Here is a 56,727-nt window from a genome sequence, read left to right on the forward strand (position 1 = left end):
CCGCCCGGTGCGGTCGCCGTCGTGCGCCTCGAGGACGCCCACGCCTGAACCGACAAGGTCACGGGACGGTCACGCTTTCGTTCCTGATCTTTTCTGAACGTTTCCGAACGTCTACCATTTCCAGTGTGACGCAGGTCATAGACGACCCCGTCCTTCACCCCAGGAGAAGCACATGAACACCCAGCGCAGCGGTTCCTCCTCGCTCACCTTCGACCGACGGGCACTCCTGAAGACCCTCGGCATCGGCGCTGTCGGCCTCGCGGGCGTCCCCCTCCTCTCCGCCTGCACCGGCGGGTCGGCCCCCAGCGGCGGCAGCAGCAAGACCATGACCTTCGGTTCCTCCGCCTCGGACGACGTGCCCAAGCGCGCCTACCAGGCCGTCGTCGACGCCTTCCAGAAGAAGTCGGGCGACACCGTCACGACGAACACCGTGCCGCACAACGACTTCCAGAACAAGATCAACTCCTACCTCCAGGGCAGCCCCGACGACGCGTTCACGTGGTTCGCCGGCTACCGCATGCAGTACTACGCGGGCAAGGGCCTGCTCGCCCCGATCGATGACGTGTGGGAGAAGATCGGCGCGAACTACTCCGACGCGCTGAAGAAGGCCTCCACCGGCCCGGACGGCAAGATGTACTTCGTCCCCAACTACAACTACCCGTGGGGCTTCTTCTACCGGAAGAGCTTCTGGGCGCAGAAGGGCTACACGGTCCCGAAGACGTTCGACGAGCTCAAGACGCTCGCGGCGAAGATGAAGGGCGACGGCATCATCCCGATCGGCTTCGCCGACAAGGACGGCTGGCCGGCCATGGGCACGTTCGACTACATCAACATGCGCCTGAACGGGTACCAGTTCCATGTTGACCTGTGCGCGCACAAGGAGTCGTGGAACCAGCCCAAGGTGCAGTCGGTCTTCGACACGTGGAAGGCGCTCCTGCCGTACCAGGATCCGGGCGCGCTCGGCCAGACCTGGCAGGACGCCGCCAAGCTCCTCGGGGACAAGAAGACCGGCATGTACCTGCTCGGCTCCTTCGTGACCCAGCAGTTCACCGATCCCGCGGTCCTCGCCGACATCGACTTCTTCCCGTTCCCCGAGATCGCGGTGGAGGGGCAGGACTCGATCGAGGCCCCGATCGACGGCCTCCTCCTGTCCAAGAAGGGCGGCCAGAACCAGGTCGCGAAGGACTTCCTCGCCTTCATGGGCACGCCGGAGGCACAGAACGCGTACTACTCGGTCGACAACTCGAACATCGCCACCGCCAAGGGCGCGGACACCTCGAAGTTCACCGCGCTGAACAAGAAGTGCGCGGACGCGATCGCCGGCGCCAAGAACATCAGCCAGTTCTTCGACCGGGACGCGCTGCCGGCCATGGCGAACAACGTGATGATCCCCGCGCTGCAGTCGTTCATCAAGGACGGCAACGTGGACATCAAGAACCTCGAGTCCCAGGCCGCCGCGCTGTACGCCGCGCAGTAGGCAGCCCACGGACGCAGCGACCCTTCGGCGCGGGCGGACGATGTTCCGCCCGCGCCGGGCCCTCCCACCGCAGGAATTCACCATGCCCTCCATCCGCCGCAGAGTCCGCCGTCTCTCGCGAAGGGACAAGATCGTTCTGACCCTCATGGTCGCGGTCCCGACCCTCATCGAGCTCGCGTTCGTCTGGCTGCCCACGCTCTTCTCGATCGGCCTCAGCTTCACCCGCTGGAATGGCCTCGACGTGAACGACATCCACGCCGCCGGGACCGACAACTACGCCTTCGTGGTCAAGGACTACCCGCCGTTCTGGCCGGCCGTCCAGCACAACGTGCTCTGGCTCGTCTTCCTCGCCCTCATCGCCACCCCGCTCGGGCTGCTGCTCGCGGTCCTCCTGGACCAGAAGATCCGTGGCAGCCGCATCTACCAGAGCATCTTCTTCGCCCCGGTCATGCTCTCCCTCGCGCTCGTCGGGGTCATCTGGCAGCTGTTCTACCAGCGCGACAACGGCCTGCTGAACTTCCTCCTCGGCACGGCGGGCACGCCCTCGGCCGTCGACTGGTTCGGCGACAGCAGCGTCAACATCTGGGCCGCGCTCGTCGCCGCGACCTGGCGCCACTCCGGCTACGTCATGCTCCTGTACCTGGCCGGCCTCAAGGGCGTCGACCCGGCGCTCAAGGAGGCCGCAGCCCTCGACGGCGCGAACGCGGCGCAGACCTTCTTCCGCGTCATCTTCCCGGCCATGCGGCCCATCAACATCGTCATCGTGGTCATCACGATCATCGAGTCGCTGCGCGCCTTCGACATCGTCTACGTCATCAACCGCGGCACGAACGGCCTCGAGCTGATCTCCGCCCTCGTCATCCAGAACCTCGTCGGCGAAGGCCAGGTGATCGGCGTCGGCTCTGCCCTCGCCACCATCCTGCTCGTGATCTCCCTCGTGCCGATCACGTTCTACCTCTCGCGCACCTTCGGGAAGGAGGCCAAGGAATCATGACCACGCTCACGACTCCCCGTCTGGCCCGCACCGCCGCCGAGCCGGCCGGCTCGAGGCCCAAGCGCCACTACGCTACCCACCTCGTGCTCATCGTCCTGGCCGTCATGTGGCTCCTGCCCCTGGGCTGGTCCCTCTACACGGCCCTGCGGCCCATCGAGTCGACCAACGCGCACGGGTACTTCAGCATCGCCGGCCCGTACAACTTCGACAACTTCGTCACCGCGTGGAACCAGGGCGGGTTCTCGAAGTACTTCTGGAACTCCGCGCTCATCACCGTGCCCACGGTGATCCTGACCCTGTTCTTCGCCTCGCTCATGGCGTTCGCGGTCAGCCGGGTGAGCTGGAAGTTCAACATCGCCCTGCTCATCCTCTTCACCGCCGGCAACCTGCTCCCGCCGCAGGTCCTCGCGGCGCCGCTGTTCCAGATGTTCAAACACCTCGAGCTGCCCTACTGGTTCAGCGACTCGGGGTCGCTGCTCAACACCTACATCTCCGTGATCGTGGTGGACACAGCGTTCCAGATCGGCTTCTGCACCTTCGTGCTGTCGAACTACATGAAGGCGCTCTCGCATGACCTCACCGAGGCCGCCCTCGTGGACGGCGCCGGGATCTGGACCCAGTACTGGTCCATCATCATGCCCCTGTGCCGGCCGGCGTTCGCGGCCCTGGGCACCCTCGAGGTCATCTTCATCTACAACGACTTCTTCTGGCCCCTGCTGTTCATCCAGAACGGCGACCGGCTCCCGGTGACCACCGCCATCAACAACCTCCAGGGCGTCTTCCTCAGCAACTACAACCTGCTCGCCGCGGGGGCCACCATCACCGTCATCCCGACCCTCATCATCTACCTCGTGCTGCAGCGCCAGTTCGTGGCAGGCCTGACGCTCGGCTCGAGCAAGGGCTGACGATGCTTGCAGCAGCGCGCCACACCGCAATCCTCGACGCCGTCCAGCGCGAGGGCGTCGTGAAGGTCGCCGACCTCGCCCAGCGCCTCGGGGTCTCGGCCGTGACGATCCGTCGGGACATCGACGCCCTCAGCGACGCGGGGCTGCTGACCCGCGTCCACGGCGGCGTCATGGTCCCCGGCGAGGGCGGCACGCACGAGCCCGGCTTCGCCCTCAAGTCGACCCAGCACCTCGAGGCGAAGGAGGCGATCGCCCTCGAGGCGGCCGCCCTCGTCACCGAGGACATGGCCGTGGGGGTGACGGCGGGCTCCACCACGTGGGTGCTCGCGAAGGCACTCGCGGCCGGGCCGCGCATCACCGTCCTGACGAACTCCGTGCGGGTCATGGAGGCGTTCAGCACCTCGACCTCCGGCTCCACGGTCCTGCTGACCGGGGGCCAGCGCACTCCCTCGGACGCGCTCGTCGGGCCGCTCGCGACGGCGTCGATCCGGCGCCTCCACCTCGACCTCCTCTTCCTGGGCGTCCACGGGATGGACGAGAACGCGGGGTTCACCACCCCGAACCTGCTCGAGGCGGAGGCCAACCAGGCCTTCGCCGCGGCGGCCCGGCGCGTCGTCGTCGTCGCCGACCACAGCAAGTGGGGCGTCCAGGGCATCGGGAGCATCTGCGGCCTCGAGGAGGCGGACTGCCTCGTCACCGACAGCGGCCTGCCGCGCGCGGCCATCTCGCACCTGCGGGACCGGATCCCCTCGGTGCGGGTCGCGGGGGCGTCCGCGGCCTGAGTTCCCCCAGCGTCACGCGCCGGGGGCAGGCCGCCACGGAGGGCAGGCACGGCGCCGGGCTCGCCTACAGTGAACCCATGGAACAGACCCGCGGCACCGTCCTCGTCCTCAACGGCCCCAACCTGAACCTCCTGGGCACCCGCGAGCCGGAGAAGTACGGCACGCACACCCTCGCGGACATCGAGCGGCTGTGCGCCGAGGCCGCGGAGGCCCAGGGCCTCGCCGCGGAGTGCTTCCAGTCGAACCACGAGGGCGCGCTCGTGGACGCGATCCACGCCGCCCGCGGGACGGCCCTCGGGATCGTGCTCAACGCGGGCGCCTACACGCACACGTCGGTGGCGATCCGGGATGCGGTCGCGGCCGTCCAGCTGCCGCTCGTGGAGGTGCACATCACCAACGTCCACGCCCGGGAGCCGTTCCGGCACCACTCCTACCTCAGCGACATCGCCAAGGCGGTGATCGCGGGGGCCGGGGTGCTCGGCTACCGGTTCGCGATCGAGTACCTCGCCGACCTCACGGCGACCCGCAGGCCGCTGGACGTCTAGCTACTTCCGCGTGCACACGCCCGGCTGGACGGGCTGGCTCAGGCCGGGAGCCTTCGACGCCACGGGGGCGAGCTCGTCCATGGTGATCGCGTAGCCCACGTTCGCCGTGGAATCGCTCTTGGCGAAGACCACGCCGGTCACACGGCCGTCGAGCGTCATCAGCGGGCCTCCCGAGTTGCCCTGCTGGACGTTGCCGGAGATCTGGTAGACGGTCTTGGGCACCTGGTTGGTGCCGTAGATGTCCGGGGCGAGCACCGTCGTCGTGCCCTGCACCACGGCGGGGCGCAGCTGGTAGGGGCCGCCGAGGGGGTAGCCGCCGAACGCGGCGGAGGTGCCGGCCGGGCTCGTCCCGGTCAGCTGCAGCGGCGCGACGTTCAGGCCGTCCACGGCCACCACGGCGAGATCGTGGACCGCGTCGAAGTACACCACCCGGCCGCTGCGGGCCCCGCCGCCGGGAAGCTCGACGACGGGCTCGCTCACCCCCGCCACGACGTGCGCGTTGGTGACGATCCGCCCCGGGGACACGACGAACCCGGAGCCCGTCTGGTTCTGGCCGCACTGGTAGGCGGTGCCGGTGATCCGCAGGATGGACGGCGCGGCGCTGCGCAGCGCCGCGGTGTCCACGGAGTCCGGGACCTTGACCGGCTGGGCCGGGGCGATGCCCTCGATCAGCTTCGGCAGGCCGTCGCCGATCACGAAGGCACGCAGGGCGGCGGCCTGCTCCTTCACGGGATCCGGCGTCGCGTCGTCGAGCGCCCGGACCACGGCGGAGCCGGCGATCTGCTGCGTGAGCAGCGGCACGCCCATGCTCGAGACGGTGAAGGCGGTCATCGAGATCACGAGCGCCGCAACCACCACGCTGACCACCCCGCCGAGGCCGCGGTCGACGGCGGTGGCCCCCTTCCAGCGGATCCCCCGGCGGATGCGCTGGCCGATCGCGGAGCCGACGGCGTTGCCCGCGGCCATGAGCAGGACCGCCGTGATGATGATCCCGGCCGCGCGCCAGCCGCCGGGTGCGAGCCACCCGCTCACGAGCGGGACGGCAAAGAAGGCGGCCACGCCACCGGCGACGAAGCCGAGGATGCCACTGAGGCTCACGACGAACCCCGCGCGGATCCCGTTGAGGAGGTAGCCCACGAGAACGAGCACGAGGAGGACGTCGAGGAGATTCATCCTGGGCAGTCTACCGACGGGTCCTGACCCCTCACTGGGAGGCCGGTGCGCCCCTGGCGGCGCGTCCTTGCGCGGGCTGTGTGCTGTGTCGCCTGCCAAGTTCGTCACAAAAGGTCCGCGGTATCTGAAACAATGAGCCCAGCGCAAGCAAGCGAATGCAACTGACACTAGGAGACTGAATTGGACCTCGAGGTACTGCGCCGCGCACCGCTCTTCGCCACGCTCGACGACGAAGGGTTCCGCCTGCTGACGGATGAGCTCACCGAGGTGGACCTGTCCCGGGGCGCGTCGGTGTTCCGCGAAGGCGACCAGGGCGACCAGCTCTACTTCATCGTCTCCGGCAAGGTGAAGCTCGGCCGCACCTCCCCCGACGGCCGCGAGTCCCTCGTGGCGATCCTCGGCCCCGGCGAGCTCTTCGGCGAGATGGCCCTGTTCGACCCGGCGCCCCGCAACGCCACCGCGACGGCCGTCTCCGAGACCCGCCTCGCCGGGCTGAAGAACGAGGCCCTCGTGGCGCTCCTGCGGTCCCGCCCGGAGGTCTCCGCGCAGCTGCTGCAGGCCCTCGCCCGCCGCCTGCGCCGCACCAACGACTCGCTCTCGGATCTCGTGTTCTCGGACGTCCCCGGCCGCGTCGCGAAGGCCCTGCTGGACCTGGCCGACCGCTTCGGCCGCCCGGCGACCGACGGCGTGCTCGTGGCCCACGAGCTCACCCAGGAGGAGCTCGCCCAGCTGGTGGGCGCCTCCCGCGAGACGGTCAACAAGGCCCTGGCCGAGTTCGTCCAGCGCGGCTGGATCCGGCTCGAGGCGCGCGCCGTCGTGATCCTGGACATGCAGCGCCTGCGCCAGCGCTCCCGCTGAGCGCGGCTCCCGCTGAGCCCTAAGAACACCAGGAAGGAGCCGGACCCTGCGGGGTCCGGCTCCTTCCTTGTGCGCTGCTTCCTGGCGTCGCCCGGCCCTGCCTGCGCTAGGCCTGCTCGCCCGGACGGGCGACGGCGCGCAGCGCCTCGGTCGGCGGCGCGACGGCCCCCGGGGCCGTCACCTCAAGGTAGAGCTGGCCGGCGTCCTCGACGAGCTCGGCCTGGTAGACGTGGTTGCTCCGCTTGAGGTTGAGGTAGGCGATGCAGCCCCTGGCCTTGGCCATCTTGGCGAGGATGATCTCGGTGGCGGGCACGAGCAGCTCGGGCAGGGCGAGGCCGCGGGTGTCCGGCTCGCCCACCTCGTCGCCCAGGGCGCTCGTCTCCTTCTCCGCCATGATCGTCGCGGCGCTCACCCATTGGCCCCACACGCCCTTGCTCGGCAGGAGGGTCGGGGTCTGCCCGACGGGAAGCGTGGCGGCGAAGTAGCGCGTGTCGAACCGGCGGTGCGCGAAGTCCGGGGTCACCCAGTGCACGAGGGAGCGCAGCAGGTCGGTGCGAAGGCCCAGCCCGCGCTTGGCGAGCAGTTCGGCGAAGCCGATCTCCTGGCCGGCGAGGGCCTCGCGCGCGCGGACCCAGTCGGCGGTGCTGGTGCCCTCGACCACCACCGATTCGTCGGATCCGGCCAGGAGCACCCCGGTCTCCTCGAACAGCTCGCGGATGGCGGCGACCACGTGGACCCTGGCCAGGGCGTAGTCGTCGGTGCCGAGGATCTCCGCCCACTGGCCCACGGAGGGCCCGAACCAGTCGAAGGAGTCCTGGTCGGCGTTCTCCACCGAACCGCCCGGGAAGGCGACGACCCCGAGGGGCGAGTCTCCGGTGCGGTAGGTGAGCCACGTCTCGGTGCCGTCGGGGGCGTCCCGCACGAGCGCGACGGAGGAGGCGAGCCGGGGCTTGCGCGGGGCGCGGTCGGCCTCATCGAGCCAGCTGCGGGCCGCGCCCTGCAGGCGCTTGGGCAGGGTGAAACGGCGCCTAGGCGAAGTCAGCAATCAGCTCAACCTCCACTGGGGCGTCGAGCGGCAGGACCGCGACGCCGACGGCGGAGCGGGCATGCGTGCCGGCCTCGCCGAAGATCTTGCCGAGCAGCTCCGAGGCGCCGTTGACGACGCCGGGCTGCCCCGTGAACTGCGGGTCGGAGGCGACGAAGCCCACGACCTTGACGATGCGCGTGACGCGGTCGAGGTCACCGATCTGGGCCTTGACCGCGGCGAGCGCGTTGATGATGCACACCTCGGCGTACGCCTTGGCGTCCTCGGGGCTCACCTCCGCCCCGACCTTGCCGGTGGCGGGGAGCTTGCCGGAGATGAAGGGCAGCTGGCCGGAGGTGTAGACGGTCGAGCCGCTCACCACCGCCGGGACGTAGGCGGCCACGGGGGCGGCGACCTCGGGCAGGCTCAGACCCAGGTCAGCGAGGCGGCGCTCGACGGCGCTGCTCACCTCAGCCTGTGTCGGCGCGGTCTGCTCCTGGCTCATGCCTGCTTCTCCCTCTTCATGTACGCGACGAGTCCGTTTCCGCCCGGGCCCGGGACCACCTGGACGAGCTCCCAGCCGTCCTCTCCCCACTGGTCGAGGATCTGCTTCGTCGCATGGACGATGAGCGGCACGGTGGCGTATTCCCAGGCGGTCATGAGCCCAGATTAGCCCCTCCCGTTAGACTGGCCCACATGGCGTCTGGCAAGAACCCTGTCTTTGACACGGCCACCACTCTGGGCAAGATCCTCGCATTCCTCGGCGTGAGTGCGGTCTGTGGCGTGCTGGTTGCGGGGCTCCTGGTGCCCGCCGCGGCCGTCACCGGCAGCGCCGCCAACGGCTCTGTCCAGTTCTTCGACAGCCTGCCCAGCGAGCTCACGGTCGAGCCGCCCGGGCAGGTCACCAAGATCCTGGCCGCGGACGGCTCGCAGATCGCCACGCTGTTCTCCGAGAACCGCACCAAGGTCTCGCTCGACCAGATGTCCCCGTACATCAAGGACGGGATCGTGGCCATCGAGGACTACCGCTTCTACGAGCACGGCGGCGTGGACACCACCGGCATCCTGCGCGCCCTCGCGGCCAACTTCCGCGGCGGCCGGCAGGGCGCCTCGACCCTCACGCAGCAGTACGTCAACAACGTCATCAACGAGAACCTCGTGGCGCAGGGCAAGGCCGATGAGGTGCTCCTCAACGGCCTCAACAAGGGCGTCGGGGACAAGCTGCGCGAGATGAAGCTCGCGATCGCGCTCGAGAAGAAGTTCTCCAAGGACCAGATCCTCGAGGGCTACCTCAACATCGTGTTCTTCAACGCCAACGCCTACGGCATCGAGGCCGCGAGCCAGTACTTCTTCTCGACGGACGCCAAGAGCCTCACGCTGCCCCAGGCGGCCCTCCTCGCCGGCCTGGTCAACAGCCCGTCGATGTATGACCCGATCGCGCACCCCGAGGCGTCGAAGAAGCGCCGCGACCTCGTGCTCGACGCCATGCTCCAGCACGGCAAGATCAACCAGAAGCAACATGACGACGCCGTCGCGACGCCGGTCAAGACCAAGGTCAATCCGCCCAAGCAGGGATGCCCGTACGCCCAGACGGCGCAGTACTTCTGCGACTACGTGCTCCACCAGATCCTCAACGATCCCGCGTACGGGGCGGACGAGAAGGAGCGCACGGCCCGGATCATGCGCGGGGGGCTCACCATCAAGACCACCCTCGACCCGCGCCTCCAGGCGCCCGCGCAGCAGCAGGTCGATGCGACGGCCGGGGACAACCCGCTCAAGTGGGCCGCCTCCCTCGTGACGGTCCAGCCGGGCACCGGGAAGATCGTCTCGATGGCCCAGAACTCGCGCATGCTGGAGGGCCAGGGCTCGAGCTTCGTGACGTCGTACAACGTCAACGTCGAACGCAGCGACCCCTCCGGCAATGCGCTCGGCGGCGCGGGAGGCATGCAGCCCGGTTCGACGATGAAGCCCGTGACCCTGACGGCGTGGCTCAACGAGGGCAAGTCGACCAACGCCATCGTCAACGCGGCCCAGCGCCGCTACCCCAAGAGCTTCCCGTGGAAGACGACCTGCACCCCGGTCGTGGGCTGGTACGACGACACGGTGGAAGGCTCCACCGACCTCCAGAATGACGAGCCGAACTGGTACCGGCCGATGACGGTGCGCGAGGGCATCTACCAGTCGATCAACACCGCGACCTTCGCCTCGGCCGCGGGCCTGAACGACTTCTGCGACATCCAGCGGGCGGCGGACGCGCTCGGCATGCACGACGGCGAGGGCAACGGCAAGAAGCTCGACCTCCACACCCTCGGCAACCTGCTCGGCGGCATGAATGTGGCCCCGCTGACGATGGCGAGCGCCTTCGCGACCTTCGCGGCCGACGGCACCTACTGCACCCCGATCTCGATCACCGACGTCACGGACGCCCAGGGGAAGCGGATCGGGGGCCAGGCGCCGACCTGCCAGCAGAACGCCATCAAGCCCGAGGTGGCGAGGGCCGCCACGAACGTGCTCCAGGACGTCCTCACGAAGGGCTCCGGCTACAACATCAAGGACGCCTCCGGCCAGACCATCAAGCTGCCCTACCCGGATGCCGCGAAGACCGGTACGAACAACTACAACAACCAGACCTGGGTGGTCGGCTACACGAAGGGCCTCGCGACCGCCTCGTTCTTCGGCGAGGCGCTGAAGGACCCGGCCTCGTCCACCATCGGGCGCGACATCACCATCAACGGCAGGTTCTACAAGTCGGTCGACGGTGCCTTCATCGCCGGCCCGCAGTGGGCGTACTTCATGCAGAAGGCCGCACCCCTCTACGACAACGGCGCCTTCGAGGCTCCGCCGCAGAACCTGATCAGCGGCGCGAACACCGGGTCGACCCCGGCCTCGTCGCAGCAGGGCGGCCAGCAGCAGAACGCGCAGCAGCCCGCACCGCAGCCCGTCCAGCCGCCGGCCCAGGCGCCCCAGCCGGCCCCGGCGCCGGCGCCCGTCAAGGGCAAGGGCAAGGGCTGAGGCGTGGGCGCTGGAGCGCGACAGTCGGCGCCCGGCATGCGGCCGGCGCGGGGCACGTCCGGCGCCGCCCTGGCGAGGGCCGCGCGGCGTGCTGGCCTCCTCGCGGGTCTGGGCCTGAGCGCGGGCGCCGCCGCGGCAGCCTACGGTTGGTGGGAGAAGGACCAGTTCACGCTCCGCGAGGAGACCGTGCCCATCCTCCCGCCGGGCTCCGGGCCGCTCCGGGTCCTGCACCTGAGCGACATCCACTTCGTGCCGGGCCAGGGGGCGAAGGTCCGCTGGCTCGCAGGGCTGGCCGACCTCGAGCCCGACCTCGTGGTGAACACCGGTGACAACCTGAGCCACCCCGAGGCGGTCCTGCCGCTCGTCACGGCCCTCAAGCCGCTCCTGCGGTTCCCCGGGGTGTTCGTCCCGGGCTCGAACGACTACTACGCGCCGGTCGCGAAGAACCCCGCCGCCTATCTTCTGGGGCCCTCGAACCGGAAGCCCCTCCCCCGCCGCATCGAGCTGGACTGGCGCAGCCTCTTCACCGCGTTCGGGGCCGCGGGCTGGCTCGACCTGACCAACCGCGCGCAGTCGATGAGCGTGGGCGGCGTCCGGCTCGACTTCTCAGGGGTCGACGATCCGCATCTGCGGCGCGAGCGCTACGCCGGCTGGCCGGTGCCCAGCCCCTCCGAGGGGCCGGCGCTGAAGGTCGCCGTCATCCACGCCCCCTACCAGCGGGTGCTGGACCACTTCGCCGAGGCCGGCGCCGAGCTCATCCTCGCCGGCCACACGCACGGGGGCCAGATCTGCCTTCCCGGCTACGGCGCCCTCGTCTCCAACTGCGACCTGCCCACCTGGCGTGCCAAGGGCCTCACCGTGTGGGAGGAGGGCGGCCGCTCGGTGCCGCTGAACGTCTCCGGCGGAATCGGCACCTCGCGCTTCGCCCCCGTGCGGATCGCGTGCCGCCCCGAGGCGGTCCTGCTCACGCTCACCGCCCGCCCGGCGTAGGGTAGTTGCCACAGCTAACTACTTCTTACCCAGGTGTGTGAGCCCCGGCATGCCACAGCGCGCCCCCGTTGACCCCCAGGCACCCCTGACGCAGCAGAGCCCGTACTGGGCCTCGATTGCGCGGCTCGGACCGATCGTCCGCCCCATCGTCCCGCGTCTTGTGATGGGCCTGGTCGTGGCGCTGGCCGCGTCCGCGCTCGCTCTGGCCGTCCCGCAGGTCCTGCGGCTCGTGATCGACGAGCTGCTCCGCAGCGGGACCCAGCCTGCGGCAGTGTGGGGAGCCGCCGGCGTCGTGCTCCTCCTCGGGGTGCTCGAGGCGACCATGATCTACCTGCGCCGCGTCCTCGTGATCGAGCCGAGCATCACGCTCGAGCGGCAGATGCGCACGTCCATGTACGACCACCTCCAGGACCTCCCCGTCTCGTTCCACGACCGGTGGGGCTCCGGGCAGCTGCTCTCGCGCTCGGTCGCGGACCTGGGGTTCCTGCGGCGCTGGCTCGCGTTCGGGGCGATCTTCCTCGTGGTCTCCATCAGCACCGTGGCCCTCGGCGTGGTCCTGCTGTTCACGCTCTCCTGGCAGCTCGCGCTGATCTTCCTCGCCGCTGCCGTGCCGATCATGGTGTACGGGGCGATCTTCCGGCGCCGCTTCTCGCTCGCCACCCGGCGCAGCCAGGACCAGGCCGGTGACCTGGCGACCGCTGTCGAGGAATCGGTCCACGGCATCCGCGTCCTCAAGGCTTTCGGCCGGGCCCGCGAGGCCCTCGAGGGCTTCACGGAGCAGGCCCGGCACCTGCGCGAGACGGAGGTCGCGAAGGCGCGCCACCAGGCCCTGTTCAGCCTCGTCGTGACCCTGCTGCCCGAGCTCGCGCTCGGCACCGGGCTCGTCACCGGCATCTGGCTCGCCGCCGCAGGGCACCTGAGCATCGGCTCGCTCGCGGCCTTCTTCGCGACGGCCGCTGCGGTCGCGCAGCCCGTCGAGGCCAGCGGGATGCTCGTGGGCATGGCCCTCACCGCCAAGACGGCCGTGGACCGGCACTTCGAGGTCATGGACGCCGCGAACACGGTGGCCGACCCGCAGCGTCCCCGCCACCTTGTCGCGCCCCGCGGGGAGCTGGCGTTCCGGGGCGTCCGCTTCTCCTTCGGCGTTCCCGCCCCGCACGACGCCGCGCGGCCGCCGGGCGCCGCCGGCCCACCGGCCGCCGGTTCCCCCTCGGAGGTGCTCCGCGGGGTGGACCTGCAGGTGCGGCCCGGGGAGACGATGGCCCTCGTGGGGGCGACGGGCTCGGGCAAGAGCACGCTGCTACAGCTCGTGCCGCGGCTCTACGACGTGGATGGGGGCGCCGTGGAGGTGGACGGCGTGGACGTCCGGGACCTTCCCCTGGCCGAGCTGCGCCGGCTCGTCGCCGTCGCGTTCGAGGACACCACCCTGTTCTCCTCCTCCGTGCGCGAGAACGTCCTCCTCGGCGCCCCCGTCCAGGAGGGCCCGGAGGCGGACGCCGTGCTGGCCGAGGCCCTCGAGGTCGCCCAGGCCCACTTCGCCTACTCGCTCCCCGACGGGGTCGAGACCCGGATCGGCGAGGAGGGCCTGAGCCTCTCGGGCGGCCAGCGCCAGCGCATCGCCCTGGCCCGCGCCATCGCCGCGCAGCCGTCCGTGCTGGTCCTCGACGATCCGCTCTCCGCCCTGGACGTCGCCACCGAGGAGCGCGTCTCCGAGGGCCTGCGCGGGGCGCTCGCGCACACGACCACCCTCATCGTGGCCCACCGCCCCTCGACGGTGGCCCTCGCCGACCGGGTGGCACTCCTGCGCGGCGGCGTGGTCGAGGACGTGGGCACCCACGCCGAGCTCCTCGGCCGGAGCGACCACTACCGCTGGGTCATCGCGAGCCTGCCCGAGGAGCCCCGGGACCTGGACAGGGACGAGGAACCGGACCTGGACACCGTCTTCTCCGAGGAGGCCGAGGCCCGATGAGCCGCCCCCACAGCACAGCGCCTGCCCAGGGCGGGCAGGGGACCCGCGGCGAGGACGCGGTGGACCTCACGCGCGAGGCGAGCCGCGCCGTCCGCCGTCGTTCGCTCAGGCTCCTGGGCGACCTCGTGCGGCCGGTGCGGGGGCGCCTGTGGGCGACCCTCGCGATGGTCGTCGTGTCCCAGGCGTCCCGGGCGGCGGGCCCGGCCATCATCGCGTTCGGGATCGACCGGGCGCTGCCGTCCCTCGTCTCCGGCGACCCCGCGCAGATGTGGCTCGCCGGGGCCGGATACGTCGCGGCGGCCCTCGTCACCGGCGTGCTCACGGCCGGCTACGTGACCTCGACCGCGAAGCTGAGCCAGGCCATGCTCCTGGACCTGCGCGTGTGGGTCTTCCGGCATACCCAGCAGCTGAGCCTGGACTTCCACGAGACCTACACGTCGGGGCGCATCATCTCGCGGCAGACCTCGGACCTCGAGGCGCTGCGGGAGCTGCTCGATTCAGGCATCAGCTCGCTCGCCTCCGGGCTGCTGTTCATGGCCTTCACCGCCATCACCGTCTTCGCGCTCGACTGGCCCTCCGGGCTCATCATGCTCGCCGCCGCGGTCCCCATGCTGTTCCTCTCCCGCTGGTACCAGGTCCGCTCGCAGCGGGCCTACCGCGCCTCCCGCGTGGTCTCGGCGCGGCTGATCGTCCACTTCGTCGAGACGATGACGGGCATCCGCGCGGTCAAGGCCTTCCGGAAGGAGCACGCCAACAGCGCCGAGTACGGCCGGCTCGCGGACGACTACGCGGCGGCCACCCAGCGTTCGGTGATGCTCAACGGAGTCTTCCAGCCGGGCCTCGTGCTCATCGGCAACGTGACCGTGGCCGTGATCCTGCTCGTCGCCGCGTTCCGGGTGCTGGACGGCAGCCTGGCCGTGGGCGTGCTGCTCGCCGTGGTGCTCTCCGCCAAGCGGTTCTTCTCCCCGCTCGAGCAGATGGCCATGTTCTACAACTCCTTCCAGAGCGCCCAGGCCGCGCTCGAGAAGGTCTCCGGCCTGCTCGAGGAGGTCCCCACGGTGCGCCCGCCGCGCGAGCCCGTGCCGCTGCCGCACGCCCGCGGGGCGGTCGCGTTCGAGGCGGTCTCCTTCTCCTACGGCTCGGGGCCCGAGATCCTCCCGGAGTTCACCCTGCGGATCCCGGCCGGGCAGACAGTGGCGCTCGTCGGCGCGACGGGCGCGGGGAAGTCCACGATCGCCAAGCTCGTGGCCCGGTTCTACGACCCGACCTCGGGCGCCGTGACGCTCGACGGCGTGGACCTCCGGCGGCTCTCGACACGGGACCTGCGGCGCGCGGTCGTGATGGTGACCCAGGAGGCGTACCTGTTCTCGGGCTCGGTCGCGGCCAACATCGCCCTCGGACGCCCGGACGCCTCGCGGGAGGAGATCGAGGCGGCAGCCCGCGCCGTGGGCGCCCACGAGTTCATCGCGGCCCTGCCGGACGGCTATGACACGGACGTCACCAAGCGCGGCGGCCGCGTCTCGGCCGGCCAGCGCCAGCTCATCTCGTTCGCACGGGCGGTCCTGGCGAGCCCCTCCGTGCTGATCCTGGACGAGGCCACGAGTTCCCTGGACATCCCCTCCGAGCGGCTCGTGCAGTCCGGGCTGGCCAAGCTGCTGGGCTCGGGTCCTGGCGGGGACGCCGGGCGGACCGCCGTGATCATCGCCCACCGGCTCTCCACCGTGGAGAACGCGGACCGCGTGCTCGTGGTGGACGGCGGCCGCATCGTCGAGGACGGCTCCCCCGCCGAGCTCCTCGCCCGTGGAGGCCGGTTCGCGTCCCTCCACGGCGCGTGGCGGGACTCCCTCGTCTAGGCGGCGCTGCAGGGGAGGAGAGGGGCGTCCCCGATTTCATGTTCGCCCCCCGATCGGGTACTCTGGATGAGTTGCTTCGGGGTGACCCAGGCAACGGATCGGGATGTAGCGCAGCTTGGTAGCGCGCTTCGTTCGGGACGAAGAGGTCGCAGGTTCAAATCCTGTCATCCCGACCACGGAAGGCCCCGCGGCAGTCGCCGCGGGGCCTCTCGCATGTCCCGGCCCTCAGTGGTGCGGACTCAGTGGTGCGGAAGCACGGGGTGCGTCCGCCCCGCGCCGACGCGGTGCCGGAACGCCTTGTGGAGCGCATCGCCGGCGAGCACGCCGGGGATCGCGAGCAGGGCAACGGCGAAGCCCTCGAGCGGAGGGGGCGCCTGGCCGAGCAGCGCGGCCACCGGGGGGACGACGAGGAACACGGCCAGGAGGCCCAGTTCCGCACCGATGGCACCGAGAAGCATGCGGTTGCTCCCCCAGGGCAGCCTCCACGCCGGCCTGCTCGCGCTGCGGCACGCATAGGCGTTGGCGAGCTGGCCCAGCACCACCGCGGTGAAGGCTGCCCCCGAGGCCGCGGCGACCACCCCCGCGCCGGGCAGTGTCTCCCCCGGACGCCATCCGCCGAGCCAGAGCACGGCCACGAACGCGGACATCTCGAACACCACCTCCGCCGGTCCCAGGACGGCGAACACCCGGAACAGCAGGCTTCCGTCCATGAGGTGCCGCCGTTCGGGGGGGCGCCTGAGGACGCCCTCGCTCGGCCTCTCCCCGCCGAGCGCGAGGGCTGGCAGGAGGTCCGTGCCGATGTCGAGGCAGAGGATCTGGAGCACACCGAGCGCGAGCGGGAAGTGCCCGGCAGACAGGGCCCAGAGCACGAACGGGGTCAGCTCTGCCACGTTGTCCGTGAGGTGGTAGGTCAGGAACCGGCGGATGTTCGTGTAGGTGGCCCTGCCCTGCTCGACCGCGACGATGATCGTCGCGAAGTCGTCGTCGAGCAGCACGAGGTCGGCGGCATTCCTCGCCACGTCCGTGCCGCTCCTGCCCATGGCGACCCCGATGTCCGCGGCCTCGAGGGCGGGACCGTCGTTGACGCCGTCGCCCGTCATCGCGACACAGTGGCCCCGCGCCTGCAGGGCGTGCGCGACGCGGAGCTTCTGCTCAGGCGTGACCCGCGAGATGACCACGCTGTCCCGGTCCAGGAGCGCGCCGAGGACCTGGAGGTCCTCCGGCAGCACGGCCCCTTCGAGCACCGCCTCCGTCCCCGTGCCGCGGCCGATCAGCCCGATCTCGCGCGCGATCGCCGCGGCCGTCGCGGGGTGGTCCCCCGTCACCATCGCCACCCTGATCCCCGCCTCGCGCGCCTGCCGGATCGCGCCTGCCACGGCAGGCCGCGGAGGGTCGTGCAGACCGATGAGGCCGCGCAGCACGAGCTCCCGCTCAAGCACGACGGCGTCCGCCTCGCCCCGGATGGCGGCGTCGGCCTCGGCGGCGGTCAGCTCGCGTGACGCCACCGCCAGCACCCTCAGGCCGCGCGAGGCGAGGTCCGCCAGCATCCGGCGCGCCCCCTCCAGCCCCGCCGCCTCGTCGCCGCCGTCGGATCCCATACCGGGCGGGCCGTCGACCACGCACAGGCCGAGGAGCGTCTCCGGGGCCCCTTTGACCCACAGCTCCGCAGCGCCGCCCGCTCCGGCCGGGAGCACGGCGCTCTGGCGCTTGCGCTCCTCGTCGAACGCGAAGCCCGCAAGCGGCGCCGGCGCCTCCGCCGTGCCGCCGAGCCGCCGGTCGAGGGCCGTGAGCGCGCCTTCCATGGGGTCGCCCACAGCCCGCCACTCGCCGGCGTGCTCCTCGATGTCGCCCTGGGAGGCCGCACGGGCGCCGGCAGCGAGGCGCGCGGCCGCGGAGATCGCCGCGGGGGGCCCGCTGACCGCGGCCTCGGGGGCGTAGCCGCGCCCCTCGAGGGTGACGGACCCGGCGGGCGTCCACACCCGGACGGCGCTCATCCGGTTCTGGGTGAGCGTGCCGGTCTTGTCGGTGCAGATGAAGGTCGTGGACCCCAGGGTCTCCACGGCCTGGAGGTTGCGGACGAGGGCGTGCCGTCCGCTCATCCGCTGGGCGCCCATGGCCAGCGAGAGGGTCACGGTGGGCAGGAGCCCCTCGGGAACGAGGGCCACCGTGACGCCGATCGCAAAGAGGAAGGCGCCCGCGAGGGGATTGCCGATCAGGAACGAGACCACGAAGAACACCGCCCCCACCGTCACGGAGACCATGGCGATGACCTTCACCACGCGCTTGAGCTCGAGGTCCAGCGGGCTCGGCGGCGGTTCGGCCCGGGTGGTCAGGCGGGCGATCTCCGCCAGCCGCGTGGACACCCCGGTCGCCGCGACGCGCCCCACGGCGTCTCCCGTCGCGACGAACGTGCCGCCGGTCGCCGCCCCGCCCCTCTCCCTGACCACGGGCACGCTCTCGCCCGTGAGCATGGACTCGTCCAGGGACAGCGCAGACGCGCTGAGGATCTCGAGGTCCGCCGGGACCCGGTCCCCGGCCGCGAGCAGGACGATGTCCCCGGGGACGAGCTCGACTGCGCCGACGACCGTGGTCCGGCCGCCGCGCCGGACCTGGACGTTGCTCGGCAGCAGCTCGCGCAGCTTCGCCGAGGCCCGCTCGGCGCGGGCCTCCTGGACGAAGGCAAAGAGTCCGTTGATGACGACCACGGCGGCGATCGCCCAGCCGAGCTGGGGCATTCCCGCGATGAAGGCGAGGGCCGCGGCCGCCCACAGCATGAGGGCGAAGAAGTGGGCGAGCTCGGCGCCGAGCCGGACCCACCAGGGGCGCGCCCGCTCCCGCGGAAGGCTGTTGGGGCCGTAGCGGGCCCGCAGCCTCGCGACCTCCGCGTCGCCAAGCCCCGCGGGAGGGGCGGGGCCCGGCGCTCCCGGACGCCGCGGACCGGCGGGAAGGCGCGGGGTGACGCTCACGGTGCCATTCTTCCGAACCGGGCCGCGGCGGCGGAAGGGAAGGAAGGCCCCACCACGCCGGGCTGCAGAACGCAGAAGTGCCCCGGACCGGGGTCCGGGGCACTTCTGCGACGGTTCGTCAGCACTCCCCCACAGGTGTACTGGGCTGACCGGCCGGGTCAGCGTGAGGCGGCTGCGCCGCGTCCGGTCAGAGGCTGCTGCTGACGGACATCGGATCAGGCCAGTTGCCGATCGCCGTGGGGGAGCTCATCGGATCGGGCCAGTTGCCGATCGCGGTGGACGTCATCGGGTCCGGCCAGTTGCCGATGGCCGTGGACTTCATGGGATCGGGCCAGTTGCCGATCGCCGTGGGGGCGCCGGCAACGCCGGACACCGCGAGCGCACCGCCAAGTGCGAGGGCCGCAATCAGTTTTTTCAGCATGAGCTTGTCCTTTGTATGAGTCCCGCCGCTCCGGGGGGACAGGGTGCGTCGAACGGGGCAGAGCGTGCTTTGTCATGATTGACATTCCCAGTAAAATATCTCCCACATTGCCTGTCAAGGAATACCGTCGCCCTCTTGACGGCCCATGATGGATATTAGAGACAAGCGTGCGCCGGTTCACGAGGTTCCGGGCCGGGCCAGGAGGTCATCGTGGGGAGCGGATTCGGCGAGAAGCTGCGTGCCGAGCGACTGGAGCGCGGACTCACTCAGGCCGAACTCGGGAAGGACCTCTACTCGCCCAGCTACATCTCGCTGCTCGAGACCGGCCGGCGCGAGCCCACCGCCGAAGTGATCCAGGAGCTGGCGCGCAGGCTCCAGCTCGCCCCGAAGGCCCTCGAGGCCTGGAGCCAGCCCGTGAGCGCCAACGACGCCGAGTACGTCCTGGCCGGCCTCTACGCGCGGCAAGCCTGGGACCTGCGCGACTACGCGCAGGCGGCGACGCACGCCGCCACGGCAGCGCAGTTCGCCCTCGACGGCAAGAACAACAGCGCGTGGTGGAACATGACGTACATGCAGGCGGAGTGCCTCATGAAGCAGGGCGAGCTGGCGGAATGCCAGCGGATCGTCCAGCACCTCCTCGAGCACCCCATCGTCGCCGAGTCCGCCGGTCTCGCGGTGCGCGCGCGCCAGATGCTGGCGGCCGTGTGCCACGGGCTCGGCCAGCTCAGCACCGCGGTGGAGCACGCCCGCGAGGCGGTCCGGCTCGCGTCGCAGCTTCCCGCCGGGTCCACGATCTACATCGGCGCCCTGCGCGCGCTCATCGGCGCCCTCGCGGAGAGCGGGAAGCTGGACGAGGCCTGGGAGCAGTGCGGCATCCTCGAGACGCTCGTCGACGAGGAGTCGATGGGCCAGCTCGCGGGCGAGATCGAGTGGGTGATCGGCAACGTGGCCTTCATGCGCGCCGACTACGCCGAGGGCGTCAAGCACCATGAGCGGGCCGCGAAGCTCCTCTCCCCCGCCAACGACATCGAGCTCTGGGCCCGGTTCAACAAGGCCTCGGCCGCGGTGCGGCTCTCGGGCGGCATCATCGAGCCGGAGACCCTCGCGGCCATCGAGCGCGCCGAGCTGGCCCTGAGCATCGTGGGCGGCTCGCGCTCGGAGCAGCTCGAAGTGAGCTTCATCCGCGCCCGGTGGCTCTACCTCAACGGGCAGATCCCGGAAGCCATCGACCTCCTGCGCACTATCCACGCGGAGAAGGGCGTGCTCGGCCGCCACACCGCCGGCGAGGTCGCCCTCCTGTACGGCCGTGCGCTCAAGGCCCTGGGCCGCAACGACGAGGCCCTCGAGCTCCTCGCCGACGCGCGGGAGCAGTTCAGCTACGCGGGGGCCTCGGACAAGGTCCAGCAGGTCATGGACGCGATCCTCGAGATCCGGCTCGCCAGCCAGCGCGCCGCCAAGGAGGCCTCGGCCGGCGCCAAGGCCCCCGAGAAGGACGGCGTCAGCTGAAGGTGCGCCCGGTGAGCCGCTCGTAGGCCTCGACGTAGCGGTCCCGGGTCCGCTTGACGACCTCCTCGGGCAGGGCCGGCGGCTCCTGCCCGGAAGTGCGGTCCCAGCCGGACTCTGCGGACGTGAGCCAGTCGCGGACGAACTGCTTGTCGAACGAGGGCTGTGCGCGCCCCGGCTCCCAGGTGGCCGCGTCCCAGAAGCGCGAGGAGTCCGGGGTGAGCACCTCGTCGCCGAGGGTGATGTAGCCGGTGGTCGGATCCACGCCGAACTCGACCTTGGTGTCCGCGAGGATGATCCCCCGCTCGCGGGCGATCCGCTCCGCCTCGCGGTAGATCTCGAGCGTGAGGTCGCGCAGCTGCGCCGCGGCCTCGTCCCCCACCATTCCGGTGACGTCCTCGTAGGTGATGTTCACATCGTGCTCGCCGAACTCCGCCTTCGCGGAGGGGGTGAAGACCGCCTCGGGCAGGCGCGAGCCGTCCACCAGCCCCTCGGGCAGCGGGATCGCGCACACCGTTCCGGATTCGCGGTACTCGGCCAGGCCGGACCCGGTGAGGTAGCCGCGGGCGATGCACTCCACGGGGTACATCTCGAGCCTGCGGCAGACCATGGCGCGCCCCGCGACCTCGGCGGGGACACCGTCGTCGACCGTGGAGGCCACCACGTGGTTGGGCACGTTGAGCTGCTCGAACCACCACAGGCTCAGCTGGGTGAGGATCCGGCCCTTATCCGGGATCGTGCTCGCGAGGACGTGGTCGTAGGCGGAGATGCGGTCGCTGGCGACCACGAGCACCTGGTCCGCCGGGCCGTCGACGGGCTCGTAGAGGTCGCGGACCTTGCCCGAGTAGATGTGCCGCCAGCCCGGCAGCTCCAGGACCTCGGTGGAGAACCCCGGCTTGTCGATGCTCATCGCTCTGCTCCCGTCCCTGCGCCGTTGCGCACCCTGGGCACGCTGATCTGCCCGCGTGCTGCCTTGGCCGCGATGTCGCGGCGGTACTGTCCGCCCTCGAGCCTGATGAGGGCCATGCCCTCGTAGGCCCGCTCGCGTGCCTGCTCGAGCCCCTCGCCGAGGGCGACGACGGCGAGCACCCGCCCGCCGGCGGAGATCACCTTGCCGTCCGCGTCGAGCGCGGTCCCGGCGTGCAGGACGTGGACGCCCTCGAGCTTCTCTGCCTTCTTCAGCCCGCGGATGCGGTCGCCGGTGCGCGGGGTCCCGGGGTAGTTCTCCGACGCGAGGACGACGGCGACCGCGGCCTCGGGCGCCCACCGCAGGTCGCCAGCGGTCCCGAGCTGGCCCGTGGCGGCGGCCAGGAGCAGGCCGCCGAGAGGCGTGCGGAGCCGGGCGAGCACCGCCTGCGTCTCGGGGTCGCCGAACCGGGCGTTGAACTCGATGACGCGCGTGCCGCGGGAGGTGAGCGCCAGGCCGCAGTAGAGGACACCGACGAACGGTGTGCCGCGCTTGGCCATCTCGTCGATGGTCGGCTGGGCCACGCGCTCGACCACCTCCTCGACGAGCCCGGCGGGGGCCCATTCGAGGGGGCTGTAGGCGCCCATGCCCCCGGTATTGGGGCCCTCGTCGCCGTCGAAGATGCGCTTGAAGTCCTGGGCGGGGGCGAGCGGGACGGCTGTGTGGCCGTCCGAGAGGACGAAGAGGGAGACCTCGGGGCCGTCGAGGTACTCCTCGATGACCACGGTGCCGCCGGCCTCGAAGCAGGACTGGGCGTGGGCGAGCGCTGCGCTGCGGTCGTCGGTGACGACCACGCCCTTCCCGGCGGCGAGCCCGTCGTCCTTGACCACGTAGGGGGCCCCGAACGCGTCGAGCGCGTCTGCGGCCTCGCCGGGGTTGACGGCCACGCGGGCCATCGCTGTGGGGACCCCGGCCTCGGCCATGACCTGCTTGGCGAAGGCCTTGGACGCCTCGAGCTGGGCGGCTGCCCGGCTGGGCCCGAACACGGGGATCCCGGCCGCGCGGACCGCGTCGGAGACTCCGGCGGCGAGCGGCGCCTCCGGGCCGACCACCACGAGGTCTGCCGCGAGGGCCCGCGCGAGTGCCGTGACGGCGTCCGGGTCGTTGGCGTTGACGGGATGCGTCGGGACGATCTGGGCGATGCCGGCGTTGCCGGGCGCGGCGTGCACCTCGGAGACGGCCGGATCGGCGAGGAGGGAGCGGACGATGGCGTGTTCGCGGCCGCCGGGGCCGATCACGAGAACCTTCACGCCCCAAGGGTATCGGCCAGCCCCTGCGCGGCGCACCCGGGCATCCCCGGCAACCCGCGGCCGCACACCTAGACTGAGGCCATGCCCCACGCAACCTTCACCGCGGACGACGCCGTCGAGCTCGCCGTGGTCGAGCGCAGCGGCTTCATCGAGTCCCGCCACCTCGGCTCGGCCGTGGTGCTGGCCGGTGACGGTTCCGTGGTCACCGAGCTCGGGGACATCCGCACGCCCGTGCTCGCCCGCTCCACGCTCAAGCCGTTCCAGGCCCTCGCCTCCATGCAGGCCGGCGTGCCACTGCGGGGAACGCAGGTTGCCCTCGCGTGCGCGTCCCACACCGGCTCGCTGGACCACATGGACGTGGTCGAGGGGATGCTCCACGCGGCGGGCCTGGGCGAGGCGGACCTGGGCTGCCCGGCCGAATGGCCGGCGGACGAGAACGCCCGCGCATGGCTCATCCGCTCCGGGCAGGGCCGGCGGAAGCTCGCGTACAACTGCTCGGGCAAGCACGCGGCCTTCCTGTGGGCGTGCGTGCAGAACGGATGGGACCGGCGCAGCTACCTCGAACCCAACCACCCGCTGCAGCAGCGGGTCCGGGCCACGATCGAGGAGTATGCCGAGGAGCCGATCGCGCACCTCGGGATCGACGGCTGCGGCGCCCCGGTCGCCGCGCTGTCCCTGCGCGGCCTCGCCCAGGCCTACTCGCGCCTCGCCAGGTCCCCCGGGGACCACGGCGCCAACGCGCGCGCCGCGACGATTGCGACGTCGATGCTCGACTACCCGTGGGCGGTCCAGGGCCACGACAAGGAGAACACGATCGTCATGGAGGAGCTGGGGATCCTCGCCAAGGTCGGCGCCGAAGGGCTCCTCGTGCTCGCCACCCCGCAGGGCGCCACGGCGGCCGTGAAGATCCTGGACGGCAACGTCCGCGCCACGACCCTCGTGGGCCTGACAATGCTCGCCGCGGCCGATGCCGTGGACGTGCCGGAGGTGGCCCGCGTCCTCGAGCGGGTCGTCGATCCGGTCCTGGGCGGCGGCCGGCAGGTCGGCCGCATCCGGCTGGGGCGCGCCGTCTCGGCGCTGCTGGACTGAGGGGGACCCACCATGGCTGTCCGCCGCAGGATCGCGCACGACGCCGGCCGCGCCGCCGTCGCGGCCTGGCTCGCCGCCCGCAGTGGCCCGGACGGCACGGTCGGCGACACCTCCGGTGAGGTGCCGGCGGGCGGCGCCCAGGCCGGCGTCGTGCGCCCCGCGGTGGACCGGCAGACCACCGCCACCGCCGTGCGCTACCTGCTGGAGGAACTCGCGGAGCGCGCGCCGGGCAACTCGGTCGAGGTGCGCGTGCCGCCCTTCGGGGTGGCGCAGTGCGTCGAGGGCCCCCGGCACACCCGCGGGACGCCCCCGAACGTCGTAGAGACGGACGCCGAGACGTGGCTCGCCCTCGCCACCGGCACCCTCGCGTGGCCCGGGGCCGTGGCCTCGGGCCGGCTGACCGCCTCCGGCATCAGGACCGACCTGAGCGAGTTCCTGCCGCTCGCGTAGCTAGCCCCTGCCGACGAACGGCATGCCCGAGGCGGTGATGAGCAGGCTGCCGACGCTCGCCTCGGCCGGCAGCGAGGCCATGAAGGCCACGGCCTGTGCGGCCTCCTCGACGGCGAAGGTGGGCTCGACGCGGCGCGAGCCGTCCGCCTGGAGGGCGCCCTCGCCGACACCCAGCGTGTAGTTGAGCTGCTCTACGAGCTCAGTGCGCGTGTTGCCGATGTCGATCTGCCCGCACGTGATCCCCCAGGGGCGCCCGTCGAGCTCGATGCTCTTGGTCAGGCCCGTGATGGCGTGCTTCGTGGCCGTATAGGCAACGGAGCGCGGGCGCGGCGCGTGCGCCGAGATCGAGCCGTTGTTGATGATCCGGCCACCGCGCGGCTCCTGGGCCTTCATGGCGCGGAACGCCGCCGCCGCGCACAGGAAGCTCCCGGTGAGGTTCACGGCGACCGTGGACTCCCATCCGGCAAGGTCGATCTCGCCGACGTCTCCGGAGGGGCCGAACGTCCCGGCGTTGTTGAACAGCACGTCAACGCGCCCGAACGCGCCCACGGTGTCCGCGAAGAGCCGCTCGACGTCGGCCGGGGCCGTGACGTCGCAGGGCACCACGAGGGCGTGCTCGGCTCCCCCGGCCGTCGCGTGCAGCTCGGCCTCGCGGCGCCCCGCGAGGGCCACGCGCCAGCCGTCGGCCAGCAGCCGGCGCGCCACGGCCCGGCCGATCCCGCTGCCCGCGCCCGTGACCACGGCCACCCGGGATGCCGTCTGCTCGCTCATCTGCTGCCTCCACTCCGTCACCGACTTGACGCGCATCACGTCCACACGCCACGCTAGTTTCACATTACAGTATTTCTCTTCCGCCATATGAAATAAGACAGCGGCGGAGGAGCGGCGGGGACCTCCCTGCCGACGCTCGACGCGCGGCACCAAACGCGCGCAGAAGGAGGTTGGCCGTGCTCACGTCAGAGCCTATCCAGCAGTTCCTCGGCGGCGCCGGGGCCGCCGTGGACCGCGACCCGGAGGAGACCGCCGAGTGGATCGAGTCCTTCGACTCGCTCGTGGCAGAGCGGGGCACCGAACGGGCCCAGTTCATGGTCAAGAACATCCTGCAGCGGGCGGGCGCGCAGAGCGTCGGCGTCCCGATGGTCCACACCACGGACTACATCAACTCGATTCCCTCCGACCAGGAGCCCGAGTACCCGGGCGACGAAGAGGTGGAGCGCCGCTACCGCGCATACATGCGCTGGAACGCCGCGATCATGGTCCACCGGGCCCAGCGCCCCGGCATCGGCGTCGGCGGCCACATCTCCACCTACGCCGGTGCGGCCACGCTCTACGAGGTGGGCTTCAACCACTTCTTCCGCGGCAAGGACCACCCCGGCGGCGGCGACCAGGTCTTCTTCCAGGGCCACGCCTCCCCGGGCATGTACGCCCGCGCGTTCATGGAGGGCCGCCTCACCGAGGAGGACCTCGACGGGTTCCGCCAGGAGAAGTCGAAGGAGTGCCACGCGCTCTCCTCCTATCCGCACCCGCGCATGATGCCGGAGTTCTGGGAGTTCCCCACGGTCTCCATGGGCATCGGCCCGATGAACGCGATCTACCAGGCGCAGACCAACCGCTACCTCCACAACCGCGGGATCAAGGACACCTCGGACCAGCACGTCTGGGCGTTCCTCGGCGACGGGGAGATGGACGAGCCGGAGTCCCGCGGCCTGCTCCAGCTCGCGGCGAACGAGAACCTGGACAACCTCACGTTCGTGGTCAACTGCAACCTCCAGCGCCTCGACGGGCCGGTGCGCGGCAATGGCAAGATCATCCAGGAGCTCGAGGCGTTCTTCCGGGGCGCGGGCTGGAACGTCATCAAGGTGGTCTGGGGCCGGGAGTGGGACTCCCTCCTGACGAAGGACACCGAGGGCAACCTGGTGAAGCTCATGAACGAGACCCCGGACGGCGACTACCAGACCTTCAAGGCCGAGAACGGGGCCTTCGTCCGGGACCACTTCTTCGGCAAGACCCCCCAGACCAAGGAGCTCGTCGCCGACTACACGGACGAGCAGATCTGGAACCTCAAGCGCGGCGGCCACGACTACCACAAGGTCTACGCGGCCTACAAGGCGGCCACCGAGTTCAAGGGCAAGCCCACGGTCATCCTGGCGAAGACGGTCAAGGGCTACGGCCTGGGCCCGCACTTCGAGGGCCGCAACGCGACCCACCAGATGAAGAAGATGACGCTGGGCGACCTCAAGGACTTCCGCGACCACCTGCGCATCCCGATCACGGACGAGCAGCTCGAGGCCAACCCCTACGAGCCCCCGTACTACCACCCGGGCTTCGACGCCCCGGAGATCCGCTACCTCCTCGCCCGCCGTGCCGAGCTGGGCGGTCCGGTACCCGAACGCCGCAAGGAGCACCGCGCCGTCGCCCTTCCGGCCGAGAAGGCGTACGCGATCGCCAAGCGCGGCTCGGGCAAGCAGCAGGCCGCCACCACGATGTCCTTCGTGCGCCTGCTCAAGGACATCATGCGGGATGCGGACTTCGGCCAGCGGATCGTGCCGATCGTTCCCGATGAGAGCCGGACGTTCGGCATGGACGCGTTCTTCCCCACGGCGAAGATCTACAACCCCAAGGGCCAGAACTACCTCTCGGTGGACCGCGACCTCGTCCTGGCCTACAAGGAGTCGCCGGCCGGGCAGCTCATCCACCCGGGCATCAACGAGGCCGGCGCCGTCGCGGCCTTCACGGCAGCCGGCACCGCCTACGCGACCCACGGCGAGCCGCTCGTGCCGGTCTACGTCTTCTACTCGATGTTCGGCTTCCAGCGCACCGGCGACGCCTTCTGGGCCGCGGCGGACCAGATGACGCGCGGGTTCATCATCGGCGCCACCGCGGGCCGGACCACGCTCACGGGCGAGGGCCTCCAGCACGCCGACGGGCACTCCCCCCTGCTCGCGGCGACCAACCCCGCCGTCGTCACCTACGACCCCGCCTACGGGTACGAGATCGGGCACATCGTGCGCGCCGGGCTCGAGCGCATGTACGGCGGCAAGCACCCCGACCCGAACGTCATGTACTACCTCACCGTCTACAACGAGCCGATCGTCCAGCCGGCCGAGCCCGCGGGCCTCGACGTCGACGCGCTGCTGAAGGGCATGTACCGCCTGGCGTCCGACGCCGCGTCCGGCCTCGGCGCCAACGCGGCCCGGACCCAGCTGCTCGCCTCGGGCGTCTCCGTGCCGTGGGCGCTCGAGGCCCAACGGATCCTCGCCGACGAGTGGGGCGTGGCCGCCGACGTGTGGAGCGTGACGAGCTGGAGCGAGCTGCGCCGCGACGGCCTCGCCGCCGAGGAGCAGGCGTTCCTGCACCCCGAGCTCGAGGCGCCCCTGCCGTTCGTGACCCGCCAGCTCGCGGGCGCCTCCGGCCCGGTGGTGGCCGTCACGGACTACAACAAGTCCGTCCCGGACCAGATCCGCCAGTTCGTCCCGGGAGACTACGCCGTGCTCGGCGCAGACGGCTTCGGCTTCTCGGACACCCGCGCCGCTGCCCGACGGTTCTTCAAGATCGACGCGCACTCCGTGGTGGTGCGGGCACTGCAGATGCTCGCCCGCCGCGGCGAGGTCGACGCCGACGCGCCCCGCCAGGCATTCGAGCGGTACCGCCTGCTCGATGTGAACGCCGGCACCACCGGGACCACGGGGGGCGAGAGCTAGCCCCTCCCCGCAGCACGGCCGGCGAGCGCCGGCCCGCAGGCTGCCCCCGCACCGCCCCCTGGGGCCTGGTTGGACGGTGCGGGGGCCGGCGGCCGATCCACACGGCCGCCCCATGGCGGCCCTCCTCGCGCAACGGGAGGGCCGCCACCGTCATCTCAGACGTGCCACCGGGGGCCTGACTGCCGCCCCGGGCCCGGGCGACGGCCGAGGTGCATGAGCGCGCGCACGAAGGCGACCAGCTGGGCGAGGATCCCCACCAGGGCGCCCACGATGCCGACCACGAGCAGGACCCGCACGACGACGGCCCAGTCGGGGGGACCCCCGGGAAACACGAACGGGAACACCTCCCACACCCTGACGGTCGCCACGATGCCAAAGATGAGCACCACGATCTCCCCGACCGCGCGGAGGGCGGGTGTGCCGGCGACGAGGTAGACGGCGTTGGCAACGAGACCCGCAATCCAGGCGGCGTTCACCGCGCCGATCACTTCGGACCCCTCCGGGGTCACGAAGGGCACCGACCACCAGCCCGGCCAGACGTTGGCGGCGTAGAGCAGCACCCCGATCACGATGATCGACGGGACGGCGCCCTCGCGCCCCGTTCTCCTCCGCTCGGCCCGTTCCATGGGCCCATCACATCCTCCAGGGCCGAGGCGCGCGAGAGGCTTTCGTCCCGCCCGGCACGTGAAGCGGCCCCGCTCCCACGGTGGGGGAACGGGGCCACTACGGGTAGAGCGCGACGCGGCGGGAGATCGGTGGCGGCTGGCTCAGCGCCCCACGAACCAGTTGAGGAAGGGCACGCGCGCGGCCCAGCCGCGGCGCTCCCCCTCGCGGGCGGGCCGGAGCGCGAGGTCCGGATCGATGTGCGTGACTTTCGGGATGTAGCGCTCGGCAGGCGGCTGGGCGAGGCGGGATGCCTCCGTGGCAGATGGGCGCGGGACGGTCGTGCTGGTGGACATCTCTCTCCCCTTTCCGGGCTCGTGGTCGGCGATCATGCTCGCAGCTCCTCCTCGTGGGCTGGATCCGCAGGACGCGGATGTTTTCAGCCCTATACTTTTCCACTTCACGGAAGAACTTTATTGATATATGGAATTCTACTGGGATACCAGAGGAGGGGTCAAGAGATCTTCCTGCACAGACGCGGGAGCGGGGGTGCGCCGCGGACGGCGCACCCCCGCTCCGGGTGCAGTTCGGCTCGGGCGCCCAGGGGCGCCCGGCTCAGGTTCGGTTGAGCTCGGCCGAGATGTTCGCGGCCGCCTCGCGCAGGAGGGGAACGGCTCGCTCGCCGAACGATTCGTCGACCCGGGACACCGGGCCCGAGACCGAGATGGCCGTGGGCGTCGGGGCATTGGGGACGGCCATGGAGAAGCAGCGGACGCCGATCTCCTGCTCCTGCTCGTCGATCGCGTACCCGCGCGCGCGGATCTTGTCGAGGTCCGACAGCAGGGACTCGACGTCGCCGAGGCTGTAGGGGGTCGGGGTCGGCATGCCCTGGCGCGCGACGATCGAACGGACCTGGTCGTCGTCGAGCTGGGCGAGGATCGCCTTGCCGACGCCGGTGTCGTGGGTGTGGGCGCGCCGGCCGACCTCGGTGAACATGCGCATCGCGTGGGGCGAGGGGACCTGGGCAACGTAGATGACCATGTCCGAGTCGAGGACCGCCATGTTCGAGGTCTCCCCGAGGCGCTCGACGAGCATGGCCAGCTGCGGTGCCGCCAAGGCCCCGAGCTGCTTGTTCGCGCCCTCGCCGAGCCGGATCAGCCGCGGGCCGAGCGCATAGCGGCGGTTGGGCAGCTGGCGCACGTAGCCGAGGCTGACGAGCGTGCGCAGGAGCCGGTGGATCGTGGGCAGCGGGAGCTCCGTGGAGGAGGACAGCTCACTGAGGGTGACGTCGCCGCCCGCATCAGTGATGAGCTCGAGCAGCTCGAAGACCCGCTCGACCGACTGGACGCCGCCTGATGCCTTCTCGGCCATGGTTCCCTCCTGGGTGCCGCCGGACTGTTCCGGCAAAAATTATCCGCATCCCGGAAACTTGCGGCATTCCCACGATACCCCACCGGGAACAGCGCGCCTAGGTGACCGAGGCTGGGGTGCCGTACTTGTTTTTCCAAGATACAGAGAATAATATCCGTAGTACGGAAAAAGAGCCACTGAGGCCGATGCCTCCCCGATCCTAAGGACGATTCAATGGCGAGTCCCAGCCCCGGCAACTCCATCACCCTGCGCGTCGACGCCCCCAGCCGGATCAGCATCACGAGCGAGCTCGCGGCAGCCGTCGCGGCGGCGGGCGCGCCCGTCACAGCGCTCGACATCAGCGAGTCCCACCACGACCAGCTCGTCGTCGACATCACGTGCAACACCACCTCGGAGCAGCACGCGGAGCAGGTCGCCGCAGCGCTCGAGGCCCTCGAGGACGTGACCGTCCGCAAGGTCTCGGACCGCACCTTCCTCATGCACCTCGGCGGCAAGCTCGAGGTCGTCCCGAAGGTTCCCCTCCGCAACCGCGACGACCTCTCGCGTGCCTACACCCCCGGCGTCGCCCGCGTGTGCCGCGCCATCGCGGAGAACCCCGACGACGCCCGCCGCCTGACCGTCAAGCGCAACACCGTCGCGGTGGTCACCGACGGCACCGCCGTGCTCGGCCTCGGCGACATCGGCCCCGCCGCGGCCCTGCCGGTCATGGAGGGCAAGGCGGCGCTCTTCAAGCAGTTCGCCAATGTCGACGCGTGGCCCGTCTGCCTCGACACGAAGGACACCGAGGAGATCATCCGGATCGTCAAGGCCATCGCCCCCGTCTACGGCGGCGTGAACCTCGAGGACATCGCGGCGCCGCGCTGCTTCGAGATCGAGGCCCGCCTCCGCGAGGAGCTCGACATCCCGGTGTTCCACGACGACCAGCACGGCACCGCGATCGTCACGCTCGCGGCCCTCGTGAACGCCCTCAAGATCGTTCAGAAGAAGATCGAGGACGTCCGCATCGTCGTCTCCGGCGTCGGCGCCGCGGGCAACGCGATCGTCCAGCTCCTGAAGGCGCAGGGCGCGCGCAACATCATCGCGTGCGACCGCAAGGGCGCCATCCACCGCGGCCAGCAGCACACCGATGCGCACCGCATCTGGATCGCGGAGAACACGAACCCGGAGGCCTTCTCCGGCACCCTCGTCGAGGCGCTCAAGGGCTCGGACGTGTTCATCGGCGTCTCGGCCCCGAACCTCTTCGGCCCCGAGGAGGTCGCGACCATGGCCGAGAAGGCGATCGTCTTCGCGATGGCCAACCCGGACCCCGAGACCGACCCCATCGCCGCCGCCGACCATGCCGCCGTCGTCGCCACCGGCCGCAGCGACTTCCCGAACCAGATCAACAACGTCCTCGCGTTCCCGGGCATCTTCCGCGGCCTGCTCGACGCTGGCGTCTCGGACATCACCCCTGCCATGCTGGTGGCCGCGGCCCGGGCCATCGCCGCCCGCGTCTCCGACGAGGAGCTCAACGCGAGCTTCATCATCCCGAGCGTGTTCGATCCGCACGTCGCCCAGGACGTCGCCGCCGCCATCGTCGCGGCCGTGCAGGCGTAGTCCCCCAGCAGCAGAGACACCAGGCCCAGGGAGAGACCCCGGGGACCGGGAGAAGAAGGAGGATGGCATGGCCATCACTGTGACCGACCACGCGCCCATCGCGCGCGCCGACGAGATCCTCACCGACGAGGCCCTCGCCTTCGTCGAGGAGCTCCACCGGCGCTTCGCCGCCGAGCGCAACGCCCGGCTCGAGGCCCGCAAGGCCCGCCGCGCCGAGGCCGCGAGCACCGGCAGGCTCGACTTCCTGCCGGAGACCGCAGAGATCCGCGCCGGCGACTGGAAGGTCGCCGAGGCACCCGCGGCGCTGCAGGACCGCCGCGTCGAGATGACCGGGCCGGCGAGCCCGGCCAAGATGGCGATCAACGCCCTCAACTCCGGCGCCAAGGTCTGGCTCGCCGACATGGAGGACGCCTCGAGCCCGCTGTGGGCCAACGTGGTCGACTCAGTCCTCAACCTGCGCGATGCAGCGAACGGTTCCCTCTCCTACACCTCGGCCGAGGGCAAGGAGTACCGCCTGCGCACCGACGCGCCGCTCGCCGTCGTGGTCACCCGCCCGCGCGGCTGGCACATGGAGGAGCGGCACGTGCTCATCGACGGCGAGCCGGCCGTCGGCACGCTCGTGGACTTCGGCCTGCACTTCTTCCACGTCGCCAAGCCCCTCATCGCCTCCGGCCGCGGCCCGTACTACTACCTGCCCAAGATGGAGAGCCACCTCGAGGCCCGCCTCTGGAACGAGATCTTCGTCTTCGCCCAGGACTACCTCGGCATCCCGCAGGGCACCATCCGGGCCACCGTGCTGATCGAGACCATCCCGGCCGCGTTCGAGATGGACGAGATCCTCTACGAGCTCCGCGACCACGCCTCCGGCCTGAACGCCGGCCGCTGGGACTACCTGTTCAGCATCATCAAGTACTTCCGCGACGCCGGCTCGACGTTCACCCTCCCCGACCGCGCCTCGGTGGTCATGACCGCCCCGTTCATGCGCGCCTACACCGAGCTCCTCGTGAAGACCTGCCACCACCGCGGCGCCTTCGCGATGGGCGGCATGGCCGCGTTCATCCCGAACCGCAAGGAGCCGGACATCACGGCCGCGGCGATCGAGAAGGTCCGCGCGGACAAGACCCGCGAGGCCACCGACGGCTTCGACGGCTCGTGGGTGGCACACCCGGACCTCGTGCCGACCTGCCGCGAGGTGTTCGACGCCGTCCTCGGCGACAAGCCGAACCAGGTGGACCGCCAGCGCCCCGAGGTCTCGGTCACCGCGGACCAGCTCCTGGACGTCTCCTCCGCCGCCGGCGAGGCCACCGAGGCCGGCCTGCACCTCAACCTCTACGTCGCGGTGGCCTACACCGCGGTGTGGCTCTCGGGCAACGGGGCCGTGGCCATCCACAACCTCATGGAGGACGCCGCCACCGCCGAGATCTCCCGCTCCCAGGTGTGGCAGCAGATCCACAACAGGGTGGTCCTCGCCGACACGGGCAACACCGTGACGCGCGAGCTCGTCGAGCAGATCCTCGCCGAGGAGACCGAGCGCCTGCGCGGCGAGGTGGACCCGAAGATGTTCGCGAAGTTCTACGAGCCGGCGAGCCGCCTCATCGCGGACATCTGCCTGTCCGAGGACTACACGGACTTCCTCACCACCCCGGCCTACGAGCTGGTGGGCTAATGAGCGAGCCCCACGCGGACCTGGGCCTGACGGCCCGAGTGCTGGACGACGCCGACCTCGCCCGCATCGACGCCAGCCTCGCCGAGACCGACCGGCTGCTCCACGAGGGCTACCCGGGGGACTCCGGGACCCGCCAGCCCGTCCACACGGTGTATGTGCCCGCGGACCGCGTCACCGGGCAGCTCGCTGCGGAGTGGGGGGCTGCGGCGCTCGCCGCCGCGGACGAGGCCGGCGGCCTCGAGGCCCTCGCCCGCCGCGTGGGGCTCGCCCCCGACCTCGCGGCCCAGGTCGCACCCCGGGTCGAGTCCAAGCTGCACACCGAGCCCATCGAGGACCTCCGGATCGACTTCGAAGACGGCTACCTCGCCCCTGCACGGGCGGCGAAGGCCGGTGGCGACGCCGACGCGACGGAGGACGCCGAGGCGCTCCGGGCGGCGGACGGCGTCGCCGACGCGCTCGCGGCGGCCGCCGGCGGCACCGGGAGCACGACGCCGTTCGTCGGCATCCGCTTCAAGTGCTTCGAGGAGCCCACGCGCCGGCGCGGCCTGCGCACGCTCGAGCTGTTCGTGGCGCGCCTGGTGGAGCGGCGGGGACCCGAGGGCCTCCCGGACGGCCTCATCCTGACCCTGCCGAAGGTCACGACGGTCGACCAGGTCAAGGCGATGGTGTTCGCCCTTGAGCGGCTCGAGTCCGCCCTCGGCCTCGCGCAGGGCCGCCTCGGCTTCGAGGTCCAGGTCGAGACGCCGCAGCTGATCATCGGGCCCGACGGCTCGCACCCGGTCGCCCAGCTGCCGCACGTCGCCGACAAGCGGATCACGGCGCTGCACTACGGCACGTACGACTACTCGGCGTCGCTGCAGATCGCCGCGGCCTACCAGTCGATGGAGCACCCGGCCGCGGACTTCGCCAAGGAGGTCATGCAGCTCGCCGTCGCCGGCACGGGGATCCGCCTCTCCGACGGCTCGACCAACATCCTGCCGCTGGGCGACGCCGACCAGCGCGCCGAGGCGTGGAGGCTCCACGCGCGGCTCGTCCGGCGTTCCCTCGAGCGCGGCTACTACCAGGGCTGGGACCTCCACGCCCACCAGCTGCCCACGCGGTACATCGCCACGTACGCGTTCTACCGCGAGGGGCTCGACGCCGCCACGACCCGCCTGCGCAACTACGTGCAGCAGACCTCCGGCGCCGTCCTCGACGAGCCGGCCACGGCCCGCGCGCTCGCGGCGTTCGTGCTCCGCGGGGTCCAGTGCGGCGCCGTCGGCGCCGACGAGGTGCTCGCCTCGACGGGCCTGGGCGAACGCGAGCTCACGCACCTGGCACACCCGCGGCTGGCCGACACACACCCGGCCGCGACCTCGAACTGACCCAAGGAAGGGACACATGGGCAAGTACTACTACCCCGAGGGCGGGCTGCCGCCCCAGACGCACCTGACCACAGAGCGCGCCATCGTCACCGAGGCGTACACGGTCATCCCGAAGGGCGTCCTGACGGACATCGTCACGAGCAACCTCCCCGGCTTCACGAACACGCGCTCGTGGATCATCGCCCGGCCCATCTCCGGGTTCGCCACGACCTTCTCGCAGCTCATCGTGGAGATCGGCCCCGGCGGCGGTGCCCCCAAGGCCGAGTTCGAGGCCGGCGTCGAGGGCGTGGTGTTCGTCGTCAAGGGCACCGTGAACCTCACCCTGGGCGGCGAGGTCCACGAGCTCGGCGAGGGCGGCTACGCGTACCTCGCCGCCGGCGACCCGTGGGGCCTCGAGAACGTGTCCGACGACATCGTCTCGTTCCACTGGGTCCGCAAGGCGTACGAGCGGCTCGAGGGCTACGAGGCCAAGAGCTTCGTGACCTCGGACGCCGAAGTGGCCCCGCGCGAGATGCCGGACGTGGACGGCGTGTGGAAGACCACCCGCTTCGTCGACCCGGACGACCTCGCGCACGACATGCACGTGAACATCGTGACGTTCCAGCCGGGCGGGGTCATCCCGTTCCCCGAGACCCACGTGATGGAGCACGGCCTCTACGTCCTGTCGGGCAAGGCCATGTACCTGCTCAACAACGACTGGGTCGAGGTCGAGGCCGGCGACTTCATGTGGCTGCGCGCCTTCTGCCCCCAGGCCTGCTACGCGGGCGGCCCGGGCGAGTTCCGCTACCTCCTCTACAAGGACGTCAACCGCCAGGTGAAGCTCACCTGACGCGTCCTCCGCGCACGACGGCGGCTCCTCGCCTCCCGTGCGCTGGCCCGCCGGGGCGGGCCCCTCCCGCGCGACGGCGCTGGTCGGCCTGGCACTGAGTCGGCCGGTGCCGTCGTACCCACTCCCGGGCCCCCGGACGCTTCGAGCATCCGGGGGCCCGGTGATGCGTCACCCCTCCCCCACTCCCCGTTTCGGGTACGCATCTCGTCGCCCTTTCGGCCTTCCGGGTACGCATCTCGTCGCCCTTTCGGCGTTCCGGGTACAGCTGCCGCAAGGCGCGCCCTCGGTGAGCCGAGGGAACGGGGGGGGCGAGGAGCGGCGTCGTGTATCCGCCTCGTACCCGAAACGGGGAAAACCGGACGAGATGCGTACCCGAAACGGGCGGGGAGGTGGGCTGGGAGAGGTGGGCGGCTCAGCCGCCCCGGCCCGAGCCCTCGACGACCTCGGAGGCCCCGTCGTCGAGGATGGGCGCGCGCTCGTCGTCGTCCGGGGGCGCATCCTCCTGGTTCTGCGGCCGCCAGCTCAGGTGCACGCAGGCGCCGCCCTCCTCCGCCTCGATGCGCATCACGATGTCCTGCCCGATCAGGTGCTGATGCTCGAGGTAGTCCCGGTCCGTCTGCGCTGCCTCGAGCAGCCGCTTGAGGGCGACCGCCATGGCGCGGCCCCAATCATGCGGATCCTTGCTCGACGCGTGCTCCATTGCTCTGTACGTGGCCATGCCCCCATCTTTCCCTGAGGCGGCCTCTGTTAACCAGAGACCGAAGACTCATCCCCATTTGGTATCCAAAAGAGTTGACCGCGGTCACACCCGCGCCTACACTTTCATTCAGAGAGAATTTATTTCCACCATCTGAAATTGGGTGGATCGATCGAGAGGGACCCGACGATGACCTACACGGTGAACTGCTCCATCCTGCTGACCGAACTGCCCCTGCTCGAGCGCCCTGCCGCCGCGAAGGCCGCCGGCTTCGACGCCGTGGAGTTCTGGTGGCCGTTCAGCGAGGCCGTCCCCGCGGACAAGGACGTCGACGCGTTCGTCGCCGCACTCGACAACGCGGGCGTGGCACTCTCCGGGCTGAACTTCTTCGCCGGCGACATGCCGGCCGGAGACCGCGGCCTCGTCTCGTGGACCGGCCGCTCGGGCGAGTTCAAGGACAACATCGACGTGGTGGCCGGCATCGCCGAGCGCACCGGCACCAAGGCCTTCAACGCGCTCTACGGCAACCGCCTCGACGGCGCCACTGACCAGGAGCAGGACGAGCTCGGCCTGGAGAACCTGGTCGCCGCTGCCGAGGGCGTCGCGAAGGTCGGCGGCACGGTCCTCCTCGAGCCCGTCTCCGGCACCCCGGCCTACCCGCTCAAGACCGCCGCGGACGCCCTCGCCGTGATCGCCAGGACCCAGGACGCCGGCGTCGAGAACGTCAAGCTCCTCGCCGACTTCTACCACCTGGCGGTCAACGGCGACGACGTCGCCGCCGTCATCGAGGAGCACGCCAAGGACTTCGGCCACATCCAGATCGCCGACAACCCCGGCCGCGGCGCCCCCGGCACGGGCGCCCTCCCGCTCGGCGAGTGGATCAGCCGCTCGCGCGAGCTCGGCTACGCCGGCTACATCGGGCTCGAGTACAAGGCGCCCCAGGCCGAGGCCTTCAAGTGGGCCATCCGCCCCGTCGCCTGACCGGTCGCCCCACCCACCAGACTTCAAGGAGAACAGCATGAGCAACGTCGCAGTCATCGGCCTGGGCATCATGGGCCTCCCCATGGCCGTCAACCTCGTCAAGGCCGGCCACGCCGTCACCGGCTACAACCGCAGCGAGGACAAGGTCAACAAGCTCGCCGCCGAGGGCGGCACCGGTGCCAAGAGCATCGCGGAGGCCGTCAAGGACGCCGAGGTCATCATCACGATGGTCCCGGACTCCCCCGACGTCGAGGGCGTCGTCAGCGGCCCCGACGGCGTCTTCGCGAACGCTCCGCAGGGCGCGCTCTGGATCGATGCCTCCTCGATCCGCCCCGACGTCTCCGCCCGCCTCGCCGCCGCGGCCCGCGAGGCAGGCATCCGCCCCCTCGACGCCCCCGTCTCCGGCGGCGAACAGGGTGCGATCGACGGCGTCCTGTCCATCATGGTCGGCGGCGAGAAGGCGGACTTCGACGCCGCACTGCCGATCCTCGAGGCTGTCGGCAAGACCATCGTCCACGTCGGCCCCTCCGGCTCCGGCCAGACCGTCAAGGCCGCGAACCAGCTCATCGTCGCCGTGAACATCCAGGCACTCTCCGAGGCCATCGTGTTCCTCGAGGCCTACGGCGTGGACACCGACGCCGCGCTGAAGGTCCTGGGCGGCGGCCTGGCCGGCTCGAAGGTCCTGGACCAGAAGGGGCAGAAGATGCTGGACCGCAACTTCGACCCCGGATTCCGCCTGGCCCTGCACAACAAGGACCTCGGCATCGTCACCTCCGCGGCCCGCGAGGCCGGCGTCGTGGTGCCGCTCGGCGCGGCGGTCGCCCAGCTCGTCTCGGCCCTCGTGGCCCGCGGCGACGGCGGCCTCGACCACTCGGGCCTGTTCAAGCTCACTGCCGAACTTTCCGGCAAGAGCTGACCGCCGACGGCGACCACTCGCCGTCGTGCGCCCCGCACCAGCGGCGCGTACCCCACAGACAGCCGGCCCCGGGCGCGCAACCTCGGGGCCGGCCCCATTCCCGCCTCTTCCACCCCACTTCACCACCAAGGAGCTTCCGACATGGCAAAGATGCGCACTGTCGACGCGATCGTGGCCATCCTCGAGAAGGAGGGCGCCACCGAGGCCTTCGGCCTGCCCGGCGCCGCGATCAACCCCCTCTACTCGGCCATGAGGGCCCACGGCGGCATCCGCCACACCCTGGCCCGCCACGTCGAGGGCGCCTCGCACATGGCCGACGGCTACTCCCGCGCCAAGGCCGGCAACATCGGCGTGTGCCTCGGCACCTCGGGCCCGGCGGGCACGGACATGATCACCGGCCTCTACGCCGCGCAGGCGGACTCCATCCCGATGCTGTGCTTCACGGGCCAGGCGCCCGTGGCCAAGCTGCACAAGGAGGACTTCCAGGCCGTGGACATCGAGTCCATCGCCAAGCCCCTGACGAAGATGGCCATGACCGTCCTCGAGCCCGGCCAGGTCCCCGGTGCCGTGCAGAAGGCCTTCCAGCTCATGCGCACCGGTCGCCCCGGCCCCGTGCTCCTGGACCTGCCGTTCGACGTGCAGATGGCCCAGATCGAGTTCGACATCGACGCCTACGAGCCGCTCCCCGTGCAGAAGCCCCGCGCGAGCCGCAAGCAGGCCGAGAAGGCCCTCGACATGCTCACTGCCGCCCAGAAGCCGCTCATCGTGGCCGGCGGCGGCATCATCAACGCCGACGCCGCCCCGGCGCTCGTCGAGCTCGCCGAGACGCTCAACGTCCCCGTGGTGCCCACCCTCATGGGCTGGGGCGCCATCCCGGACGACCACCGCCTCATGGCCGGCATGGTGGGCCTGCAGACCTCGCACAAGTACGGCAACGCGACCTTCCTCGAGTCCGACTTCGTGATCGGCATCGGCAACCGCTGGGCCAACCGCCACACCGGCTCGGTCGAGAAGTACACGTCAGGCCGCACGTTCGTGCACGTGGACATCGAGCCCACCCAGATCGGGCGCGTGTTCTCCCCCGACTTCGGCATCGTCTCCGACGCCGGCGCCTTCCTCGAGGAGATCCTCGAGGTGGCCCGCGAGCGCAAGGCCGCCGGCTCGCTGCCGGACTACAGCGCCTGGGCCGCCTCGGCGCAGGACAAGCGCGGCCGCATGCAGCGCAAGACCCACTACGACAACGTGCCGATGAAGCCGTTCCGGGTCTACGAGGAGATGAACAGGGCCTTCGGGCCGGACACGACCTACGTGACCACGATCGGCCTGTCCCAGATCGCCGGCGCCCAGATGCTGCACGTGTTCGGCGCCCGCAAGTGGATCAACGCCGGCCAGGCCGGCCCGCTCGGCTGGACCGGCCCCGCGGCCCTCGGCGTGGTCCGGGGCAAGCCGGGCGAGACCGTGGTGGCCCTCTCGGGCGACTACGACTTCCAGTTCATGATCGAGGAGCTCGCCGTCGGCGCGCAGTTCCAGCTGCCCTACATCCATGTGGTGGTGAACAACTCCTACCTCGGCCTCATCCGCCAGTCCCAGCGCGGCTTCGAGATGGACTACCACGTCTCCCTCGCGTTCGAGAACATCAACTCCGAGGGCGAGGGCACCGCTGCCGGCTACGGTGTGGACCACGTCAAGGTGGCCGAGGGCCTGGGCTGCAAGGCCATCCGGGTCGAGCACCCGGAGGACCTCGGCCCGGCCTTCGAGAAGGCCCGCGCCCTCATGGCCGAGTACAAGGTCCCCGTGGTGGTCGAGGCCATCCTCGAGCGCGTGACCAACATCGCCATGGGCACCGAGCTGGACAACGTGGTGGAGTTCGAGGAGCTCGCCGCGCGGCACGAGGACGCCCCGACCGCCATCGTGGCCCTGCTGGACTGAGAGGGCACGGAGCAGAACTGATGAAGATCGTCCTCGCCCCCGACAAGTTCAAGGGCTCCCTCACGGCCCCCGAGGTGGCCGAGGCGCTCGCGGAGGGCATCCGCGCGGTGCTCCCGGAGGCCGAGCTCGTCCTGGTCCCCGTGGCCGACGGCGGCGAGGGCACCGTGACCGCGGCGCTCGGCGCGGGCTTCACCCCGCGCCGGGCGGCCGTCGCCGGCCCCACCGGTGCCACGCTCACGGCGGAGTTCGCCGTGTCCGGCACCCGGGCGGTCATCGAGATGGCCGCCGCCTCGGGCCTCGACGTCCTCCCGGGCGGGGTCAAGGATGCCCGCGGCGCCACGAGCCTGGGCACCGGCCAGCTCGTCCGCGCCGCGCTCGACGCCGGCTGCCGGGACATCGTCCTCGGCGTCGGCGGCAGCGCCTGCACCGACGGCGGCGCCGGAATGCTCGCCGGGCTCGGCGCGCGCTTCACGGACGACGCCGGCAACGGCCTCCCGCTCGGCGGCGCGGCCCTCGCGCGGATCGCCGAGGCGGACCTGTCGGACCTCGACACCCGCCTCGACCGGGCCCGCCTGACCCTCGCGGCCGACGTCGACAATCCCCTCACCGGCCCGCGCGGCGCCGCCGCGGTGTTCGGCCCGCAGAAGGGGGCCACGCCGTCGGACGTCGAGGAGCTCGACGCCGCCCTCGAGGCGTTCGCGGCCGTCCTCGGGGCGGCGATGGGGCCTGCGGCCGCCGCGGCCAAGGGCCAGCCCGGGGCCGGTGCGGCCGGGGGCGTCGGCTACGCGGCACTGGCCCTGGGCGCGACGCGGCGGCGCGGGATCGACGTCGTCGTCGAGTTCACCGGCCTGCGCGAGAAGCTCGCCGGGGCCGACCTCGTCGTCACCGGGGAGGGCAGCCTGGACCTCCAGAGCCTCGCCGGCAAGGCCCCCGTGGGCGTCGCGGCCGAGGCCCGGGCCCTCGGCGTCCCGGTGGTGGCGGTGTGCGGGCGCAGCCAGCTCGCGGACCCCGCCGCGGCCGGCTTCGACGCCGTGCACGCGCTCACGGACCTCGAGCCGGACGTCGAGGCGTGCATCCGCGGGGCGCGCAGCCTCGTGCGGCAGGTCGGGATCGATCTGGCCGCATCTATCGTTGGAGACAAGAGCGGAAGGGAACCTGTGCGGTGACTGATATCGAATACGACCTCGTGGTCCGCGGGCAGCGGGTCCTCACGGACGAGGGCATCGACCCCCGCGAGGTGGGCATCTCCGGCGGCCGGATCGCCGCCGTCGAGCCCCTCGGGGCCGGGCTTGCCGGCCGGGAGGTGATCGAGCTGGCCGAGGACGAGACCCTCATCCCCGGCCTCGTCGACTCCCACGTCCACGTCAACGAGCCCGGCCGCACCGAGTGGGAGGGCTTCGCCTCCGCGACCAAGGCCGCGGCGGCCGGCGGCGTCACGACCATTATCGACATGCCGCTGAACTCGATCCCGCCCACCGTCAGCGTGGACGCGCTCAACGTCAAGCGCCGCTCGGCCGAGACGCAGTCGTTCGTGGACGTGGGCTTCTGGGGCGGGGCAATCCCGGGCAACACCGGGGACCTGCGCCCGCTGCACGAGGAGGGCGTGTTCGGCTTCAAGTGCTTCCTCCTCCACTCCGGCGTCGACGAGTTCCCGCACCTGGAGATCGATGAGCTGGAGAAGGACCTCGCGGAGATCGCCTCGTTCGACGGGCTCATGATCGTGCACGCCGAGGACTCCCAGGCGATCGACCACGCCCCCTCCGCCGAGGGCGCCGTCTACGAGCGGTTCCTCCATTCCCGGCCCCGCGGCGCCGAGAACGTCGCGATCGCCGGGGTCATCGAGCGGGCGCGCTGGACCGGGGCGCGCGCCCACATCCTGCACCTGTCCTCCTCGGACGCGCTCGCGATGATCGCCAGCGCCAAGCGCGATGGCGTGAAGCTCACCGTCGAGACGTGCCCGCACTACCTCACGCTGCTGGCCGAGGAGATCCCCGACGGTGCCACGGCCTTCAAGTGCTGCCCGCCGATCCGCGAGGCCTCCAACCGCGAGCTGCTGTGGAAGGGGCTCGAGGACGGCGTGATCGACTGCATCGTCTCGGACCACTCCCCCTCCACGGTGGACCTCAAGGATCCCGAGCACGGTGACTTCGGCGTGGCCTGGGGCGGCGTCGCCTCCCTCCAGCTCGGGCTGCCGCTCATCTGGACCGAGGCCCGGCAGCGGGGCATCCCGCTCGAGCGCGTCGTCGAGTGGATGGGGCGCAGGCCGGCCGAGCTCGCCCGGCTGCAGCGCAAGGGCCACCTCGCGCCGGGCTACGATGCGGACCTGGCCGTGTTCGCCGCGGACGAGACGTTCGTCGTCGACGCGGAGAAGCTGCACCACAAGAACCACATCACGCCGTACCAGGGCAAGTCCCTCTCCGGTGTGGTGCGGCGGACGTTCGTGCGCGGCACCGAAGTGGACTTCAGCGAGCCCAAGGGCCAGCTGCTCCGCCGCGGCTCCGCGTGAGACGACTGGCAGATCTGCCTACAGGAGGAACCATGACAGCACTGACCAAGCTCAGCGCGGGGCAGCAGGCCCCCGCGTTCACCCTGCCCGACGCCACCGGCACGCCGGTCTCGCTCGAGGACTACCGCGGCGGCCGCGTCGTCGTCTACTTCTACCCGAAGGCGGCCACCCCCGGGTGCACCACCGAGGCGTGCGACTTCCGGGACAGCCTCGACGCGCTCAACGCCGGCGGGGTCAAGGTCATCGGCATCTCGCCGGACGCCGTGGAGGACATCGCGAAGTTCGCCGAGGACTTCTCGCTCACGTTCCCGCTCCTTGCGGACGAGGGCGCAGCCGTCGCCAAGGCGTGGGGCGCCTGGGGCGAGAAGATCGTCAACGGCGAGGTCCGCGAGGGCATCCTGCGGTCCACGGCCGTGGTGTCCCCCGAGGGCGAGATCGAGTCCGTCGACTACAACGTGCAGGCAGACGGCCACGTGGCTGCGCTGCGCACCAGGCTCGGCCTCTGACCTGCTGAGCCCGCCCGAGGGCCCCGGGCCGGCTGCTGCTGCGTCCGGGGCCCTTCTGCGTGCCGCCCCCCCGGGAGTCACCGTCGAGTGTGCGGCTGATGCGGGTTCGAAGTCTCAGCACCCGCGTGAGCCGCACACTCGTGGCCTCAGGCCCCCACGGGCCTCGGCGGGGCCCCTCGGCTGTGGAGTGCCCCTATGGCACAATCCCTGTATCCCAGATCACCCGGACGTGTTGACAGTCACACCGTTCGTAGGTCAGAATAATTGCACATGCTGAAATAACAGTTCCACGATGCGGAACCCAAGAAACCGACGTTCCGTATAGCCGTCACCGTGGATGCCAGCATTGAGCAGTTGAGGACCCGACAAGCCATGTTGCTTGAACAGTTCAATGCCGCCCCCGCCCCTGAGGCACGAGAGCTCCTGAAGCCGTGCCTCGACATCGACCGCTGGGTCGAGGAGATCACCGCAGCACGCCCGTTCCCGGGCGTCGAGGACCTCCTGGCAGCAGCGCGCCGCGCGGCGGACCCCTTCACCCCAGAGGAGCTGGAGGGCGCACTGTCCCACCATCCCCGCATCGGGGAGAGGGCGTCCGGCGCCTCGGCCGAGGCATCGATGTCGCGCAGCGAGCAGGCCGGCGTCAATCCCGACGACCAGCACATCGCCGCCGCCCTGGCGGAGGGGAACCGGGCGTACGAGGAGAAGTTCGGCCGGGTCTTCCTGATCCGCGCCGCCGGCCGCAGTGCCGAGGAGATGCTCTCCGCCCTCCAGGAACGCCTGGGCCACACGCCCGAGCAGGAGGAGCCCATCGTCGCCGAGCAGCTCCGCGAGATCGCGGTGCTGCGCCTGCAGCAGAGCGTGCAGGACGGCGCATTCCGAGAGGAGCTGAGCGCGTGAGCGTCTCCCATGTGACCACCCACATTCTGGATACCGCTGCCGGGAAGCCGGCCGCAGGTGTCGCCGTCGAACTCTACGCCCGCGACGGCGAGGCATGGTCCCAGATTGGAGCGGGCATCACCGATGCTGACGGGCGGGTGAAAGAGCTTGGCCCCGAACGGCTGGACAGCGGCGAGTACCGCCTCACGTTCGCCACGGGCGCCTACTTCGCCGGCATCGGGCAGGACACCTTCTTCCCAGAGGTATCGCTGGCCTTCACGGTCAACGCGGCCGAGGCGCACTACCACGTGCCGCTTCTGCTGAGTCCTTTCGCCTTTTCCACGTACCGAGGGAGCTAAGTACCCATGAGCACCGAGAACACCAAGATCGTCCTGGGCAAGAACCAGTACGGCAAGGCCGAGGTCCGCGTCGTCAAGATCACCCGCGACACCGACCGCCACGAAATCGAGGACCTCAGCGTCACCTCGCAGCTGCGGGGCGACTTCGACGCCGCCCACTTCGACGGCGACAACGGCCACGTGGTCCCGACGGACACCCAGAAGAACACCGTCTACGGCTTCGCCCGCGAGGGCGTCGGCTCGCCCGAGCAGTTCCTCCTCCGCCTCGCCAACCATTTCACCTCCGAGTTCGGATGGGTCACGGGCGGCCGCTGGGAGGCGGAGCAGTACGCCTGGGAGCGCATCTCCGCCCCCGGGCAGGGCAAGGCCGAGGGCCACGACCACTCGTTCGTCCGCAAGGGCCAGGAGGTCCGCAACGCGGTCGTCGTCAAGGACGGTGACGCCGTCCAGGTGATCTCCGGCCTGAACGACCTCACGGTCCTCAAGTCCACGCAGTCCGGCTTCGTGGGCTACCCGAAGGACCGCTTCACCACCCTCGCGGAGACCACGGAGCGCATCCTTGCCACCGACGTCTCGGCCCGGTGGCGGTACAGCCCCGAGGCGGTCGCCAACGGGTCGGTGGACTTCAACAAGTCCTACGACGACGTCAAGGCGCTCCTGCTCGAGGGGTTCACCGAGGGCTATTCGTACGCCCTCCAGCAGACGCTCTTCCAGATGGCCCAGAAGGTCCTGGATGCGCACGCCGAGATCGAGGAGATCCGCTTCTCGACCCCGAACAAGCACCACTTCCTCGTCGACCTGACTCCGTTCGGCCTGGACAACCCCAACGAGGTCTTCTACGCGGCCGACCGCCCGTACGGCCTCATCGAGGCGAACTTCCAGCGCGAGTCCATCTCGGCGGACAACGACGCCTGGGACGGCATCACCGGCTTCTGCTGAGCCGGCGCCACCACCTCTCGGCACCAGCCTCCCGCCCATGGGGAGAGGCACGACGGCGGTGAACTCCGGCCGCCGTCGTCCTCCCTCCGACTCGCCTCACCTCGAGGCGGGACCGTCCCCTCCGGGGGCCACAGACCGCCGCGGGCGGCCCGGCACTCCCTGCGCCGGCCGCCCGCGGCACATCACCCACCCACAGAGAAGTTGCGCACTCGGAATATCCAGCTGACAAGGAGGTCCGCTATGTCCCGAAATCAAGCGCCCGCACCAGGCCATCACAGCGCCGAGGCGGCACGCCCGGAAGACACGAAGCTGCCCATCGGCACCGCCTTCGCCTACGGCTTCCAGCACGTCCTGACCATGTACGGCGGCATCATCGCCCCGCCGCTCATCATTGGCTCCGCCGCAGGCCTCAAGGGTCCCGACCTCGCCCTCCTGATCACGGCCTGCCTCTTCATCGGCGGGCTCGCGACCCTCCTCCAGACGCTCGGGATCAAGTGGTTCGGCTCCCAGCTGCCGCTCGTCCAGGGGACCTCGTTCGCCTCGGTCGCCACGCTGCTCGCCATCGTGAACGGCGGCGGCGGACTCCCCGCGGTCTTCGGCTCCGTCATGGCCGCCTCGGTGATCGGCCTCATCGTCGCACCGTTCTTCGCCCAGATCATCCACTTCTTCCCGCCCGTGGTCACCGGCGTGGTCATCACCACCATCGGGCTCTCGCTCGTCCCGGTCGCGGCAGGCTGGGCCCTCGGCGGCAACGCCAAGGCCCCGGACTACGGCAGCATGGCGAACATCGGCCTCATGGCGCTCACCCTCGTGATCATCATGGTCCTCAGCAAGCTCGGCAGCGGCATGATCTCGCGCCTGTCGATCCTGCTCGCGATCGTCATCGGGACCGTCATCGCCGCCATCCTCGGCAAGGCCGACTTCTCCCAGGTCGCCAACGGCCCGATCTTCGCCTTTCCGGACCCCTTCCACTTCGGCCTGCCGACGTTCCCGCCGGCCGGCATCATCTCCATGGTCATCGTCGTCCTCGTCATCCTCACGGAGACCACGGCGGACATCCTCGCCGTCGCCGAGGTCACCGGGGCGAAGGTCGACTCCAAGCGCATCGCCAACGGCCTGCGCGCCGACATGCTCTCCTCCGCGGTGTCGCCGATCTTCAACGGCTTCACCCAGAGCGCGTTCGCCCAGAACGTCGGCCTCGTGGCCGTGACCGGCATCAAGAGCCGCTTCGCGGTGGCGGCCGGCGGCGGCGTCCTCATGATCCTCGGCCTCCTTCCGGTGCTCGGCCGCGTGGTCGCGGCGATCCCGATGCCTGTCCTCGGCGGCGCCGGCATCGTCCTCTTCGGCACCGTGGCGGCCTCCGGCATCCGGACGCTGTCCAAGGTCGACTACCGGGACAACATGAACCTGATCATCGTGGCGACCTCGATCGGATTCGGCCTCATCCCGGTGGTCAGCCCGACGTTCTACGCGAGCTTCCCCTCGTGGTTCCAGGTCATCTTCGACTCGGGCATCTCCTCCGCGGCGATCATGGCGGTCCTGCTGAACATCATCTTCAACGTGGTCAAGCGCGGCACCCCGCACGATCCCTCGGTGTTCGCCGCCGCCCCCACCCGCATGATCCCGATCCAGGTCCTCGACTGCCTCCAGGAGGGCGACCGCTGCGAGAACGGCAAGGTCCTGGACAAGGACGGCAATGAGCTCCCCGTGAAGGAGGCCCACGGGGCGCACTGACCCCGACTGGGGCTCGCACCCCTGCCCGCGCCGCCCCGTCACCGCCATCCGCCGGTGACGGGGCGGCGTCGTGCGTGCCGCCGGCGGCGGATAGGCTTGTCCCATGCCCTCCCAGCGCCAGATCAGCGTCCGCCGCGCCCCCAAGTACGTGCCGTTCCTCGTGGCCGGCGGCGTGCTCGGCGTCATCGTCGCGGCGATCACGTCCTACGCGGAGCCCGCTCCGCAGAACTACACGCAGGGCTCGGTGTTCGGCTACTTCCTGGTCCTCTTCGCCGCTGGCGGGGTGCTCCTGGGCGGCCTGGCGGCCCTCGTCCTCGACCGCGTCTCGCTGCGCCGCGCCCAGCGGGCCACCGTCGAGGAGGTCGAGGAGCCGGCCCCTCCTGCGGAGGCCACGGCGGAAGGCGCCCTGGCGCACGACGGCGGCCACTCGCCGTCGTCCGCGGACTCGCCGGCCGCGGCGGGCACGTCATCCACGGACGAGGACGGCCCCGAGGCGGGCCCGGCCCCGGCTCCATGAGACAATCGACCAGTGGTACGTGGTGACGGACTCCTCTCGCTCGACTTAGACACAAACGACAAAGGTCCCAAGGACGCCTGTGGCGTCTTCGGGGTGTGGGCACCCGGCGAAGAAGTCGCCAAGCTCACCTATTACGGCCTGTACGCGCTCCAGCACCGCGGGCAGGAATCCGCGGGCATCGCGACGAGCGACGGCACCCGGATCAACGTCTACAAGGACATGGGTCTCGTGTCCCAGGTGTTCGACGAGTCGACACTGAACACGCTCACGGGCCACCTGGCCGTGGGCCACTGCCGCTACTCGACGACCGGCGCGAGCCACTGGGCCAACGCCCAGCCCACGCTCGGCGCGACCGCGAACGGCACCGTGGCCCTCGCCCACAACGGCAACCTGACCAACACCGCCGACCTCCGGGACATGATCGAGGAGCTCACCGGCGGCGAGCTCACGGGCGAGATGAAGCAGGGCAACACCTCGGACACGGCCCTCGTCACAGCGCTCCTGCAGGGCCAGAAGGGCCAGACCCTCGAGCAGACCGCGATCGAGCTGCTGCCGAAGATCCGCGGCGGCTTCTGCTTCGTGTTCATGGACGAGGGCACGCTCTACGCCGCGCGCGACACCCACGGGATCCGCCCGCTGTGCCTGGGCCGGCTCGAGCGCGGCTGGGTGGTCGCCTCGGAGCAGTCCGCCCTCGCCACGGTCGGTGCGAGCTTCATCCGCGAGATCGAGCCCGGCGAGTTCATCGCCATCGACGAGAAGGGCGTCCGCTCCCAGCGCTTCGGCGCGGCCACGCCCGCCGGCTGCGTCTTCGAGTACGTCTACCTCGCGCGCCCGGACGCCTCGATCGCCGGCCGCTCGGTGTACGAGTCCCGCGTCGAGATGGGCCGCCAGCTCGCGCGGGAGAACACCCACGAGGCGGACCTCGTGATCCCGGTCCCCGAGTCGGGCACCCCGGCCGCGGTCGGGTACGCCGAAGAGTCGGGCATCCCGTTCGCGCACGGGTTCGTCAAGAACTCCTACGTGGGCCGCACCTTCATCCAGCCGTCCCAGACGCTGCGCCAGCTCGGCATCCGGCTCAAGCTCAACGCGCTCGAGTCCGTGATCCGCGGCAAGCGCGTGGTCGTGGTGGACGACTCGATCGTGCGCGGCAACACGCAGCGGGCCATCGTGCGCATGCTTCGTGAGGCCGGGGCCAAGGAGGTCCACGTCAAGATCTCCTCCCCGCCGGTGAAGTGGCCGTGCTTCTACGGGATCGACTTCGCCTCGCGCGCCGAGCTCATCGCCAACGGGGCCACCATCGAGGAGATCTCCCAGGCCATCGGCGCGGACTCGCTCGGGTACATCTCGGAGGACGGCATGATCGCCGCCACGCACCAGCCACGCGAGCGCCTGTGCACAGCCTGCTTCACCGGGAGGTACCCGATCGAGCTGCCGAGCGCCGACCGGCTCGGCAAAAACCTCCTCGAGCGCGACACCGCGGCGGCCACGGCGGACGGCGCCACCGCCGATCCCGCAGAACGCCCCGGCGCCGCCGGCTGCGACCCGGGCCCCGGATCCGAACTCGAGTCCCTGCTGACCCCGGCCGACAGGAATGAAACCGCATGAGCGCCAGCACCCCTGACCAGTCCCAGCCCGCACAGGGTGCCTCCGGCACCGCCAACACGGTGATTACCTACGCTGGCGCTGGTGTCGACGTCGAGGCCGGGGACCGCGCCGTCGAGCTCATGAAGGACGCCGTCAAGGCCACCCACACCGATTCGGTGCTCGGCGGTGTCGGCGGCTTCGCGGGCCTGTTCGACGTCTCGCGCCTGCTCACCTACCGCCGGCCGCTGCTGGCGACCTCCACGGACGGGGTCGGGACCAAGGTCGCGATCGCGCAGGCCATGGACGTGCACGACACGATCGGCTTCGACCTCGTCGGCATGGTCGTGGACGACATCGTGGTGGTCGGCGCCGAGCCGCTGTACATGACGGACTACATCGCGTGCGGCAAGGTCGTCCCGGAGCGCATCGCGGACATCGTGCGCGGCATCGCGGCGGCCTGCTCCGTGGCGGGAACCGCCCTCGTGGGCGGCGAGACGGCCGAGCACCCGGGCCTCCTCGGCGAGAACGAGTACGACGTCGCGGGCGCGGCCACCGGCGTCGTCGAGGCGGACGCCCTGCTCGGCCCCGAGCGGGTGCGCGAGGGCGACGTCGTGATCGGCATGGCCTCCTCGGGCATCCACTCGAACGGCTACTCCCTCGTGCGCCGCGTCATCAACCACGCCGGCTGGGCGCTCGACCGGCAGGTCTCCGAGCTTGGGCGGACCCTCGGCGAGGAGCTGCTCGAGCCGACCCGCGTGTACGCCGCGGACTGCCTCGACCTCGTGCGGGAGCTGAACGGGGCGGCCGGCGGGGAGGAGCTCGCGCTGCGCGGGTTCTCCCACGTGACCGGCGGCGGCCTGGCAGCCAACCTCGCCCGGGTGCTGCCCAAGGGCCTCCTCGCGACCGTGGACCGATCCACCTGGGAGCTGCCGGCCATCTTCAAGCTGGTCGCCGAGCTCGGCGGCGTGCCGCAGGCCGACCTCGAGCGGACGCTCAACCTCGGCGTGGGCATGGTCGCCATCGTCGCGCCCGAGGCCGCCGACGCCGCCCTGGCGCGCCTCGCCGAGCGCGGGCTGCCCTCGTGGTCATGGGCCGGGTCTCCCAGGACGACGCGACCGTTGCCCCTGCCGGCGACCCCGACTACGTTCAGGGCGCCAAGGGCGTGGACGGCGGCGCGGTCCGCCTCGTCAACGCCTACTCCTGACCCCTCCCCACCCCTGCGTTTCGGGTACGCATCTCGTCGCGTTTCCGGCGTTCCGGGTGCGAAGGCTCGTACCCGAAACGCCGTTGTGCCGACGAGATGCGTCCCCGAAACGGAAGTGGGTGGGGGCGTCAGAGGGCGCCGCTGAGCTCCTCGAGGGCCTCGCCGATGTCGGCGCGCCAGCGCCAGACAGCCCGGGAGTCCCCGCGTGAGGGCCCCTGGTTGACGATCCCCACCGGCTTGCGGTCGCGGGCCGCGTCGAGCACGAACCGGAACCCGCTCATGACCGCCAGCGACGAGCCCAGCACGAGGAGGCCCCGCGCGGCGGCGAGCATCGCCGTCGCCCGTTCCTTGCGCTCGGCCGGCACGCCCTCGCCGAAGTACACGACGTCCGGCTTGAGCATGTCCGAGCCGCAGACGAGGCAGGGGACCATGACGAAGCGCGCCACCCAGCGGGAGTCGAGCTCCACGTCGCCGTCCGGATTGACCGTGGCGGGATCGTGGGCGACGGCCTCGGCGTAGCCGGGATTGGCCTGGGCGAGCCGCTCGTCGAGGTTGGTCCGGCCCTCGAGGTTGCCGCAGTTGAGGCACACGACCCGGTCCAGGTCGCCGTGGAGCGCCACGAGCTGCTGCGTGCCGGCCGCCGCATGCAGCCCGTCCACGTTCTGCGTGACGACGCCGGCCACGTGGCCGGTCGCTTCCAGCCGCGCGAGGAGCCGGTGGGCCCGGTTGGGCTCCGCCCGGTTCAGGTGCCGCCAGCCGATGTAGCTGCGCGCCCAGTAGCGGTGCCGCGCGGCGGGATCGTGGCGGAACTCCTGGTAGGTCATCGGACGGTGCTTGCGCCAGGACCCCTGCGGGCCCCGGTAGTCCGGGATGCCCGACGCCGTGGAGACCCCGGCCCCGGTGAGCACGAGCACGCTGCCGCCGCGCAGCATCCCGAGGATCCCCTCACGGGCGACGTCGGACGGCTGGGGTGCGGCGTTCTCGGTCACCTCGCGGGCGATGGACCGCAGTGCGGCGGCATGCGCTCCGGCGACGGCCGGATGCTCGAAGGGGTTCAGGGCCTCAACCGATCCGGCGAGAGTCCTCGTCCTCATCCTCGTCGGCAAACTGATCCGCGTACTTGTCCTCGTAGTCCGAGTAGTCCGGCTCGGGGTTGTCCGCGTAACGGTGAGACGAGTGGCCGCCCTGCGAGCCGAGTTCCCGCTCGAGAGCTGCGTAGTCAGTGCTCGGGCTGTAGTACTTGATGTCCCGGGCCTGCTTGGTTGCCTTAGCCTTTTGACGGCCGCGCCCCATGGCGTGACCCCCTCTTTTGCGTCGTCCCGGAGGTTGTCGCGAAGGCACGTTCGCGAGGCCCCGGAGTGTCTGATCAATTTGTCGTAGGTCTAGACTACAGGTAATTGCGCCGTTCCGCGTATTCGCTCGGCGCTGGCCACTGGCCGTGTGAGCTACAAGGAAGCGAGCCCAGTGCATGAGCACGTCCAACGTCCCTGATGCCCCGCGCCGCGAGGATTTCCCGCCCCCTCCCCCACGTCCCGCGCGCTCCCCGATGACCGCGGCGATGCCGTCCGTTCCGGCTGAAATGGCTGCGGAGCCGGTCCCCGAGGAGCCGGTCCCCGAGGAGCCGCTTCCCGAGGAGCCGAGCGCGAGGAGGCGGCAGGCGCGCCGGAGCCGGAGGCGCCCGGCGGCCTGGATCGTGCTCGCGGCCGCCGCGGCCGTGGGCCTCATCATCTGGGGCATCGCCGCGCTCTCGGGGATCGGCAGGGCCGCCTCCGTCGAGGCCACCGCCTACGCCAAGGGCGACTGCTTCGCAGACTTCGATGCCACGGCCGCCTCCGGCGACAGGGTCCCGTGCACGCAGGCCCACTCCGCGCAGCTGGTCGGGGTCGAGAAGGCCGCCGACAGCGAGGCCTACCCGGGCCGGGACGCCCTCGAGCAGCGCGCCGGGCAGCTGTGCAAGGCCTCCGAGGTGAAGCTGCCCCAGGACATCAGCGCCCTCAAGCAGCGCTCCGCCTACCCGAGCGAGGACGGCTGGAAGTCCGGCGACCGCCGGATGGACTGCTACATCGTCAGCACGAACGGCAACACGCTGACGACGTCCTTCCTCCACTGATCGCCGGCAGCCCGGGCCTGAGGCCCTACTGCACCGCGGGTTCCTTGCGCTTGACGCTCAGCCCGCTCGTGGCCCCGGTGAGGTCCTTGAGGTCGACCTCGACGTCGGCCACGTCCACGAGGACGGTGTCGCCGTCGGAAATCTCGCCGGCCAGGATCTCGCGGGCGAGCCGGTCCCCGATCTCGCGCTGGACGAGGCGGCGGAGCGGCCGCGCCCCGTACGCGGGGTCGTAGCCGGTCATCGCGAGCCAGGCACGGGCCCCGTCGGTGACCTCGAGGGTGAGGCGGCGCTCGGTGAGCCGGGCCTGGAGCGAGTCGACCTGCAGCTCGACGATCTTGGACAGCTCGTCGACCGAGAGCGCGTCGAACATGATGACGTCGTCGAGCCGGTTGAGGAACTCGGGCTTGAACGAGGCGTTGACCACGCCCATCACGGCCTCGCGCTTGGAGCCCTCGCTGAGGTCCGGGTCCACGAGGAACTGGCTGCCGAGGTTCGAGGTGAGCACCAGGATCACGTTGCGGAAGTCCACGGTGCGCCCCTGCCCGTCGGTCAGGCGCCCGTCGTCGAGGACCTGCAGGAGGATGTCGAACACCTCGGGGTGCGCCTTCTCGACCTCGTCGAGGAGGATGACCGAGTAGGGGCGCCGCCGCACAGCCTCGGTCAGCTGGCCGCCCTCCTCGTAGCCGACATATCCGGGAGGGGCGCCGACGAGCCTGGCTACCGCGTGCTTCTCCGAGTACTCGCTCATGTCGATCCGGACCATGGCGCGCTCGTCGTCGAACAGGAAGTCCGCGAGGGCCTTGGCGAGCTCGGTCTTGCCGACGCCGGTGGGGCCGAGGAACAGGAACGAGCCGGTGGGACGGTTCGGGTCGCTGATGCCGGCCCGCGCCCGGCGCACGGCGTCGGAGACGGCCTGGACGGCTCGGCTCTGGCCGATGAGCCGCTTGCCCAGCTCCTCCTCCATCCGCAGGAGCTTCTGGCTCTCGCCCTGGAGCATGCGCCCGGCGGGGATGCCGGTCCATGCGGAGATGACCTCGGCGATGTCGTCCGCCGTCACCTCCTCCGCCACCATCTTCGCGCTGCCGAGCCGGTCCCCGGCGGCCTCCTCGGCGGAGGCCTCGGAGAGCTCGCGCTCGAAGGTCGGGATCTCGCCGTACAGGATGCGGGAGGCCTCGGCGAGGTCGCCCTCGCGCTGCGCCTTGTCCGCGAGTCCGCGCAGCTCGTCGAGCTTCGCCTTGAGGTCGCCCACCCGGTTCAGGCCGGCCTTCTCCGCCGCCCAGCGTGCGTTCAGCGCGGCGAGCTGCTCCTTCTTGTCCGCCATGTCCTCGCGCAGGGCGGCGAGGCGCTCGACGCTCGCGGCGTCCGTCTCGCCCTCGAGGGCGAGCTCCTCCATGGTGAGGCGGTCGACGGCGCGGCGCAGCTGGTCGATCTCCTCCGGCGCCGAGTCGATCTCCATGCGCAGGCGGGACGCAGACTCGTCGACCAGGTCGATCGCCTTGTCCGGAAGCTGCCGGCCGGAGATGTAGCGGTTGGACAGCGTGGCGGCGGCCACGAGGGCGGAGTCGGCGATGGCCACCTTGTGGTGGGCCTCGTAGCGCTCCTTGAGGCCGCGCAGGATGGCGATGGTGTCGTCCACGCTCGGCTCGCCCACGAACACCTGCTGGAACCGGCGCTCGAGGGCGGCATCCTTCTCGATGTTCTCGCGGTACTCGTCGAGCGTCGTGGCACCGATGAGCCGCAGCTCGCCGCGGGCGAGCATGGGCTTGAGCATGTTGCCGGCGTCCATCGAGGAGTCGCCGGTGGCGCCGGCGCCGACCACGGTGTGGATCTCGTCGATGAAGGTGACGATCTGGCCCTCGGAGGCCTTGATCTCCTCGAGGACGGCCTTGAGCCGCTCCTCGAACTCGCCGCGGTACTTCGCGCCCGCGACCATGGAGCCGAGGTCGAGGGAGATGAGGGTCTTGCCGCGCAGGCTCTCCGGGACGTCCCCGGCCACGATCCGCTGGGCGAGGCCCTCGACGACGGCGGTCTTGCCGACCCCGGGCTCGCCGATCAGGACCGGGTTGTTCTTGGTGCGGCGCGAGAGGACCTGGATGACCCGGCGGATCTCGGAGTCGCGGCCGATCACGGGGTCGAGCTTGCCGGAGCGGGCCACGGCGGTGAGGTCGGTCCCGTACTTCTCGAGGGCCTGGAACGTGTTCTCGGGGTCCGGGGAGTCCACCTTCCGGTCGCCGCGCACCCCGGGGAGGGCTGCCTTGAGGGACTCGAGCTGGGCGCCGTTGTCCCGCAGCGCCTTGCCCGCAGCGCCGCCGTCGGCCGCCAGGCCGATGAGGAGGTGCTCGGTCGAGACGTAGGTGTCCCCCATCTGCTCGGCCTGCTGCTGGGCGGCCTGGATGACCTGCAGGCCCTGCCGGCTCAGCTGGGCCTGGGCCACGGTGCTGCCGGAGCTGGCGGGGAGCGCCTTGATGGCCATGCTCGCGGCGACGCTGACGGCGTCCGGGTCCGCGCCCGTGGCCCTCAGGAGCGCGACGGCGACGCCCTCGCGCTGGTCCATGAGCGCCTTGAGGAGGTGGACGGGCTCCACCTGGGGGTTGCCGGCGGTCGAGGCGTTCATCGCCGCCGCAGAGAGCGCCTCCTGGCTCTTGGTGGTGAATTTGACGTCCACAGCAAGCTCCCTTCCCACAGGTTCCGCATCCATCCAACCGCGCCTTCTTCACGAAGGTCAACGCATTTAACCTGAGTGTAAGCGACTCAAGTCTTGGGAACAAGTCGACGGCGCCCCCGTCCGCCGCGACACGGGGGCACCGCGGGGTGGATGCTGGTGCCCATGGCGATCCTCATCGACTCCCCCATGTGGCCGGCCCACGGGACAGTCTTCGCGCACCTGGTCTCCGATGCCTCCCTCGCCGAGCTGCACGTCTTCGCCGCGGCGGCGGGGATCCCGGAGCGAGCCTTCGACGAGGACCACTACGACGTCCCGGAGCGCCGCCACGCGGACCTCGTGGCACGCGGGGCCCGGGAGGTGACCGGGAGGGACCTCGCCCGGGCCCTCATCGCGTCCGGCCTGCGGGTGCCCGCACGCGAGCGGTCCAAGGCCCTCGAGCTTCCGCTGGCCCAGCGCTGGGAGGCGCTCCTCCCGGGCCGGGAGGGGCTCGGGCGGGAGCTCTTGACGCGCTGGGCGGAGCCGCACCGGCGCTACCACACGCGCGCCCACCTCTTCGCTGTCCTCGGGGCCCTCGGGACGATTCACGACGGCGGCACCCCGCCGCGCGCCGTCGTCCTCGCCGCGTGGTTCCACGACGCGGTGTACCGCGCCCCGGCGGCGGGCAGCGCCGAACCGGGCCGGGACGAGGAGGAGTCGGCGCAGCTGGCCGAGGCCAGACTCGCCGACGCCGGGCTCCCGCCCGCGGAGGTGGGCGAAGTGGGGAGGCTCGTGCGGCTCACCGCGGGGCATGCGCCCGCAGCGTCCGACGCCGCGGGGCAGCTCCTGTGCGACGCAGACCTCGCCGTGCTGGGCCGGGACCGCCACGGATACCGGCGGTACGCCGCGCAGGTCCGTGCAGAGTTCGCCCACGTGCCGGACGAGGCGTTCCGCGCCGGCCGGGCCGCGGTCCTCGAACAGCTCCTCGGGCTCGACCCCCTCTTCCATACGGACTCCGCCCGCAGCCTGTGGGCCGGCCGGGCCCAGCACAACCTGCGCGCGGAGCTCGACGCCGGTTCGTGGCTGGGACGCTGAGCCTCGGCCGCTGAGCCTGGGCGACACCGGGGCGACACCGGGTCAGGGCCCGGTCACGGCCACGCCTCGAGCGGCACACGCCAGTCGGTGTCGCCGTCCGGGGCCATGTCGACCAGTGCCACGGTGGCGAGCGTGACGACCTGGCCCGTGTGGACGCGCCGCTCGCCCTGAACTGACACGTGCGGCCTGAACCCGTGCCCGGTGTGCTGGGGGCTGTGGATCCGGCCGCCCACGGCGGCGACGGCCTCGCGGAGACGGTCGTGGAGCACCTGGAGGCCGGCGTCCGGCTCCACGAGGGAGACCCGGACCCGGCCGCGGTAGCCGAAGTCGGCGTCGGCGCCGATCCGCACGCGCAGCGGGAGGGCCGCACCGGACGCGGCAACGGCCCCTGCGACCGCCGCGTGGGCGGCCGCCGGGGCCGTGTCGAACCGGAGGAGCGTCACATGCAGCGGCCAGTGCCGCTTGCCGAAGCGCTGGCCGATCCCGGTGGGGTCGACGAACGCCACGGCGACGAAGGGGTGGGCGGGGGCTGCGTCCGTGGACTCGCCGGCGGCCTCGGCCGGCTCCCCGTCCTCGCCCACGCCAGCCGCCCGGGCCGGTCAGGCCTGCTGGGCCTGAGCCTGCTCGGCTCCGCCGGCGTCTACCGCGGACTTGATCGCGGAGATCTCGAACTCGAGCAGGATCCGGTCGGAGACGAGGACGCCGCCGGAGTCGAGCGCCGCGTTCCAGTTGACGCCGAAGTCCTTGCGGTCGATCCGGCGCGAGCCCTCGAAGC

At 71.1% G+C, this 56,727-nt stretch carries 50 protein-coding genes, 1 tRNA gene and 2 pseudogenes (2 of these 53 running past the window's edge); 35 read left to right on the forward strand and 18 right to left on the reverse strand.

Annotation, left to right across the window (positions count from 1 at the left end; genetic code table 11):
* From SA2016_RS16390 to aroQ, 6 genes are all read left to right on the forward strand, one after another.
* Nucleotides 1–48 carry the final stretch of a beta-galactosidase gene (locus SA2016_RS16390; protein WP_066502725.1) on the forward strand. The gene continues 1,992 nt to the left of window position 1, outside the view, so only the last 48 of its 2,040 coding nucleotides appear in the window; its start codon lies beyond the left edge, outside the window; its stop codon occupies nt 46–48.
* Nucleotides 49–172: 124 nt separating this feature from the next.
* Nucleotides 173–1,477, forward strand: a complete 1,305-nt coding sequence (locus SA2016_RS16395) for an ABC transporter substrate-binding protein (protein ID WP_066500132.1) — start codon at nt 173–175, stop codon at nt 1,475–1,477.
* A gap of 82 nt (nt 1,478–1,559) precedes the next feature.
* Nucleotides 1,560–2,471, forward strand: coding sequence for a carbohydrate ABC transporter permease (locus SA2016_RS16400; RefSeq protein ID WP_218030568.1), 912 nt, complete (start codon nt 1,560–1,562; stop codon nt 2,469–2,471).
* Nucleotides 2,468–3,376 (forward strand): carbohydrate ABC transporter permease, encoded by a 909-nt coding sequence (locus SA2016_RS16405; RefSeq protein WP_084249598.1) that lies wholly within the window; start codon nt 2,468–2,470, stop codon nt 3,374–3,376. The genes SA2016_RS16400 and SA2016_RS16405 overlap by 4 nt, the downstream gene beginning before the upstream one ends.
* A 2-nt stretch (nt 3,377–3,378) precedes the next feature.
* Nucleotides 3,379–4,158, forward strand: a complete 780-nt coding sequence (locus tag SA2016_RS16410) for a DeoR/GlpR family DNA-binding transcription regulator (RefSeq protein ID WP_066500139.1) — start codon at nt 3,379–3,381, stop codon at nt 4,156–4,158.
* 77 nt (nt 4,159–4,235) lie between these two features.
* The gene (gene aroQ / locus SA2016_RS16415; RefSeq protein WP_066500141.1) at nt 4,236–4,703 is read left to right on the forward strand and encodes a type II 3-dehydroquinate dehydratase; all 468 of its coding nucleotides are present in this window, start codon (nt 4,236–4,238) and stop codon (nt 4,701–4,703) included.
* On the opposite strand, the gene SA2016_RS16420 is transcribed toward aroQ, so the two are convergent.
* Entirely contained in the window at nt 4,704–5,885 is a 1,182-nt protein-coding gene (locus SA2016_RS16420) for a MarP family serine protease (RefSeq protein WP_141305429.1), read from the reverse strand.
* 171 nt (nt 5,886–6,056) lie between these two features.
* Here SA2016_RS16420 and SA2016_RS16425 point away from each other — a divergent pair, with 171 nt between their 5' ends.
* On the forward strand, nt 6,057–6,734 hold the full coding sequence (locus SA2016_RS16425; RefSeq protein ID WP_066500145.1) for a Crp/Fnr family transcriptional regulator: 678 nt from the start codon (nt 6,057–6,059) through the stop codon (nt 6,732–6,734).
* Nucleotides 6,735–6,840: 106 nt separating this feature from the next.
* On the opposite strand, the gene SA2016_RS16430 is transcribed toward SA2016_RS16425, so the two are convergent.
* Genes SA2016_RS16430 through sp36 form a run of 3 tightly spaced genes read right to left on the reverse strand, consistent with a single transcriptional unit; the run spans nt 6,841 to nt 8,418 of the window.
* Nucleotides 6,841–7,779: an NUDIX hydrolase gene (locus SA2016_RS16430; protein WP_066500148.1), complete on the reverse strand. Its 939-nt coding sequence runs from the start codon at nt 7,777–7,779 to the stop codon at nt 6,841–6,843.
* Complete coding sequence (locus SA2016_RS16435) at nt 7,763–8,263, reverse strand: RidA family protein (RefSeq protein ID WP_066500151.1); 501 nt, start codon at nt 8,261–8,263, stop codon at nt 7,763–7,765. Before SA2016_RS16435 ends, SA2016_RS16430 begins: the two co-directional genes overlap by 17 nt.
* A complete protein-coding gene (gene sp36 / locus SA2016_RS21035) occupies nt 8,260–8,418 on the reverse strand; it encodes a Sp36 family protein (RefSeq protein ID WP_084249599.1) in 159 nt (52 codons plus the stop codon). The genes SA2016_RS16435 and sp36 overlap by 4 nt, the downstream gene beginning before the upstream one ends.
* A 36-nt stretch (nt 8,419–8,454) precedes the next feature.
* On the opposite strand from sp36, the gene SA2016_RS16440 reads away from it, so the two are divergent.
* The 5 genes from SA2016_RS16440 (at nt 8,455) to SA2016_RS16460 (ending at nt 15,758) form a co-directional block, all read left to right on the forward strand.
* Complete coding sequence (locus SA2016_RS16440; RefSeq protein ID WP_066500154.1) at nt 8,455–10,770, forward strand: transglycosylase domain-containing protein; 2,316 nt, start codon at nt 8,455–8,457, stop codon at nt 10,768–10,770.
* Between the two features lie 36 nt (nt 10,771–10,806).
* Nucleotides 10,807–11,760, forward strand: coding sequence for a metallophosphoesterase (locus tag SA2016_RS16445; protein WP_066500155.1), 954 nt, complete (start codon nt 10,807–10,809; stop codon nt 11,758–11,760).
* A gap of 85 nt (nt 11,761–11,845) precedes the next feature.
* Nucleotides 11,846–13,729, forward strand: a complete 1,884-nt coding sequence (locus SA2016_RS16450; protein ID WP_066502729.1) for an ABC transporter ATP-binding protein — start codon at nt 11,846–11,848, stop codon at nt 13,727–13,729.
* Nucleotides 13,726–15,582, forward strand: a complete 1,857-nt coding sequence (locus tag SA2016_RS16455) for an ABC transporter ATP-binding protein (protein ID WP_066500157.1) — start codon at nt 13,726–13,728, stop codon at nt 15,580–15,582. The genes SA2016_RS16450 and SA2016_RS16455 overlap by 4 nt, the downstream gene beginning before the upstream one ends.
* A gap of 99 nt (nt 15,583–15,681) precedes the next feature.
* Nucleotides 15,682–15,758: transfer RNA gene (locus SA2016_RS16460), tRNA-Pro, on the forward strand.
* A gap of 63 nt (nt 15,759–15,821) precedes the next feature.
* Here the strand turns inward: SA2016_RS16460 and SA2016_RS16465 are convergent.
* On the reverse strand, nt 15,822–18,548 hold the full coding sequence (locus tag SA2016_RS16465; protein ID WP_084249600.1) for a cation-translocating P-type ATPase: 2,727 nt from the start codon (nt 18,546–18,548) through the stop codon (nt 15,822–15,824).
* Between the two features lie 187 nt (nt 18,549–18,735).
* Nucleotides 18,736–18,969, reverse strand: a complete 234-nt coding sequence (locus tag SA2016_RS16470; protein ID WP_066500164.1) for a hypothetical protein — start codon at nt 18,967–18,969, stop codon at nt 18,736–18,738.
* Between the two features lie 210 nt (nt 18,970–19,179).
* Between SA2016_RS16470 and SA2016_RS16475 the strand changes: the two genes are divergently transcribed.
* Nucleotides 19,180–20,475: a helix-turn-helix domain-containing protein gene (locus SA2016_RS16475; protein ID WP_066500166.1), complete on the forward strand. Its 1,296-nt coding sequence runs from the start codon at nt 19,180–19,182 to the stop codon at nt 20,473–20,475.
* Here SA2016_RS16475 and SA2016_RS16480 read toward each other — a convergent pair.
* Nucleotides 20,468–21,382, reverse strand: a complete 915-nt coding sequence (locus SA2016_RS16480) for a phosphoribosylaminoimidazolesuccinocarboxamide synthase (RefSeq protein WP_066500168.1) — start codon at nt 21,380–21,382, stop codon at nt 20,468–20,470. The two genes, SA2016_RS16475 and SA2016_RS16480, sit on opposite strands and share 8 nt — an antisense overlap.
* Entirely contained in the window at nt 21,379–22,689 is a 1,311-nt protein-coding gene (purD, locus tag SA2016_RS16485; protein ID WP_066500170.1) for a phosphoribosylamine--glycine ligase, read from the reverse strand. The genes SA2016_RS16480 and purD overlap by 4 nt, the downstream gene beginning before the upstream one ends.
* Nucleotides 22,690–22,770: 81 nt before the next feature.
* Between purD and SA2016_RS16490 the strand changes: the two genes are divergently transcribed.
* The gene (locus tag SA2016_RS16490; protein ID WP_066500172.1) at nt 22,771–23,778 is read left to right on the forward strand and encodes an asparaginase; all 1,008 of its coding nucleotides are present in this window, start codon (nt 22,771–22,773) and stop codon (nt 23,776–23,778) included.
* A 12-nt stretch (nt 23,779–23,790) separates the two neighbouring features.
* Nucleotides 23,791–24,228: a sterol carrier family protein gene (locus SA2016_RS16495; protein ID WP_066500175.1), complete on the forward strand. Its 438-nt coding sequence runs from the start codon at nt 23,791–23,793 to the stop codon at nt 24,226–24,228.
* On the opposite strand, the gene SA2016_RS16500 is transcribed toward SA2016_RS16495, so the two are convergent.
* A complete protein-coding gene (locus SA2016_RS16500; protein ID WP_066502734.1) occupies nt 24,229–24,999 on the reverse strand; it encodes an SDR family oxidoreductase in 771 nt (256 codons plus the stop codon).
* Nucleotides 25,000–25,175: 176 nt separating this feature from the next.
* Between SA2016_RS16500 and aceE the strand changes: the two genes are divergently transcribed.
* Nucleotides 25,176–27,929, forward strand: coding sequence for a pyruvate dehydrogenase (acetyl-transferring), homodimeric type (aceE, locus tag SA2016_RS16505; RefSeq protein WP_066500177.1), 2,754 nt, complete (start codon nt 25,176–25,178; stop codon nt 27,927–27,929).
* A 155-nt stretch (nt 27,930–28,084) separates the two neighbouring features.
* On the opposite strand, the gene SA2016_RS16510 is transcribed toward aceE, so the two are convergent.
* The 3 genes from SA2016_RS16510 to SA2016_RS16520 form a co-directional block, all read right to left on the reverse strand.
* Nucleotides 28,085–28,555 (reverse strand): hypothetical protein, encoded by a 471-nt coding sequence (locus SA2016_RS16510; RefSeq protein ID WP_066500181.1) that lies wholly within the window; start codon nt 28,553–28,555, stop codon nt 28,085–28,087.
* 141 nt (nt 28,556–28,696) lie between these two features.
* Nucleotides 28,697–28,888 (reverse strand): hypothetical protein, encoded by a 192-nt coding sequence (locus SA2016_RS16515; RefSeq protein ID WP_141305657.1) that lies wholly within the window; start codon nt 28,886–28,888, stop codon nt 28,697–28,699.
* 259 nt (nt 28,889–29,147) lie between these two features.
* Nucleotides 29,148–29,903 (reverse strand): IclR family transcriptional regulator, encoded by a 756-nt coding sequence (locus SA2016_RS16520; protein ID WP_066500186.1) that lies wholly within the window; start codon nt 29,901–29,903, stop codon nt 29,148–29,150.
* A 213-nt stretch (nt 29,904–30,116) separates the two neighbouring features.
* Between SA2016_RS16520 and SA2016_RS16525 the strand changes: the two genes are divergently transcribed.
* From SA2016_RS16525 to SA2016_RS16540, 4 genes are all read left to right on the forward strand, one after another.
* A complete protein-coding gene (locus SA2016_RS16525; RefSeq protein ID WP_066500188.1) occupies nt 30,117–31,499 on the forward strand; it encodes an NAD-dependent malic enzyme in 1,383 nt (460 codons plus the stop codon).
* Nucleotides 31,500–31,566: 67 nt separating this feature from the next.
* Nucleotides 31,567–33,165, forward strand: coding sequence for a malate synthase A (aceB, locus tag SA2016_RS16530; RefSeq protein ID WP_066500189.1), 1,599 nt, complete (start codon nt 31,567–31,569; stop codon nt 33,163–33,165).
* Nucleotides 33,165–34,529, forward strand: a complete 1,365-nt coding sequence (locus SA2016_RS16535; RefSeq protein WP_066500192.1) for a DUF6986 family protein — start codon at nt 33,165–33,167, stop codon at nt 34,527–34,529. The genes aceB and SA2016_RS16535 overlap by 1 nt, the downstream gene beginning before the upstream one ends.
* A 16-nt stretch (nt 34,530–34,545) precedes the next feature.
* On the forward strand, nt 34,546–35,358 hold the full coding sequence (locus SA2016_RS16540; protein WP_066500194.1) for a bifunctional allantoicase/(S)-ureidoglycine aminohydrolase: 813 nt from the start codon (nt 34,546–34,548) through the stop codon (nt 35,356–35,358).
* A 412-nt stretch (nt 35,359–35,770) separates the two neighbouring features.
* On the opposite strand, the gene SA2016_RS16545 is transcribed toward SA2016_RS16540, so the two are convergent.
* A complete protein-coding gene (locus SA2016_RS16545) occupies nt 35,771–36,076 on the reverse strand; it encodes a Cof-type HAD-IIB family hydrolase (protein ID WP_141305656.1) in 306 nt (101 codons plus the stop codon).
* Between the two features lie 168 nt (nt 36,077–36,244).
* On the opposite strand from SA2016_RS16545, the gene SA2016_RS16550 reads away from it, so the two are divergent.
* From SA2016_RS16550 to purM, 13 genes and pseudogenes are all read left to right on the forward strand, one after another.
* Entirely contained in the window at nt 36,245–37,036 is a 792-nt protein-coding gene (locus SA2016_RS16550) for a hydroxypyruvate isomerase family protein (protein ID WP_066500199.1), read from the forward strand.
* Nucleotides 37,037–37,070: 34 nt separating this feature from the next.
* Nucleotides 37,071–37,952, forward strand: a pseudogene (locus tag SA2016_RS16555) (2-hydroxy-3-oxopropionate reductase); the annotation flags it as partial.
* 141 nt (nt 37,953–38,093) lie between these two features.
* Entirely contained in the window at nt 38,094–39,881 is a 1,788-nt protein-coding gene (gene gcl, locus SA2016_RS16560) for a glyoxylate carboligase (RefSeq protein WP_066500202.1), read from the forward strand.
* Between the two features lie 20 nt (nt 39,882–39,901).
* Entirely contained in the window at nt 39,902–41,047 is a 1,146-nt protein-coding gene (locus SA2016_RS16565) for a glycerate kinase (protein WP_066500205.1), read from the forward strand.
* A complete protein-coding gene (gene allB, locus SA2016_RS16570; protein WP_066500207.1) occupies nt 41,044–42,387 on the forward strand; it encodes an allantoinase AllB in 1,344 nt (447 codons plus the stop codon). Before SA2016_RS16565 ends, allB begins: the two co-directional genes overlap by 4 nt.
* A gap of 32 nt (nt 42,388–42,419) precedes the next feature.
* Entirely contained in the window at nt 42,420–42,893 is a 474-nt protein-coding gene (gene bcp, locus SA2016_RS16575; protein ID WP_066500209.1) for a thioredoxin-dependent thiol peroxidase, read from the forward strand.
* Nucleotides 42,894–43,247: 354 nt separating this feature from the next.
* On the forward strand, nt 43,248–43,790 hold the full coding sequence (uraD, locus tag SA2016_RS16580; RefSeq protein WP_257125788.1) for a 2-oxo-4-hydroxy-4-carboxy-5-ureidoimidazoline decarboxylase: 543 nt from the start codon (nt 43,248–43,250) through the stop codon (nt 43,788–43,790).
* Nucleotides 43,787–44,128, forward strand: coding sequence for a hydroxyisourate hydrolase (gene uraH / locus SA2016_RS16585; RefSeq protein WP_066500213.1), 342 nt, complete (start codon nt 43,787–43,789; stop codon nt 44,126–44,128). The genes uraD and uraH overlap by 4 nt, the downstream gene beginning before the upstream one ends.
* A gap of 6 nt (nt 44,129–44,134) precedes the next feature.
* Nucleotides 44,135–45,067 carry a factor-independent urate hydroxylase gene (pucL, locus tag SA2016_RS16590; RefSeq protein ID WP_066500215.1) on the forward strand — a complete coding sequence of 311 codons (933 nt, stop codon included), beginning with the start codon at nt 44,135–44,137 and terminating at the stop codon, nt 45,065–45,067.
* A gap of 240 nt (nt 45,068–45,307) precedes the next feature.
* The gene (locus SA2016_RS16595) at nt 45,308–46,801 is read left to right on the forward strand and encodes a nucleobase:cation symporter-2 family protein (protein ID WP_066500217.1); all 1,494 of its coding nucleotides are present in this window, start codon (nt 45,308–45,310) and stop codon (nt 46,799–46,801) included.
* A gap of 103 nt (nt 46,802–46,904) precedes the next feature.
* On the forward strand, nt 46,905–47,318 hold the full coding sequence (locus tag SA2016_RS22330; protein ID WP_229710967.1) for a hypothetical protein: 414 nt from the start codon (nt 46,905–46,907) through the stop codon (nt 47,316–47,318).
* Between the two features lie 12 nt (nt 47,319–47,330).
* Nucleotides 47,331–48,923: an amidophosphoribosyltransferase gene (gene purF, locus SA2016_RS16605; protein WP_066500220.1), complete on the forward strand. Its 1,593-nt coding sequence runs from the start codon at nt 47,331–47,333 to the stop codon at nt 48,921–48,923.
* Nucleotides 48,920–50,106: pseudogene (gene purM / locus SA2016_RS16610) on the forward strand (phosphoribosylformylglycinamidine cyclo-ligase). Before purF ends, purM begins: the two are co-directional and overlap by 4 nt.
* Before the next feature lie 128 nt (nt 50,107–50,234).
* Here purM and SA2016_RS16615 read toward each other — a convergent pair.
* Complete coding sequence (locus SA2016_RS16615) at nt 50,235–51,200, reverse strand: NAD-dependent protein deacetylase (RefSeq protein WP_084249601.1); 966 nt, start codon at nt 51,198–51,200, stop codon at nt 50,235–50,237.
* Entirely contained in the window at nt 51,169–51,399 is a 231-nt protein-coding gene (locus SA2016_RS16620) for a DUF3073 domain-containing protein (protein WP_066500221.1), read from the reverse strand. The genes SA2016_RS16615 and SA2016_RS16620 overlap by 32 nt, the downstream gene beginning before the upstream one ends.
* Nucleotides 51,400–51,574: 175 nt before the next feature.
* Here SA2016_RS16620 and SA2016_RS16625 point away from each other — a divergent pair, with 175 nt between their 5' ends.
* Entirely contained in the window at nt 51,575–52,216 is a 642-nt protein-coding gene (locus SA2016_RS16625; RefSeq protein WP_141305654.1) for a septum formation family protein, read from the forward strand.
* A gap of 25 nt (nt 52,217–52,241) precedes the next feature.
* Here the strand turns inward: SA2016_RS16625 and clpB are convergent, their stop codons facing one another.
* Nucleotides 52,242–54,881: an ATP-dependent chaperone ClpB gene (clpB, locus tag SA2016_RS16630; RefSeq protein ID WP_066500229.1), complete on the reverse strand. Its 2,640-nt coding sequence runs from the start codon at nt 54,879–54,881 to the stop codon at nt 52,242–52,244.
* A 162-nt stretch (nt 54,882–55,043) separates the two neighbouring features.
* On the opposite strand from clpB, the gene SA2016_RS16635 reads away from it, so the two are divergent.
* A complete protein-coding gene (locus SA2016_RS16635; protein WP_066500231.1) occupies nt 55,044–55,952 on the forward strand; it encodes a DUF4031 domain-containing protein in 909 nt (302 codons plus the stop codon).
* 53 nt (nt 55,953–56,005) lie between these two features.
* Here SA2016_RS16635 and SA2016_RS16640 read toward each other — a convergent pair whose 3' ends face one another.
* Both SA2016_RS16640 and SA2016_RS16645 read right to left on the reverse strand, forming a co-directional pair.
* Complete coding sequence (locus SA2016_RS16640; protein ID WP_084249602.1) at nt 56,006–56,533, reverse strand: 2'-5' RNA ligase family protein; 528 nt, start codon at nt 56,531–56,533, stop codon at nt 56,006–56,008.
* 18 nt (nt 56,534–56,551) lie between these two features.
* Nucleotides 56,552–56,727 carry the 3' portion of a YceI family protein gene (locus tag SA2016_RS16645; RefSeq protein ID WP_066500233.1) on the reverse strand. 418 nt of this gene lie beyond the right edge of the window, so 176 of the gene's 594 nt are visible here — the last part of the coding sequence; its start codon lies beyond the right edge, outside the window; its stop codon occupies nt 56,552–56,554.

Origin of the sequence: Sinomonas atrocyanea, assembly GCF_001577305.1 — a bacterium.
In the GTDB taxonomy this organism is placed as follows: Bacteria; Actinomycetota; Actinomycetes; order Actinomycetales; family Micrococcaceae; genus Sinomonas; species Sinomonas atrocyanea.

What these genes read in the sequence shown, in the direction of transcription:
- SA2016_RS16540 (WP_066500194.1), top strand. Translation starts at nt 34,546, where the DNA reads ATGGGCAAGTACTACTACCCCGAGGGCGGGCTGCCGCCCCAGACGCAC.
- SA2016_RS16515 (WP_141305657.1), bottom strand. Translation starts at nt 28,888, where the DNA reads ATGTCCACCAGCACGACCGTCCCGCGCCCATCTGCCACGGAGGCATCC.
- SA2016_RS16410 (WP_066500139.1), top strand. Translation starts at nt 3,379, where the DNA reads ATGCTTGCAGCAGCGCGCCACACCGCAATCCTCGACGCCGTCCAGCGC.
- SA2016_RS16595 (WP_066500217.1), top strand. Translation starts at nt 45,308, where the DNA reads ATGTCCCGAAATCAAGCGCCCGCACCAGGCCATCACAGCGCCGAGGCG.
- SA2016_RS16545 (WP_141305656.1), bottom strand. Translation starts at nt 36,076, where the DNA reads ATGGCCACGTACAGAGCAATGGAGCACGCGTCGAGCAAGGATCCGCAT.
- SA2016_RS16480 (WP_066500168.1), bottom strand. Translation starts at nt 21,382, where the DNA reads ATGAGCATCGACAAGCCGGGGTTCTCCACCGAGGTCCTGGAGCTGCCG.
- SA2016_RS16615 (WP_084249601.1), bottom strand. Translation starts at nt 51,200, where the DNA reads ATGAGGACGAGGACTCTCGCCGGATCGGTTGAGGCCCTGAACCCCTTC.
- SA2016_RS16620 (WP_066500221.1), bottom strand. Translation starts at nt 51,399, where the DNA reads ATGGGGCGCGGCCGTCAAAAGGCTAAGGCAACCAAGCAGGCCCGGGAC.
- SA2016_RS16490 (WP_066500172.1), top strand. Translation starts at nt 22,771, where the DNA reads ATGCCCCACGCAACCTTCACCGCGGACGACGCCGTCGAGCTCGCCGTG.
- SA2016_RS16435 (WP_066500151.1), bottom strand. Translation starts at nt 8,263, where the DNA reads ATGAGCCAGGAGCAGACCGCGCCGACACAGGCTGAGGTGAGCAGCGCC.
- sp36 (WP_084249599.1), bottom strand. Translation starts at nt 8,418, where the DNA reads ATGACCGCCTGGGAATACGCCACCGTGCCGCTCATCGTCCATGCGACG.
- SA2016_RS16510 (WP_066500181.1), bottom strand. Translation starts at nt 28,555, where the DNA reads ATGGAACGGGCCGAGCGGAGGAGAACGGGGCGCGAGGGCGCCGTCCCG.
- SA2016_RS16445 (WP_066500155.1), top strand. Translation starts at nt 10,807, where the DNA reads ATGCGGCCGGCGCGGGGCACGTCCGGCGCCGCCCTGGCGAGGGCCGCG.
- SA2016_RS22330 (WP_229710967.1), top strand. Translation starts at nt 46,905, where the DNA reads ATGCCCTCCCAGCGCCAGATCAGCGTCCGCCGCGCCCCCAAGTACGTG.
- SA2016_RS16440 (WP_066500154.1), top strand. Translation starts at nt 8,455, where the DNA reads ATGGCGTCTGGCAAGAACCCTGTCTTTGACACGGCCACCACTCTGGGC.
- SA2016_RS16400 (WP_218030568.1), top strand. Translation starts at nt 1,560, where the DNA reads ATGCCCTCCATCCGCCGCAGAGTCCGCCGTCTCTCGCGAAGGGACAAG.
- SA2016_RS16405 (WP_084249598.1), top strand. Translation starts at nt 2,468, where the DNA reads ATGACCACGCTCACGACTCCCCGTCTGGCCCGCACCGCCGCCGAGCCG.
- SA2016_RS16520 (WP_066500186.1), bottom strand. Translation starts at nt 29,903, where the DNA reads ATGGCCGAGAAGGCATCAGGCGGCGTCCAGTCGGTCGAGCGGGTCTTC.
- SA2016_RS16525 (WP_066500188.1), top strand. Translation starts at nt 30,117, where the DNA reads ATGGCGAGTCCCAGCCCCGGCAACTCCATCACCCTGCGCGTCGACGCC.
- SA2016_RS16550 (WP_066500199.1), top strand. Translation starts at nt 36,245, where the DNA reads ATGACCTACACGGTGAACTGCTCCATCCTGCTGACCGAACTGCCCCTG.
- bcp (WP_066500209.1), top strand. Translation starts at nt 42,420, where the DNA reads ATGACAGCACTGACCAAGCTCAGCGCGGGGCAGCAGGCCCCCGCGTTC.
- SA2016_RS16625 (WP_141305654.1), top strand. Translation starts at nt 51,575, where the DNA reads ATGAGCACGTCCAACGTCCCTGATGCCCCGCGCCGCGAGGATTTCCCG.
- SA2016_RS16495 (WP_066500175.1), top strand. Translation starts at nt 23,791, where the DNA reads ATGGCTGTCCGCCGCAGGATCGCGCACGACGCCGGCCGCGCCGCCGTC.
- SA2016_RS16470 (WP_066500164.1), bottom strand. Translation starts at nt 18,969, where the DNA reads ATGCTGAAAAAACTGATTGCGGCCCTCGCACTTGGCGGTGCGCTCGCG.
- pucL (WP_066500215.1), top strand. Translation starts at nt 44,135, where the DNA reads ATGAGCACCGAGAACACCAAGATCGTCCTGGGCAAGAACCAGTACGGC.
- SA2016_RS16395 (WP_066500132.1), top strand. Translation starts at nt 173, where the DNA reads ATGAACACCCAGCGCAGCGGTTCCTCCTCGCTCACCTTCGACCGACGG.
- SA2016_RS16455 (WP_066500157.1), top strand. Translation starts at nt 13,726, where the DNA reads ATGAGCCGCCCCCACAGCACAGCGCCTGCCCAGGGCGGGCAGGGGACC.
- aceB (WP_066500189.1), top strand. Translation starts at nt 31,567, where the DNA reads ATGGCCATCACTGTGACCGACCACGCGCCCATCGCGCGCGCCGACGAG.
- gcl (WP_066500202.1), top strand. Translation starts at nt 38,094, where the DNA reads ATGGCAAAGATGCGCACTGTCGACGCGATCGTGGCCATCCTCGAGAAG.
- SA2016_RS16565 (WP_066500205.1), top strand. Translation starts at nt 39,902, where the DNA reads ATGAAGATCGTCCTCGCCCCCGACAAGTTCAAGGGCTCCCTCACGGCC.
- SA2016_RS16635 (WP_066500231.1), top strand. Translation starts at nt 55,044, where the DNA reads ATGGCGATCCTCATCGACTCCCCCATGTGGCCGGCCCACGGGACAGTC.
- SA2016_RS16535 (WP_066500192.1), top strand. Translation starts at nt 33,165, where the DNA reads ATGAGCGAGCCCCACGCGGACCTGGGCCTGACGGCCCGAGTGCTGGAC.
- SA2016_RS16500 (WP_066502734.1), bottom strand. Translation starts at nt 24,999, where the DNA reads ATGAGCGAGCAGACGGCATCCCGGGTGGCCGTGGTCACGGGCGCGGGC.
- aroQ (WP_066500141.1), top strand. Translation starts at nt 4,236, where the DNA reads ATGGAACAGACCCGCGGCACCGTCCTCGTCCTCAACGGCCCCAACCTG.